Source organism: Brevundimonas sp. (assembly GCF_036400995.1).
GTDB lineage: Bacteria > Pseudomonadota > Alphaproteobacteria > Caulobacterales > Caulobacteraceae > Brevundimonas.
In genome coordinates this window covers 1-55342 of the sequence record NZ_DASWWG010000033.1, presented here as the reverse complement: position 1 = coordinate 55342, position 55342 = coordinate 1, and the positions used below count along the sequence as shown (strand labels likewise).

The window sequence follows — 55342 nt, the reverse complement described above, 5'->3', positions numbered from 1 at the left end:
GCACGGCGGTGGAGCTGTCGGCCCGCTACATGACGGACCGCAAGTTGCCCGACAAAGCCATCGACGTGATCGACGAGGCGGGGGCGTCGCAGATGCTGCTGCCGGAATCGAAGCGGAAGAAGGTCATTGGCCAGAAGGAAGTCGAGGCGGTCATCGCCAAGATGGCCCGCATCCCGGCCAAGTCCGTCTCCAAGTCGGACACCGAGAGCCTGCGCGAGCTTCAGGCCGATCTGAACCGCGTGGTCTTCGGCCAGGAGTCGGCGATCGAGCAGGTCTCGGCGGCGATGAAGCTGGCCCGCGCGGGTCTGCGGGATCCGAACAAGCCGATCGGCTCCTTCCTGTTCTCCGGTCCGACCGGCGTCGGCAAGACCGAGGTGGCGCGCCAGCTGGCCTCCACCCTGGGCATCGAGATGCTGCGCTTCGACATGTCCGAGTACATGGAGCGGCATACCGTCTCGCGTCTGATCGGCGCCCCTCCGGGCTATGTCGGCCATGACCAGGGCGGCCTGCTGACCGACGCCGTCGACCAGCACCCGCACGCCGTCGTCCTGCTGGACGAGATCGAGAAGGCGCACCCGGACATCTACAACATCCTGCTCCAGGTGATGGACAACGGGATGCTGACGGATGCGGTCGGCAAGAAGGTCGACTTCCGCAATGTCATCCTGATCATGACCACCAACGCCGGCGCCGCCGACAACGCCCGGGCCGCCATCGGCTTCGGTCGCGGCAAGGTCGAGGGCGAGGACGAGAAGGCCATCCAGCGGCTGTTCGCGCCGGAGTTCCGCAACCGTCTGGACGCCATCGTGGCGTTCAGGGCGCTGGACTCCGAAACGATCAAGTCGGTGGTCTCGAAGTTCATCATGCAGCTGGAAGCCCAGCTGGGCGACCGCAACATCAGCATCGAGCTGACCGACGAGGCGGCCGACTGGCTGGCCAAGAACGGCTTCGACGAGCTGTACGGCGCCCGCCCGCTGGCCCGGACCATCCAGGAGCACATCAAGAAGCCCCTGGCGGACGACATCCTGTTCGGCCGACTGGTTCGCGGCGGACACGTCAAGGTCCAGCTCAAGGACGGCAAGATCGACTTCGACATCACCCCGGCGACCGGCGCGGCCGCCCGGGCCAAGGAAGACGAAGCGGCGGACTGAGGTTCGGCGCAGGCTGAATGAGGAGGGCCGTCGGTCGCGCGACCGGCGGCCCTTCGTCTGACGGACCTATCCGATGGTGTGGATTGCGACGCCGCCCGGTCGGCGGTTCAGTGCGTGCGAGGGAGGCCCGACATGCCCAGGATCCTGCTGCAGACCACCATCCCCTTCACCGTGGACGACTGGCACATCGGCCGGTTCTCGCGATTGGCCGACCACCTCGCCGGGCTCGACGAGGTCCAGGTCACGGCGCGGGACCGGGCGGTTCCGGGCGGGCAGACCGATCCGGTGCTGGCGGGGCTGGCCGACAGCGAGTTCGACCAGCTGTGGCTGTTCGCCGTGGACGTCGGCGACGGGCTGAACGCCGAGGAATGCGCGGCCATCGGGGCCTTCCGGGCGCGGGGCGGCGGGCTGATGGTGACGCGGGACCACATGGACCTGGGCTCCAGCGTCTGCTCGCTGGGCGGGGTCGGCGACGCCCACTATTTCCACTCCAGCAGCCAGGACCCCGACCCTGACCGCAACGCCCGGGACGATGTCGAGACCGGCTATATCGACTTCCCCAACTACCACTCGGGCGCCAACGGCGACTGGCAGGCGGTGCGGGCGGTGGGCGAGACCCATCCGCTGCTGCGCGACGCGGACGGCGGGACGCTGGACCGGCTGCCGGCCCATCCGCACGAGGGCGGCATCGGGGTTCCGCCGGGCGCGACGGCGCGGGTGATCGCCACCGGCGCCAGCAAGGTCACCGGCCGCCCGTTCAACATCGCCGTGGCTTTCGAGGAGGCGGGCAGGGGCCGGGGGCTGGCCCAGAGCACCTTCCACCATTTCGCCGACTACAACTGGGACCCGCGGCTGGGCTGCCCGACCTTCGTCAGCGAGGCGCCGGGCGACGGCATGATCCGTGACCCCGAAGGCTTGCGCCAGACCCGCCAGTACATGACAAACCTCGCGGAGTGGCTGTCGGGAGAGTGAGATGGGCGACGCGGTGCTGACCGAGCGTCAGAAGAAGTGGTTCGCCACGGTCCAGGCGAACTTTGAGAAGCAGACCGGCCGCCCGCTGGCGGTCTGGGTCGACATCCTCAAGACCGGCTGTCCCGAGACCCGGCCGAAGGCGCAGGCGGCCTGGCTGAAGGCGACCTACGGCATCGGGCAGAACCATGCCGCCCACATCCTCGACGCCGCCCGGCCGGCGGACCAGATGGGCTGGAGCGACGCGGAAGGCCTGCGCGCCGCCCTGTGGGCCGAGCCCCGCTCGCTGGCCATCCTGGAGGCGCTGGAGCGGAAGATCGCCGGCATCGAGGGCGTCATCTCCGGGCAGCGGAAGGGCTACACCAGCTTCTCGCGCGCGGTGCAGTTCGCCGCCATCCGCCCGCTGAAGGGCGGCAAGGCCCTGCTGGGGCTGAAGCTGGATCCGGCGGCGTCGCCGCGCCTGTCCGAGGCCGTCCGGCGGGAGAGCTGGTCCGAGCGGCTGTCGGCGGTGGTCGAGCTGGATGGGCCGGGGGCGGTCAATGACGAGATCGCGACCCTGTTCGCGGCGGCGGCGGAGAACGGCTGAGCAAGCCTTGCCTTTATTGCGCCATCCGGGCTCGCCAGCCTGCGTTCGACCAACAGGGAGGTGAGGATGCGCAAGGTGTTGCTGGCGGCGCTGGCCGCGGGGCTGATGGCCGGAACGACGGCTCCGGCGACGGCGGGCATTCCGATGCGGGTCGAGTCGACCTGCCCGGTGGACGACGCCAAATTCAGCTGGACGACCACGGCTTCCTATTCGACCTGGGGGCAGGAGCTGGACGCCAAGCCGATCGGCTCGTGGACCTTCCCCATGACCATCCCCCAGTGCCCGCAGAGCCGCTTCCCGGTCTACAAGGAGACCTTCACCGCCGAGGAGAAGGCCGCCATCCGGGCGCTGGTGCTTACGCCCGAGTATCAGGCGGTGCAGGAGGAGGCGTCCTACTACCTGCTGCGCTTCGTGCTGGAGAAGCTGGGCGGCGCCGAGCCGCTGGAGCCCATGCAGGGGGCCTGGCTGCTGATGCAGGCGACCTGGCAGGTGCGCGAGACCGATCCGGAGCGCTATCGCCGCTACGCCGCCGAGACCGCCGCGGCGATGGACCTGGCCCTGCCGACGCTGCGCGAGAGCGAGCCGGCGGACTGGTGGTTCCTGCAGATCGCCACCGCCAATGTGCAGCGGCAGGCGGGCGACTTCGCCGGCGCGACGGCGCGGCTGGACGGCCTGACCGGCGAGGCCCCGCAGGAGGGGCAGGCGGCCGAGCGCATCGCCCTGACCCGCCAGAAGATCGCCGCGCAGGATGCGTCGCCGGGCGCCCTGCCGGATGCCCGGATGCAGGACGGGCACGACGCTCACTAGGGAGAGGGGCGCGGGGGGACCCGCGCCCGCCCGGATCAGCGGCGACGGCCGCCCAGGCTGCCCAGCACCAGCAGGGCGCCGGCGACGATGCCGGTGGTCAGCAGGGGCTTGCGGCGAGCGAAGTCGAGGCCCTGGCGCGCCTTGTCCTGGTACTGGGCCGGGGCCTTCTCGACCAGGCCGTCGAGGCCGTCGATGACGCGGCCGTAGGCGTCCAGCGCCTTGCCCTTCACCTCGTTGAACTTGCCGTCGAACTGCAGCTTGGCGTCGCCGGTCAGGCGGCCGAGGCCGGACTGGGCCTTGCCCTCAAGCTCGGTGGCGAGGCCTTCGATACGCTGGTCGGTCATGGGTGTTCTCTTGTGATGAAGGGAGCCGGGGAGGCTGTCGGAACAGCGCGGAAACAGGGCGGTGGTTCCGTCACGGCGGCGGCTTCTTCGTCGCGGCGCGCGACATAATATCCGGGCGATATTGCGGGGTTTATTTTACCCGGGTACATATCGGCTGGACGGTAGAAATACCGTCCAGAACGTCCAGAACGTCTACCGGTCCCGCGGGCGGGATCGGGATGATCCTAAACCCCGCCTGCGTCATTTTCGGACGCATGCCCCGAGGCGTCGCCATGACCGTTTCCGCCGACCGTTTCGTTCTCGCCTTCGCCGGGGAGCGGCGGATCGCGCACGGACCGCTGGCCGGGGCGATGGCGGCGATCCATGCGGCGGCCCATGCGGAGGTTGGGGACGGGGCGGCGGTGCTGGTGTTCGACGCCGCGACGGGCAAGGTCATCGACCTGGACCTGCGCGGGACGGTCGAGGACGCCCTGGCCCGGCTGGCGCCCGCGCCGGCGGCCGAACCGGAGAAGCGGGGGCCGGGGCGGCCGAAGCTGGGCGTCACGCCGCGCGAGGTCACCCTGCTGCCGCGTCACTGGGACTGGCTGGCCGGCCAGCCGGGCGGCGCCTCGGTGGCGCTGAGGAAGCTGGTGGAGGGGGCGATCAGGGCCGCCGAAGGCCCGGACCGCGCGCGCCGTGCGAAGGCGGCGACCTATGCCCTCATGACCACGCTGGCGGGCGACCGGCGCGGGTATGAGGAGGCGACGCGGATGCTGTTCGCCGGCGACTGGACGGCGTTCGACGCCGCGGTGGCGGGCTGGCCCGACGACGTCCGCGAGACCGTGCGCGCGATGGCCGAGGGGGCGTGGCGGAACGGGGAGGGGCGGTAGTCCTAGGCCGGATCGACCCCGGTTCGCCAGGTCACGCCTTCCGGCGGCCGAAGCGACGGGCAGAACTGAAGCGCCAGTCCTCGTGAGAAGGCGTCGAGCTCCTGAACCCGGGGATCGGAACGACCACCTTCGACGCCGTTCCAGAGGCCCGGGCTGACCACCTTGATCTCCCATTGGCGAGGGCGAAGACCCGGCGTCCCGGCGGGCGGCCGTTGCCCTGCGAGGGTAACAATGACGCTTGTGCGATCACCCTCCTGAGGGAACACCGCCAGAGGCTCTGTCCGGCCGGCGATTTCCGCGGCGCCGCAAATCTTCGAGCGACCGTCGGCCATCGGCAGGATCTGATGGGAGATGATCCGCGCGTCGGGAAACTTCTCGCGAAACTCCGCGAGCATCTCGGCTTCTGTCGGCGGCGGCGGGAGGACTTCTGGATCGGCCTGTTGGCCGAGGAGCGTCGCCGCCAAAAGAACCGCCGTCAGCATTATCCCACCTTCACCCGTGTCGCCGCTTCCGGCAGGTCCTCGCCGAACGCGCGCTGGTAGAACTCGGCGATCGTCGGCCGCTCAAGCTCGTCACACTTGTTGAGGAAGGTCAACCGGAAGGCGAGTCCGATGTCGCCGCCGAAGATCTGGGCATTCTGGGCCCAGGTGATGACGGTGCGGGGCGACATGACGGTGGAGATGTCGCCGTTCATGAAGGCGTTGCGGGTCATGTCGGCGACGCGGACCATGGCGGCGACCGTGCGGCGGCCGTCGGCGGTGTCGTATTCCGGAGCCTTGGCCACCACGATGCCCGTCTCGACGTCGTGGTCGAGGTAGTTGAGCGTGGTGACGATGTTCCAGCGGTCCATCTGACCCTGATTGATCTGCTGGGTGCCGTGGTACAGGCCCGAGGTGTCGCCCAGGCCGATGGTGTTGGTGGTCGAGAACAGGCGGAACCAGCGGTTCGGGCGGATCACACGGTTCTGGTCCAGCAGGGTCAGGCGGCCCTGCGCCTCCAGCACGCGCTGGATGACGAACATCACGTCCGGGCGGCCGGCGTCATACTCGTCGAAGACCAGGGCGATCGGGCGCTGCAGGGCCCAGGGGAGCATGCCCTCGCGGAACTCGGTGATCTGCTTGCCGTCCTTCAGGACGATGGCGTCCTTGCCGACGAGGTCGATCCGCGACACGTGGCTGTCGAGGTTCAGGCGGACCAGCGGCCAGTTCAGGCGGGCGGCGACCTGCTCGATGTGGGTCGACTTGCCGGTGCCGTGATAGCCCTGGACCATGACGCGACGGTCGAAGCTGAAGCCCGCGCAGATGGCCAAGGTGGTCTGCGGGTCGAAACGATAGGCCTCGTCGATCTCGGGCACATGGCTGTCGCGCTCGGTGAAGACCGGCACGGTCATGTCGCTGTCGATGCCGAACAGCTCGCGGACCGTCGCCTTGCGGTGCGGTTCGAGCGTCAGCAGGGGATCGGGCGTCGAGTCGAGGGGGGAGGTCATGCCTTGAGCGATTACCGCACCCTCACGGGGTGGTCGAGACCCATGCCGGCCTTCAGGGCGCGATCAATGAGGCCGGGGACCGCGGCGGCGAGCGGCGGGGCATGGCGCTTGAGCAGACGGGCGGTCGGGGAGGCGCTCTCGACGAAGCCGGTCAGGCGGCGCGAGGCCGCGACCCAGTCGCCGTCGATCTTGTGTCGCAGCCGGTCGTAGTCGGCCAGTCGGCCCGGTTGTCCGTTCAGCGTGTCGAGGGCGCAGGCGGCGAAGACGAAGGCGTCCTCGATGCCCAGATTCATGCCGCGCCCGCCGATGGGGGAGTGGATGTGGGCGGCGTCTCCGGCCAGGGCGACGCGGCCGACCGCCATGGTCGGAACCATGCGGTGCGAGACCCGGAATTCGGACGTCCATCGCGTGCGGGTGACCGTCCAGCCCTTCGGCAATCGGGGGGCCAGGTCCGCGCCGAAGCCGATGAGGCGGAAGGTCCCGCCGGAGAAGGGCAGGACGATCAGCGGCCCGGCGTCCTGGAACTCGATGCGGCCCTCGTCCTGACGCGCGCCCGCGATATCCACGTCGGCCAGATGCCACGGCGTGTCCGAGCCGTCGCCGGGGAAGGGAAGGTTCAGGGCGTGCCGTGTCGCGGAATGCGCCCCGTCGGCGCCGAGGAGGAGGGCCGAGCGGACGGTCTCGCCGCTGGTCAGGGCGGCGGTGACGCCGTCGGCGTCCTGCGTCAGGGCGGCGAGGCCCGATCCCCGCTCGGGACGGACGCCCAGATCCGCCAGCGCCCCGGCCAGCAGGCCCTCGGTGCGGGTCTGGGGCAGGATGGTCATGGGACGGCCGGGCGCGATGCGATCCCAGCGGGGGCGGAGGGTGGCGACCACCTCGCCGTCGCGGGCGATGCGGATGGCGTGGATGTCCTGCCCTTCGGCGCGAATGCGGTCGGCGACGCCGGTCGGCTCGAGCAGTTCGAGGGTGCGCGGATTGACCGCCAGCGCCTTCGAGGTGGTCGCCGGTTCGGGCGCGGCGTCGATCAGGCGGACGGAAACGCCGGCTCGCGTCAGGAACAGCGCCGCCGCCAGTCCCGTGGGACCGGCGCCGGCGATCAGAACCTGCGGCGAGGCGCTCATGGGCGGAAGGCTAGACCGCCTTCAGTTCCACGTCGACGTTGCCGCGGGTTGCGTTCGAGTAGGGGCAGACCTGGTGGGCCTTCTGGATCAGGTCGTCGATGACCGACTGCTCCAGGCCGTGGTCCGAGACGGTGATGCCGATGTCGAGGTTGAAGCCCTCGCCGCGGGTGTTCGGGCCGATGCCGACGCGGGTGGCGATCTTCGTGTCCGGACCGACCGGCGTGCCCGCCTTGCCCGAGACCAGACGCAGGGCGCCCATGTAGCAGGCGGCGTAGCCGGCGGCGAACAGCTGTTCCGGATTGGTGCCCGCGCCGCCCTTGCCGCCCATTTCGGCGGGCAGGGACAGCAGGACGTCGATCTTGCCGTCGTCGGTGGTGGAGCGGCCTTCGTCGCGGCCGCCGCCGGTGGAGACGGCGTGGGCGGTGTAGAGAACCTGCATGGGAAACTCTCCTTCGAGCGCCGTCGCGTCGGCGAGTTATTTATCGCGATAACGAATATCTAGGCGCGCCTCTCGCGGCTGTCCAGCGGAAAGTTGGCGCGAAAGTGATTATTGTGATAAACAATCGTCCATGACCAAGGCCGCCATCCCTCCGCTGACGCTCGACGACCAGCTGTGCTTCGCCCTGTACTCCGCCTCGATGGCGGTGGGGCGACTGTACAAGCCGCTGCTGGATGAAATGGGCATCACCTATCCGCAGTTCCTCGTGCTGACGGCGCTGAACGACGAGGGGACGCTGACGGTCGGCGGGCTGGCCGCGCGGCTGGGGCTGGAGCCGAGCACCATCACCCCGCTGGTCAAGCGGCTGGAGGCGGCGGGCTCTGTCCAGCGCAAGCGCGGGCTGAAGGACGAACGTCAGGTGGAGGTGTCGCTGACCGCCATGGGGCGGGACATCATGGCCCGCACGCCCTGTCTGGCCGAGGCCCTGCTGGGCAAGGCGGGGATGTCGATCCCGGAGCTGAAGGCCTTCAAGGCGCAGGTGCAGGATTTCGGCGCGAGGATCGCGGCGGCGGCGAACGACTAGGCCGCCAGACCGGCCTTCTTCAGGGTCTTGTAGGCCTTGATGACGCGCTGGAGCTTGGCTTCGGCGCTGCGGTCGCCCTGGTTGTGGTCGGGGTGGAAGCGCTTGAGGAGCTCGTGGTAGCGCGCCTTGACCGCCGCCTTGTCGGTGCGGACGTCGAGGTCGAGGTCGGCGAGGGCGGCGCGTTCCAGCTTGCCGAGACGCAGGTCGTCCTGACCGGTCGAGGTGGCGTGCTCGGCGGTGCGGCGGCCGAACAGGCCGAAGCTGTCGCGCCATGAGCCGGCGCCCTGGGTGTTGGACGTGCCCATCTTGGCGGCGAAGGCGGCGGCCTCGCGCGTGAACTTGCCGGCCTGGGTCTGCCAGGTCGGGCGGCCGCCGGTCATGGCCTCATTCTCCTGGGCGGCGCGGACCTCGCCCTCGCTCATCCCGGCGTAGAAGTTCCAGCCCTTGTTGTACTCGCCCGCATGACGCTGACAGAAGTCATAGAAGTCGTTCAGCCGCTCGCGCGACTTGGGCGCCCTGGCGGTCGCGGCCTGACGGCAGTCGGGCCACTGGCAGGGCTTCTCGCCGGGTTTCAGGTGCAGGACGTCAGCCTCCGCAGCCTCCTCTTCGGGCTTGGGCGGCTTGACCCGCATGTCCTTGAAGCGCGGCGTGTATTGAAAGGCGGACGACATCACACGAAGTGTAGGGGCGAATTAGACCGCAACAAGGACTTGACGATGCCCGAAGGCCCCATCGCGACGATTATCCGCGAGAAACTGACCGCCGGGCTGGCGCCGGAGCGTCTGGAGCTTGAGGACGACAGCTGGCGGCACGCCGGTCATCACCACGAGGGCGGCATGGATGCGAAGCCCGGCGGGGAGAGCCACTTCAACCTGACGGTTGTGTCGTCCGCCTTCGAGGGGCAGGGGCGGGTGCAGCGCCAGCGGACGGTCAACGGCCTGCTGCGCGAGGAACTGGCGGGCCCGGTCCACGCCCTGTCGATCCGCGCCCTGACGCCCGCCGAGGCCGCCGAATAGGCTGGTCGAACAAAGGTTGTCATAGAACCGTCAGCGTTCACTTCGTCTTAGGGGGTTGTCCTTAGCGTTCGCGCCGGGTTGTACAATCTCAACGTGGGGCGGGGATGGTTGAATCGGACGGCATCGGAAAGCCCGCGGGGGAACCCGACGCCGGCGAGGCCGCGCAGGCCCTGCGCGCCATCCTGCAGACCCAGTACCTGCGCTACATGATCATCACCAGCTGGGCCGTCGGCCTGCTGGCCACGGTCGGCTGGACCGCCGCGACCCTGTGGTTCGTGGGCACCCTGGCCGCCGGCGCCCTGCGCGGCGCCGTGGAGAAGCGCATCAGCCAGCGCGTGGGCGTGGGCTGGGGGCTGGTCTTCCCGGCCGTCGCCACGGCCACCACCGCCGCCTGGGCCACCGCGCCGCTGCTGGCCTGGTTCTCGGGCTCGACCTTCGGTCCGTCGCTGGCCATGGCGCTTCTGGTCGCCGGCTATGTGCTGGTGTTCGCCCAGCTTCGCAGCTCGCCGCGCCAGGCCATCGTGATTTCGTCGCCGTACGGCGCCGCCGCCCTGATTATCGCCGCCAGCCTCTGGGGACGTCCGGAGTTCTGGCAATTCCTGGCGGTGGTGCCGTTCACCGCCGCCGGCCTGTTTGTTCTGGTCACCATGACCATGCTGCGCGAGGAGCGCATCCGCGCCTTCCAGGAGCATCAGGCCCACCTGATCGAGGAGCTGGAGTCGGCCCGTGACAAGGCCAACGCCGCCAACGACGCCAAGTCGAACTTCCTGGGCGTGATCTCGCACGAGCTGCGCACCCCGATGAACGGGGTCCTGGGCGCGGCCCAGCTGCTGAGCGCCACCCGGCTGGAGCCGACGCAGCGCGAGTACCTGTCGATCATCCGCAACTCGGGCGACAATCTGCTGAGCCTGCTGAACGACATCCTCGACATGACCAAGATCGAGGCGGGCAAGATGACCTTCGAGGTCGTCGACGTGAACGTCGAGGATCTGGACAAGCGCGTCACCGGACCCTTCCAGGCGCAGGCCGAGGCCAAGGGTCTGGACTTCGTGGCCGTCCGCGAGGGCGAGGTGCCGGCGATCGTGCGCGGCGACCCGCTGCGCGTCTGCCAGGTGATCCACAACCTGCTGTCCAACGCCGTGAAGTTCACTGACGCCGGCCAGATCACCTATACGGTGCGCGCCGACCGTCTGGCCGACGACCGCGTCCGCTTCGACTTCGTGATCCGCGATTCCGGCACCGGCATCGCGCCGGAAGACCTGGAGCGCCTGTTCCAGCCCTTCACCCAGGTCGACGCCTCGTCGACGCGCCGTTTCGGCGGCACCGGGCTGGGCCTGACCATCTCGCGCCGCATGGCCAACATCATGGGCGGCGACATCACCGTGGCGTCGACCGTGGGCGAGGGCTCGACCTTCACCTTCACCGTCGAGGCCGAGGTGGTGTGCTGGGCGCAGGAACAGGAGGCCGAGGCCATCGTCGCCGAGGTCGAGGGCGGGCAGTCGCTGAACGTGCTGGTCGTCGAGGACCACCCGGTCAACCGCATGATCCTGGAAGCCTGGATGTCGTCGGCGGGCCATACCTCGGCCACCGCCGAGAACGGGCAGATCGCCATCGAGGCGGCCGACGAGCAGCGCTTCGACCTGATCATCATGGACGTGAACATGCCGGTCATGGACGGCCTGACCGCCACGCGGGCCATCCGCGCCGGCGAGGGTCCGAACCGCGACACCCCGGTGGTGGTGCTGTCGGCCTCGGCCCGCACCGAGGACCATCAGGCCGGCCTGGACGCGGGCGCCGACGCCTATCTGAACAAGCCGATCGACTTCGCCGCCCTGGCGATGGTGATGAACCGGGTGAACAGTGGCCGCGCGGGCATCCAGGCCCTGTCGGCCATCCAGGAAGCCCAGGCCGCCTGACCGGCGCGGCGGGGCGGTGCGTGACCGTCCTGTATCAGCCCTGAAACACTGAGGTTGGAAACCCGGCGCTCCGCTGAACGCCGGGTGAGACCCTTCATTCAGGTCAGGCTCAAGGGCCGGGAGTCACAGTGCGGACAGGTCGGGACATCCCCGGCTTTTCAGCACTGGAGACAGATCATGAAGAAGGTTCTCACCGCCGCAATCGCCGCGACCCTGGCCCTGGGGTCGGTCAGCGTGGCCTCCGCCGCCGAGGCGCAATCGCGCGGCAATGACCGCTACGAGCAGCGTCAGGATCGGCGCGACGACCGCCGGGATGACCGGGCCGACCGTCGCGACCAGCGGCAGGAGCAACGGGCCTACAGCCGCTGGCAGCGCGCCGAGCATCGCTACAGCGCCGGCCGCTACACCCCGCCGCGCGGGTATCAGACCCGGGCCTGGGCCTATGGCCAGCGGATGCCCGCCAACTACCGCTCGAGCCAGTATGTGGTGCGCAACTACAGCGCCTACGGCCTGCGCCAGCCGCCGTCGGGCTACCAGTACGTCCGCAGCGGCAATGACGTGGTCCTGACCGCCGTCGCCACGGGCCTGATCACCGCCGTGATCGCCGGCCTGTTCAACTGATCCGGCATGAGGGCCGGATCGACGCCCCGGGGCGCTCCCCCGGGGCGTTTCCGCGTCGAAAAACCTGAATGAATCCGGCCCGCGGGGTTCCAATCCGGGACTCGTGCGTTAGACCCGGCCCATGTCCAACCTCGTCACTCCCCTGACCGAGGCGGTCGCCGCGGGCCAGAAGGCCGCCGCCGTCGACGCCGCCATGATCGCCAAGCTGACCGACATGGCCGGTGATTTCGCGATCAACCTGTCGATCGCCGTCATCATCCTTGCGATCACCGTCTTCATCTCGAAGTGGGCGGCGGGGGTGACGCGCCGGGCGCTGTCGCGCGTTCGCGGCTTCCGCCACGACCCGACGGTGCTGAGCTTCGCCGTGCAGGTGGTGCGGGTGGTGGTGCTGGTGGTCGGCTTCATCGCCGTGCTGCAGCGGCTGGGGGTGCAGACCACCTCGATCATCGCCGTGCTGGGCGCCGCCTCGCTGGCGGTCGGCCTGGCCCTGCAGGGCACGCTGTCGAACGTGGCGGCGGGGGTGATGCTGCTGATCCTGCGGCCCTACCGGGTCGGCGACGTCATCGATGTCGGCGGCCGGGTCGGCACCGTGCAGCGGCTGGACCTGTTCCTGACCCAGATGGCGGACGCCAACAACGTCAAGATCGTGGTGCCCAACTCCAAGGTCTTCGGCGACACCATCCTGAACCTGTCCGGGCAGCGCACGCGCCGGATGGAGCTGAAGATCGGCGTCGGCTACGGCGAGAACCTGAACAGCGCGCGCGACGCGCTGGTCGCCGCCGCGTCGGCCCACGAAAAGGTGCTGCCGGAACCGGCGCCCTGGGCCGGTGTGACCAATCTGCTGGACAGCTCGGTCGAGATGACGCTGCAGGCGTGGACCAAGTCCGAGGACTACTGGCAGACCAAGGCGGACGTGCTTCAGGCGGCCAAGGAGGCGCTGGACGCGGCGGATATCGAAATTCCGTTCCCGCATCAGGTCGCCGTGCCTTATGGCGATGACGAGATTCCCGAGGCGCCGGTCGCGCCGAGGGCCCGGAAGGGCAGGACCGGCGACGCGTCGCCGGCCGATGCTCCGACGGACACCGCCAGCGAGGGGTAGGGCGTGCGTTACGATTTCGGTTCCGACAACACCGCCGGCATGGCGCCCGCGGCCCTGAGAGGGCTGGTCGAGGCCAACGAGGGCTACGCCCGGGCCTATGGGGCGGATGACGTCACGGCGCGCGCCGCCGACCAGATCCGGCAACGGCTGGACGCCGACGCCGAGGTGCGGTTCGTGTTTTCGGGCACGGCGGCGAACGCCATCGCCCTGTCGATGCTGGCCTGGCCGCACGAGGCGGTGCTGGCCCATCATGCGGCCCATATCTGCACCGACGAGACGGGGGCGCCCGGCTTCTTCGGCCAGGGCGTCGGCCTGATCGGCCTGCCGGGCTTCTCGGGCAAGATCGAACTGCCGTCGCTGCAGGCGGCGCTGGAGGAGCCCGAAGTCGGGCACCGTCAGCCGGCGGCGGCCCTGAGCCTGACCCAGTCGACCGAGTACGGCACGGTCTACACCGAGGAAGAGCTGCGCCACCTGATCGAGCCGGTGAAGGCGCGGGGCTACGGCGTGCACATGGACGGCGCGCGGCTGGCCAATGCGGCGGCGGCGGGTTTCGACCTGACCCAGATCGCCCGGCTGGGCGTGGACATCCTCGTCTTCGGCGGGGCGAAGGCGGGCGCCAACTGCGCCGAGGCCATCGTCATGTTCGACAAGTCGCTGGCCCGGCGCATCGACAACCGGCTGAAGCAGGCCGGCCAGGTGGCGTCCAAGGGGCGTTATCTGGCGGCGCCCTTCCTGGGACTGCTGGAGAGCGGCGACTGGGAGAGCGGGGCGGCCCACGCCAATCTGATGGCGCAGAGGCTGGCCGCCGGGATCGTCGGGCACACGCCGTTCGTGCTGGCCCACCCGGTGGAGGCCAATGCGGTCTTCGTGCGGATGCCGCCGCACGCCCACCAGCGGCTGAACGAGCTGGGCTGGGCCTGCTATCGCTTCGACGACGGCTCGGTGCGGTTCGTCTGTTCCTGGGCGACGCAGGTCGAGGCGGTCGACGCGGTGCTGGAGGCCATGCGCGGCCTGTAGGACCGACCCTGTCGCCACCCTGCTGACAGGAACGGGACCGGAGACTGGCAGTTAAGCTCGCGCCGTCCCATGTTCCGGGTTCACGGCGGGGAGCCAGTCCGCATGAACGTGCATTCGCCTGTCCGGTCGGCCCTTGAGGACGACGTCGCCCTGTATCGCCGGGTGCGGGCCGCCATGCCCGAGCTGGCGGCGGGGCTGTCGGCCGAGGACCTGGCGGCGCAGTCCATGCCCGACTGCAGCCCGGGCAAATGGCATCTGGCGCACAGCAGCTGGTTCTTCGAGGCGATGATCCTGTCGCGCGAGCCGGACTACCGGCCCGTGGACCCGCGCTGGCAGGTCCTGTTCAACAGCTACTACGAGGCGCTGGGCGAGCGGGTCGAGCGACCGGAGCGGGGGCTGATGACCCGGCCGTCGCTGGAGGAGGTACTGGATTACCGGCGCGAGATCGACCGGCGGATGATCCGCTGGCTGGGGCAGGGCGGGATGGACGCCCGGACCCGCTACCTGTTCACCCTGGGCCTGCATCACGACCAGCAGCATCAGGAGCTGTTCCTGATGGACCTGCTGCACCTGATGTCCCGCTCGCCGCTGGACCCGGCGGCCTATGAGAGCGAGCCGCGCCGGGCCGCTGTCGCGGAACCGCGCGGCGGGGAGACCCGGTTCGACGGTGGGCGGGTCGAGATCGGACACGAGGGGGGAGCGTTCGCCTTCGACAATGAAGGCCCGGCGCACCGGGTCTGGCTGGAGCCGTTCGCCCTGTCGAATGATCTGGTGACCAACGGCGACTGGCTGGGCTTCATCGCGGACGGCGGCTATGCGCGGCCGGAGCTGTGGCTGTCCGACGGCTGGGCGACGGTGAAGGCCGAAGGATGGGACGCGCCCCTGTACTGGCGGCGGGACGGCGAAGGCTGGACCACGATGACGCTGGCGGGACGGCGCCCGGTCGATCCGGCGGCGCCGGTGCGGCACGTCAGCCTGTACGAGGCCGACGCCTATGCCCGCTGGGCCGGGAAGCGGCTTCCGACGGAGGCGGAGTGGGAGCACGCCGCGCGCACCCGGCCGGAGGCCTTTTCCAACCTGTTCGGCGAGGCGTGGCAGTGGACCGCCTCGGCCTATGCGCCCTATCCGGGGTTCCGCCCCACCGAGGGAACGGCGTCCGAGTACAACGGCAAGTTCATGGTCAACCAGGCGGTGCTGCGCGGCTCCAGCTTCGCGACGCCGGAGGGACATGGGCGGGTCAGCTATCGCAACTTCTTCCATCCGCACCAGCGCTGGGCCTTCGCCGGGCTGAGGCTGGCGTCGGATGCGCCGGAAGAGGCCCGGGCGGACGCGGACGAGAGCGAGACGTTCCGGGCGGACCTGATCGCCGGCTTGTCCGCCTCGCCGAAGCGGACCTCGCCCAAGTGGTTCTATGACGCCGCGGGCTCGGACCTGTTCGAGGCGATCACCCGTCTGCCGGAATACTATCCGACCCGGCAGGAGGCCGCCCTGCTGCGACAGACGGCGCCGGAGTGGGCGCCGCTGTTCGGGCCGGGGGCGACGATGGTCGAGTTCGGCTCGGGCGCCAGCGAGAAGACCCGGATCGTGCTGGATGCGGCGCCCGACCTGGCGGCCTATGTGCCGATCGACATCAGCCCGGACGCGCTGGAGGCGGCGGCGGAGCGAATCCGCGTCGCCTATCCGGAGCTGGAGGTGACGCCGGTGGTCGGGGACTTCCTGTCGCTGGAGACCCTGCCGCCGATCCCGGGCGAGGGCCGCCGGGTCGGCTTCTTCCCGGGCTCGACGATCGGCAATCTGACGCCGGAGGAGGCTGTCGGCTTCCTGAAGGGGGCGCGGCGGCTGCTGGGCGACGACGCCCTGTTCGTGCTGGGCGTCGATCTGGTGAAGGACCCGGCGGTGCTGGTCGCCGCCTATGACGACGCGCAGGGGGTGACCGCGGCCTTCAACCGCAACCTGCTGGTCCGGGCCAATCGCGAACTGGGGGCGGACTTCGACGTCGACGCCTTCGCGCACCGGGCGGTGTGGGATGCCGTCGCGTCGCGGATGGAGATGCATCTGGAGGCCACGCGGCCGATGGTCGTGACTGTCGGAGACCGGCGGATCGCCTTCGCCCGGGGCGAGACCATCCACACCGAGAACTCGCGCAAATTCACCGAAGCCATGGTGCGTGACCTGGCGGCGGCCGCGGGCTGGACGGTGGCGGCGTTCCGGGAAGGCCCCGCGCCGGCGGTGGCGCTGGCCTTGCTGGAGGCCTGAATCAGAAAGGGCGGCGTCTTCTGACGCCGCCCTCTCGAAAGTCTCTGGACAGGACCCTATTCCTCGACGGTCGGGGTCTTCTGGTTGCGCGAGCCGTGGGAGGCTTCGCCGCCCTTGCGTCCCGCCTGTGCGGCGAGACTGCGGTCCTGCGAGAAGCTGCGCTTTTCACTGGGTACGCTGGCGCCGCCCTTTCGGGCGATCTCGCGCTGGCGCTCCGGGTCCATCGAGGCGAAGCCCCTCTTGGAAACGCCGGAGGCTCGGGTGGGCTGACCTTGAGCCATCTGGGGGTCCTTTCCTGGCGACGGTGGCGGTTGCCGGAAACAACCCCCCTGAACGGGTCCGGTTCCGGGGCCCGAGTCACGGAAATGCGAACGAATCACAGGGGCTTCGGGAAACCCCGGTTACCCGTAGGGCCGCGAATCGCCGGGTTCCCCGCCGCCGGGGTCCTGTTGCGGGGCCTCCTCCGGCGTGCCGCCGGGATCGATGTCCGGACCGGGCGTGTCCGGCGGAAGAATCTCCGGCTCGCCGGTCGGGGTGTCGGGTTCGATGTAGGTCATGGCGCTCTCCTTCAGGGAGCCAACGCCGGGGAGAGGGCCCCGTTTCATCACGACGGCGCGGCGCAAGCGGGGCCGGGAACCCCGGGGGACGCGAGGCGATTGAAGGGCGGACACCCTCCCCATGCCCAAGGAGCCTGACGATGACCGAGACCTATACCGGCCAGACCGCCGCCGATGACATCGACGACGCCTTCGACACCCCGACTGCCCGGCTGGATCGCGAGGCCGACGCCATCCTGCAGCGCGACGAGATGCAGTCTCTGGGCGTGCGCCCGCTCAGGCTGGCGCTGAAGGAAGACGCCCGGCAGGTGCGCGACTGGGGCCGCGAGCGGGCCGGCCGCCTGCGGCATACGGTCGAGGAGGAGCCGGTGCGCTATTCGCTCTACGCCCTCGGCATCGGCGTGCTGATCGGCCTGCTGGCCGCCCGCTAGATCAGGACGGACCGGTCGCGGGCCGCGCGATCGGCGCGCGGCTCATGGCCGCATCCGAGACGAAGGGATTGCCGCGGCGCTCGGCCCCGAAGGTCGAATGCGGCCCATGCCCCGGGATGAAGGTGACGTCGTCGCCCAGCGGCCAGAGCTTGGTCGTGATGGCGTTCAGCAGGGCGCCGTGGTCGCTGCGCGGGAAGTCGGTGCGGCCGATCGAACCCTGGAACAGGACGTCGCCGACCTGGGCGAAGCGGGCCTCGCGGTTGAAGAAGATCACATGGCCGGGCGTGTGGCCGGGACAGTGGAAGACCTCCCAGGTCGTTTCGCCCAGCGTCAGCACGTCGCCGTCATCCAGCCAGCGGGTCGGGGTGAAGCTGCGGCAGCCGGCGACGCCGTAGCGCAGGCCGTTCTCCGGGATCTGGTCGATCCAGAACTGGTCGGCCTCGTGCGGGCCGATGATGTCCAGACCGGTCTTCTCCTGCAGTTCGGCGGCGCCGCCCGCGTGATCGAGGTGGCCGTGGGTGATCCAGATGGCGTCCAGCGTCAGCTCGCGCCGCTTCACGACCTCGAGCAGGACGTCGACCGAGCCGCCCGGATCGATGATCGCGGCCTTCTTCGTCGTCTCGCACCAGATGATGGTGCAGTTCTGCTGCAAGGGGGTCACCGGGACGATGGTGACGCCGATCAGGGGAGGGGACTGGCTCATGCCCGACAGATAGCGGGCCGGGCGCTCCACCGAAACCACCGCGGCTCACGTTGACCTTTGGGGCGGTCATCGACATAAGGGCGGGCTTCAAAGGCGCCGCCTGGCAACAGGCGGCCCTTCTTGCTTTTCCCACACCGCGCGCGCCGGCCTGATTGGCGCCGCCCCAGAGCGTCAGATATCCCGACCATGCAAGTCGTCGAAAAGTCCTCCGAAGGCCTGAGCCGCGTCATCGCGGTGACCATTCCCGTCGCCGAGCTGAACGAAAAGCTGGAAGCGCGCCTGAAGGAAGTCGCCCCGCAGATGAAGCTGAAGGGCTTCCGTCCGGGCAAGGTGCCGCTGGCCCACGTCAAGAAGACCTTCGGCCGCGACCTGATGGGCGAAATCATCAATGACCAGCTGAACACCTCGAGCCAGAAGGCCCTGGACGACGCCAAGGTGCGTCCGGCCGCCCCGGCCGAGATGAAGCTGACCTCGGACATGGACAAGGTCATCGCCGGTCAGGAAGACCTGGCCTACGAAATGTCGCTGGAAGTCATGCCGGACTTCACCCCGGTCGACCCGAAGACCCTGAAGCTGAACCGTCCGACCTACACGGCGACCGACGCCGACCTGGACGAGGCCCTGACGGAACTGGCCGGTCAGGCCAAGACCTACGAGGACAAGAAGGGCAAGACCGTGAAGGCCGCCGAAGGCGACCAGCTGGTCATCGACTTCCTGGGCAAGCTGGACGGCGAGGCCTTCGAGGGCGGCGCCGCCACCGACGCCGAGCTGGTCATCGGCTCGAACCGCTTCATCCCGGGCTTCGAAGAGCAGCTGAAGGGCGCCAAGGTCGGCGAAGAGAAGACCATCGAGGTCACCTTCCCCGAGAACTACCAGGCCGCTCACCTGGCCGGTAAGCTGGCCACCTTCGACATCACCGTGAAGGCCATCAAGGCCGAGGCCGAAGCCAAGGTGGACGACGAGTTCGCCAAGCGCATCGGTCTGGAGTCGCTGGACAAGCTGAAGGAACTGCTGTCGGCCAACCTGAACCAGCAATACGCCGGCGCCGCCCGCTTCAAGCTGAAGCGCGCCCTGCTGGACGCCCTGGACAAGGCCCACGACTTCCCGCTGCCGCCGAAGATGGTGGAAGCCGAGTTCGACGGCATCTGGCAGCAGGTCGAGGCCGACAAGGCCGCCGGCCGCCTGCCGGAAGACGACGCCAAGAAGTCGGACGACGACCTGAAGGCCGAGTACAAGAAGATCGCCGAGCGCCGCGTGCGCCTGGGTCTGGTCCTCGCCGAAATCGGCCGCGCCAACAACGTGACCGTCTCGGACCAGGAACTGAACAACGCCATCATGAACGAGGCCCGCAACTATCCGGGCCAGGAGCGTCAGGTGTTGGACTTCTACCGCCAGAACCCGAACGCCGCCGCCCAGATGCGCGCGCCGATCTACGAGGAGAAGGTCTGCGACCTGATCTTCGACACCGCCGAAGTGACCGACACCGCGATCACCAAGGAAGAGCTGCTGAAGGAAGAAGACGAGATCTGATCCCGTCCCCTTCGTGAAGACGACATCAGGCCCGGCGGTTCTCCGCCGGGCCTTTTTCGTGGCTGCGCGGGTGAGGGATCGCTGTTACGTTTCGGCAGGTTGCGTTGTCCCGCGGGAGAGTGGCTGTGCGTTCGTCCCGACTGTTGCTGTCCGGCCTGCTGCTCATGGGCGCGCTGGCGGCCTCGCCCGTTCTGGCCCAGACGCCGCAGGCCGCCGCTGATCCGGAGCAGCCGATCCGGCTGGAGGACGTGGTGGTCAGCGCCCGTCGTCTGGAGGACGCCGCGGCCGCCTTCGTGAACGAGGTGGCGGCGCCCGTGCCGGGCCGCCGCATCGCCCGCTGGCATGAGGGGATCTGCGTCGGGGTAGTGAACCTCGATCCCGAGGTGGGCCAGTACATCGCCGACCGGGTCTCGGACGTGGCGCGCGAGCTGGGGCTGCGGGCGCACGAGCCCGAGTGCCATCCCAGCATCCTGATCGTCGCCACCCAGGACGCCTCCAGCTTCACCCGCGCCTTCGTCGAGCAGAGGCCGGTGATCTTCCGGCCCGGCGGGGCGGGAATGAGCCGGGGAACCGGGGCGCTGGAACGCTTCATCAGCACGGACCGGGCCGTGCGGTGGTGGACCGTCAGCCAGACGACCGATCCGGACACGGGCGCGTCCGCGGTGCGCATGCCCGGGCAGTTCAACCAGTGGCGGCCTTCGGCGGACGGTCGCGACAGCGTCACCAACTATGCGCCCAACACCCCGACCCGGACCACGTCCCGGCTGTCGGCCCAGTACCGGGAAGACCTGAAACGCACCTTCGTCATCGTGGACGTGGACCGGCTGCAGGGCGTCACGCTGGCGCAACTGGCCGACTACATCGCCATGGTCTCGCTGGCGCAGATCGATCCGGACGCCTCGCCCGGACAGTTCGAGACCATCCTGAACCTGTTTGATCACCCGGAGTTCGCGCCGGGCCTGACCGGCTGGGACAAGGCCTATCTGGCGGGGCTGTACGAGTCGGAATGGTACCGGACCGACACCACCAGCCAGGTGCAGGCGATCGCCCAGCAGATCAGCCGGGAATACCGGGATGCGGAAGGCGCGGCCCTGTCCGACGAACCCTAGTGGGGGTTGAACCACGCCTTTTCCGGGGGTTGTAAGCGCCGCTCCCGTCAGACACTCTCGGCCCCGTAACCGGATTATGGGGAGTTCAGGATGTTCGCCGCGCTTGCCTTGACCGCCGCCCTCGTCGCCACGCCGGCGCAGGACCCCGTCGCCGCGCCGCAGGAGGCGCCGACCCGACTGGAAGACGTGATCGCCAATGCGCGCACGCTGGAGGACGCCACCGAGGCCTTCGTCGGCGAGGTCGCCGCGCCGGTCCCGCGCCGGGGCTACGCTCGCTGGCATGCAGGGGTTTGCGTCGGCGTAGTGAACCTGTCGCCGGAAGTGGCCCAGTTCATGGTCGACCGCGTGTCGGACCGGGCCCGCGAGCTGGGCCTGATCGCGGGCGAGCCCGGCTGTCATCCCAGCATCCTGATCGTGGCGACCCAGAACGCGACGCCGTTCACGGCGGAGTTCGTGGCCATGCGGCCAAGGCTGTTCCGCACCGGGGCGACCGGGATGGATCGCGGCGGCGCGGCCTTCCGCAACTTCATGGAGACGGACCGCCCGGTGCGCTGGTGGACCGTCAGCCTGCCCACCGACGCCGACACCGGCGCGGCGGCGGTGCGGATGCCCGGCATGATGTACGGACGCGGCTACGCCGACGGCGGCGGCTCCAGCGCCCAGGACTATGCGCCCAAGACCTTCCTGCGCGGCTCGGGCCGGCTGATGGCCCAGTACCGGCAGGACATCAAACGCACCTTCGTGATCATCGACGTGGACCGGCTGAACGGCGCCTCGCTGGAGCAACTCAGCGACTATGTGGCCATGGTCTCTCTGGCCCAGATCGATCAGGACGCCGACACCTCCGGCTTCGAGACGGTGCTGAACCTGTTTGACGACCCGACGGCCGTCAGCGGCATGACCGGCTGGGACACGGCCTATCTGCAGGGGCTGTACGGCACCTCGTGGTACCGTATCAACCAGGACAGCCAGGTGCGCGCGATCGCCCGGACGGTCGAGCGCAACTATCGCAGCGGCACGGCCGCGGACGAGGCCGAATAGCCATGTCCGCCGCCCTGTTCGCGGCCCTGGCGCTGATGGCGCCGGGGCAGGACGCCGCTCCGGCGGCCGCCCAGGACCCGCGGGCGACGACCGAACTGGAAGAGGTGGTGGTCAGTCGTCAGGACCTGCGCGAACGCACGGAGTCGTTCGTCGCCGAGCTGGCGGGCCCGCCGCCCCGGCGCGGGCTGGCCCGCTGGGGCGGCCGCGTCTGCATCAGCGTGGTCAATATCCGGCCGGACATCGCCCGGGCGGTGGTGGATGACCTGGCGCGGCTGGCGCTGGAGCTGGGGCTGGACGTCGGGGAGCCGGGCTGCACGCCCGAGGTGATGGTGCTGTTCACCGAGGACGCGCCGGCCCTGGCCCGCACCATGGTCGCCAATGATCCGCGCGGCTTCCATCTGGGCGTCGGCGGGCTGGATCGGGGCGGGATGGCGCTGGAGGTCTTCCAGACCAGCGACGCGCCGGTGCGATGGTGGCACCTGAGCATGCCGGTGATCGGCTCGACCGGGCAGCGGGCGATCCGGATGCCGGGCGACGACGCGCCGATCTTCGTGCCGGGGGAGGGGCGGGTGAATCAGGGGCGGCCGATCACCGACCTGATCCGCCGCGTGATCATCGTCGTCGACGCGGAACGGCTGGGGGAGGTGACCCTGCCGCAGCTGAACGCCTATCTGGGGCTCGTGGCCTTCGCCCAGATCGACCCCGAGGGCGACACCCGGGCCTATGACACGGTGTTGAACCTGTTCGACAATCCGCAGGGCGTGACGGGGCTGAGCGACTGGGACCGGGTCTATCTGGACGCCCTGTACAAGGCGCCCCGGCAACGGCTGGAGCCGGACCATCAGGCCGCCGCCATCGCCCGCCGACTGCGCGCCGCGGACCGCGACGAAGCGCCTCCCTCGCCCTGAGGGCGCCTTGCGTCAACGCTTCGGCAAGACGATATCCTGTCCAAGAGGGTCAGCGACCGGTGAGTCGCGATCCAGACATCCCACAAGCTGGGCATCCGAGAAGGCCTGAATGCGCGATCCGATCGAACTGATGAACATGAACCTCGTCCCGATGGTGGTCGAGCAATCCAGCCGGGGCGAGCGCGCCTTCGACATCTTCTCGCGCCTGCTGCGCGAGCGGATCATCTTCCTGACCGGTCCGTTCGAGGACGGCATGGCGTCGCTGATCTGCGCCCAGCTGCTGTTCCTTGAATCGGAGAACCCGAAGAAGGAAATCTCGATGTACATCAACAGCCCCGGCGGACAGGTGTCCTCGGCGCTCGCGATCTACGACACCATGCAGTACATCCGCTCGCCGGTCTCGACCGTGGTCATGGGCATGGCCGCCTCGGCCGGTTCGCTGATCCTGACGGCCGGCGCCGCCGGCCAGCGCGTGGCCCTGCCGAACGCCCGCGTCATGGTGCACCAGCCCTCGGGCGGCTTCCGCGGCCAGGCCTCGGACATCGAGCTGCACGCGGCGGACATCCGCTACACCAAGCGCCGCCTGAACGAGATCTACGTCCAGCACACCGGCCGCACCTATGAGGAGGTCGAGAAGACCCTCGACCGCGACCACTTCATGTCGGCCGAGGAAGCCAAGGACTGGGGCATCGTGGACCACGTCTACGACCGCCGCGAACAGGCCGACGCCGACGGCGTGAAGACGCCGGGCAGCTGATCGACGGCATTCATCGAAACGCGAAGGGCGCGCCATGACGGCGCGCCCTTTTCGTTTGTGCTATCAGCCCGGCATGCAGAATCTGACGCGTGACACCGAAGGGACCGTCGAGGTCGACGGCGAGACCTATCACTGGGACCTGCGCCGCCAGCCCCGGCCGACCCATGGCGGCCAGTGGGAGGGGATCGCCATCACCCTGCGCCACGCCGACTACAAGCGCGAGGCCATCGTCCAGTTTCCGCCGCCGGTGCGCCCGAACGGCCGTCCGGACACCGAGAAGCAACTGGTGAACCTGGAGCATGTCCGCAACGCGGTGGCGGCGATCATCGAGGCGGGCTGGGAGCCCACCTCGCGCGGCAAGGCCGTCAGCTTCGACGTGGACGAACAGGGGCGTTAAGGGCGCTCGCGGAACACCCGGAAGCCCTTCTCGTCCGCCGCGGCGATCATTTCGGTGTCGCCCGAGGTGTCGCCGTAGGCCGCCGTCAGGTGGACGTCGTCGCCATAGGCTGCGCGCAGACGTCGCACCTTCTCCTCGCCCCGGCAGTTGGGGGTGTCGAAGGCGCCGGTGATCCGGTCGGCGGAATCAAACGACAGATGGGTGCCCAGCAGGCCCTCGGCGCCCAGTCGGCGGGCGAAGGGAGCGACCGTGGTCTCGGGGCTGGCGGTCACGATTACGCGATGAGCGCCGCGTTTTCCCCAGTCATTCCAGACCCTCAGCGCGTCGGGCCGCATGAAGCGATCCCACACCTCCCCGGCGAAGGCCTCGGCGTCGGCCTCCAGCTCGGCGCGGCTGACGCCCTTGAGGAACTCCTTCACCGAAGCGGCCTTGATGCGTCCGCGATCCCGGTCGCGGGCGTAGGCGGCGACCGCCGGAGCCATCTTCACAAGGCCCAGCGCCCAGCCTCCGGCTCCGGCGCGCCAGCGCAGGAAGGCGGTGAAGCTGTCGCGGATGGTCAGGGTGCCGTCGAAGTCGAAGGCGACGACCGGCACGCCCTTTGCAACGATCTGGCGAAACTCGTTAACGGTTCCCATGTCAGACATTCGCCGCGATCCCCATCAACAGTGAACGCCCCAAAACCGGCAATGGCCACGCTTTCGCGGGGTTGTGGCGAAGGCGGGGATGGGTGATTGTCAATTTTTGAAGACCTTTGCGCCCAATGTTCGGGAATCAAACGCGGAGGAAGCGCGTTCCGCCTCATATCGGGGTGAACCGCGGGAGTGAGAAGGGTCTATGACCAAGGCAGCCGGCACCGACGCCAAAAGTACGCTCTACTGCTCGTTCTGCGGCAAGAGCCAGCACGAGGTGCGCAAGCTCATCGCCGGGCCGACCGTGTTCATCTGCGATGAATGCGTCGAGCTCTGCATGGACATCATCCGTGAAGAGCACAAAATCTCGTTCTCGAAGGCCAAGGACGGCGTCCCGAGCCCGAAGGAGATCCGCGAGGTCCTGGATGACTACGTCATCGGTCAGGGCCATGCGAAGAAGGTGCTCTCGGTCGCGGTCCACAACCACTACAAGCGCCTGAACCACGCGACGAAGAACAACGACGTCGAGCTGGCCAAGTCGAACATCATGCTGATCGGGCCGACCGGCTCGGGCAAGACGCTGCTGGCCCAGACGCTGGCGCGCATCATCGACGTGCCGTTCACGATGGCTGACGCCACCACCCTGACCGAAGCCGGTTACGTGGGTGAAGACGTCGAGAACATCATCCTGAAGCTGCTGCAGGCCTCGGACTACAACGTCGAGCGGGCCCAGCGCGGCATCGTCTACATCGACGAAATCGACAAGATTTCGCGCAAGTCGGACAACCCGTCGATCACCCGCGACGTGTCGGGCGAAGGCGTGCAGCAGGCCCTGCTGAAGATCATGGAAGGCACCGTCGCCTCCGTGCCCCCGCAGGGCGGCCGCAAGCACCCGCAGCAGGAGTTCCTGCAGGTCGACACCGCCAACATCCTGTTCATCGTGGGCGGCGCCTTCGCCGGCCTCGAGAAGGTGATCTCGGCCCGCGGCGAGGGCGTGTCGATCGGCTTCGGCGCCAAGGTCAAGGAAGTCGATGAGCGCCGCACCGGCGACATCCTGAAGGAAGTCGAGCCCGACGACCTGATGCGCTTCGGCCTGATCCCCGAGTTCATCGGCCGTCTGCCCGTGCTGGCGACGCTGGAAGACCTGGACGAGAAGGCGCTGGTCACCATCCTGACCGAGCCGAAGAACGCGCTGGTCAAGCAGTACCGTCGCCTGTTCGAGATGGAGAACGTGGACCTGACCTTCACCGACGACGCCCTGATGGCCGTCGCCAAGAAGGCCATCACCCGCAAGACCGGCGCGCGCGGCCTGCGCTCGATCCTGGAAGGCATCCTGCTCGAGACCATGTTCGAGCTGCCGACCTTCGAGGGTGTCGAGGAAGTCGTCGTCAACGCCGAGGTCATCGAAGGCAAGGCCCAGCCGCTGCTGATCTACGCCGAGACCAAGGGCAAGAAGAGCGCGCAACCCGACAGCGCCGCCTGATCGCTGAACGGCGCCGTTGAACGACGCGCCTGACACAGCCTCCGGAGCCGCTCGCCAGTCCTGGCGGGCGGCTTCATGCATTTTCGGCCTGTCGGTGGCGGCGGCGTCCGCGGCCCTGATCGCGCCGGAAACGGCGGGCTGGGGGCTGTACGGCCTTGATCTGGCGCTGGCGGCGGCGGGGTTCGTCCTGACCCGGCAACTGCTCGCGGGGGAGGGCGGCGTCCGGGGCGGACTGGCGGTCGCGGCGCCCGCGGCCCTGTGGGCGGTTCCGGCGCTGGCGCTGGTCGGCGTCGTGGTCCTGCTCGCGGGCCTGTTCCTGCTGCCGCCCGCCGACCTGCGCAATCAGGCGTGGACGGCGCTCTGGACGGCCGTGGGGCTGAGCGGCGGCGAGCTGCTGAAACAGGGCTGGGCGCAGGCCGTCGGCGGCGAACTGCTGTGGCACGGCTTCATCACCGGCGTGGCGGCGCAGCTGGCCGTCGGCTGGGCGCTCGTGTTGCTGGCGCTCCGGGCGCTGAAGCGGGAGCGCTGGACCGGACTGGTGCTGATCCTCGGCATGGCGGCGGCGCTGGCCGTGCGGCTGTGGCTGGAGGCGCGCGGGGCGACGTTGCAGGTCTTCTATCTGGCCCCGCCGCGCGCGGGGGTCTTCTTCATCGGCGCCTTCGCGGCCGTGGTGATCCGGGAGGGCTCATTGCGGGGCGGGGAGGGCTGGATCGGCGCGGGCGCACGCCTGTCGGCCTTCGCCCTGCCGTTCTGGCTGTGGCTGTGGCCGCTGTTGCTGCTGCCCCGGATGATCCTGGCGCGGTCGCTGCACCCGCTGGAGAGCGCGGCGGCCGTGCTGGTGGCGGCGGGACTGGCGGTCGCGACCGAGCTGTGGGTCAGCCGTCCGCTGCGGCGACGGCTGGAGGGGCGGCCGGTGCGGGCCCTGATCGTGTGCGGCGTCCTGCTGGCGGGGCCGGCGACGGCGTCGGCGGCCCTGTTCGCCCTCGACGGCCTGCCGGGGCGGGCGTCGGACGCGATCCGGACGGAAGAAGCCGCATCGCAGGCGCGCGCGCCGCTGCAGGCCCTTTGCCACACCGAAGGGGTGGAGGTTCCCGCCGCCGCCGCGTGCACCGTGCCGTCCGGGCGGACGGCGGACGGGGTCCTGTGGGGCAACTCCCACGCCTCGCACCTGAGCCCGGCCCTGCTGGACTGGGCGGCCGCGCGGGGACATGCGGTGCGACAGGCGACGAAGTCCGGCTGCCTGCCCCTGATCGGCCGTGGCTCGGGACTGGTCGACGCCGGGTGCGCGCGGTTCAATCAGCTGTCGATCGAGGAATGGGGCCGGTCGCCGCCGGAGCTGATCCTTGTCGGCGCGGGCTGGACCGTGGTGCTGGAGCAGGTCCCGGGCGACGATCGGACGCAACTGGAGACCCTGGACCGGAACCTGCGGGCGACGTTGGCGCTGCTGCGGGCGCGTGTAGGGGCGGAGACGAGGATCGTCCTGCTGGGGACCACGCCGGACTACGGCTTCGCCCCGGCGGCCTGCCATGCGCGGCGGGGCTTCCTGCGGCTGGACACCGGGCGCTGCGATGCTGCGGTTCCCGCCAATGCGGCGCTGATGGCGGCGGTCGATGACCGGCTGGCCCGGATCGCCGCCGAAACGCCGGGCGTGATCCTGTTCCGGCCGTCGGAGGCCCTGTGCGAGGACGGGTTGTGCCGGACCCGCGGCGCGGACGGTCCCTGGTACTCGGACCGCAGCCATATGACCGAAGCCGGCGGCAGGGCGCAGACCGCCGCCCTGTCCGCCGTCCTCGACCGGGCGGAGACGCCCTGACGCCTCAGGGCGTGCGCGGGTGCAGGTTGGTTTCCTCGGCCTTCTCCTTGGCCATGTCGCGCGTGGCCTGGCTGGGCCCGTCCATCATGCCGCCGTCACCGGGCGGGGGCACCGCGGTCGAAGCGTCCGGAGCGGCGGTTCCGCCGGCGCCGGAGGTCATCGATCGCTCGGTCGAGGCGGCCGTCGGAGCGGTCGTGCCCGCGCCACCCGCATCGGGACCGGCGGCGGCGGTGGCCTCGTCGGCGTCGGCGGTCGGGGCCTCGCCCGCCGGGGTGGCGGGCTGCTGGCAGGCGGCCAGGGTCAGGGCGAAGACGCTCACGGCGCCCGCAAGGATGGCTTTCATGGACGGTTTCCTCCGTTTTATGTCCGTCCCCAGAACGGCAGCGCTGGCCAGATCGTTGCGTTTCACCGGCGGGGTGGCCGGGGGGACACAGGACTGTGCGGCGAGTTTTGCCGCGCGGCGGCGACTGTCGGCACGGCGAAACGGCCCTTGCGGAGCGCAGGCGCACGAACGATGCAGCTTCACCTTTGAAGAACGGTCCCCAGTCGCCTGCGCCCGTCACGCTTGAATGGCGCGACCGCAAAACCACATACTCATCCGAAGGCCGCCGAACGGCGGGCCGAGTCGATACGGCCGAACATCGCGTTCCGGCCGCCGGCGCGGCGGGCCCGAGATCAACAAGGGCCCCGGAGTAGCATCGATGACCGAAACCAAGACCCTTCCCGTCCTGCCGCTGCGAGACATCGTGGTGTTCCCGCACATGGTCGTGCCCCTCTTCGTGGGCCGCGAGAAGTCCGTGCGGGCGCTGGACGAGATCATGAAGGGTGAGAAGCAGATCCTGCTGGCCACCCAGAAGAACAGCGTCGACGACGATCCGTCCGCCGACGCCATCTATCCGATCGGCGTGCTGGCCAACGTCCTGCAACTGCTGAAGCTGCCCGACGGCACCGTGAAGGTGCTGGTCGAGGGCAAGGGCCGCGCCCGCCTGCTGAAATTCACCGACCGCGCCGAGTATTTCGAGGCCGAGGCCGAGGAGATCGCCGACGAGCAGGGCGAACCCTCGCAGTCGGAAGCCCTGCTGCGGGCGGTGATCGAGCAGTTCGAAAACTATGTGAAGCTGAACAAGAAGGTGCCGCCCGAGGCCCTCAGCTCCATCCCCCAGATCACCGACCCGTCCAAGCTGGCGGACTCGGTCGCGGCCCATCTGTCGGTGAAGATCGGCGACAAGCAGTCGCTGCTGGAAACCGTCGCCGTGCCGCAGCGGCTGGAGAAGGTCTACGGCCTGATGGAGGGCGAAATCTCCGTCCTGCAGGTCGAGAAGAAGATCCGCTCGCGCGTGAAGCGCCAGATGGAGAAGACCCAGCGCGAATATTATCTGAACGAGCAGATGAAGGCGATCCAGCGCGAGCTGGGCGAGACCGACGACCAGCGCGACGAAATCCTCGAGCTGGAGAAGCGGATCCGCAAGACCCGCCTGTCCAAGGAAGCGCGGACCAAGGCCGAGGCCGAGGTCAAGAAGCTGCGCAACATGAGCCCGATGTCGGCCGAGTCCACGGTGGTGCGGAACTACCTCGACTGGCTGCTGTCGATCCCGTGGGGCAAGGCCAAGCAGAAGCCGATCGACCTGCAGAAGGCCGAGGACATCCTCGAGGAGGATCACTACGGCCTGGAGAAGGTCAAGGAACGGATCATCGAGTATCTGGCCGTCCAGGCGCGCACCGGCTCGCTGAAGGGCCCGATCCTGTGCCTCGTCGGCCCTCCCGGCGTCGGCAAGACCTCGCTGGCCAAGTCCATCGCCAAGGCGACCGGGCGTGAGTACGTCCGCATGTCGCTGGGCGGCGTGCGCGACGAGGCCGAGATCCGCGGCCACCGCCGGACCTACATCGGCTCCATGCCGGGCAAGATCATCCAGTCGATGAAGAAGGCGAAGACGACCAACGCCTTCATCCTGCTGGACGAGATCGACAAGCTGGGCGCCGACTGGCGCGGCGACCCCTCGTCGGCGCTGCTGGAGGTGCTGGACCCGGCCCAGAACTCGACCTTCGGGGACCACTACCTCGAGGTCGACTATGACCTGTCGAACATCATGTTCGTCACCACGGCCAACAGCCTGAACATGCCGCAGCCTCTGATGGACCGGATGGAGATCATCCGGGTCAGCGGCTACACCGAGGACGAGAAGGTCGAGATCGCCAAGCGTCACGTCCTGCCCAAGGTGACGGCCGACAACGGCATGAAGCCCGCCGAGTTCGTGGTGCCGGACGACATCATCCGCGACCTGATCCGCTACTACACCCGGGAAGCCGGCGTGCGGTCGCTGGAGCGGGCCCTGGGCGGTCTGGCGCGCAAGGCCGTCCGCGAGATGGCCAAGACCGGCGTGACCGCGATCACCGTGGATGAGGCCAAGCTGGCCGAATACGCGGGCGTGAAGAAGTTCCGCTACGGCGAGACCGACGAGGAAGATCAGGTCGGCATCGTCACCGGCCTGGCCTGGACCGAGTTCGGCGGCGACATCCTGACCATCGAGGCGATCAAGATGCCGGGCCGCGGCCGCATGACCGTGACCGGCAACCTGAAGGAGGTGATGAAGGAGTCGATCTCCGCCGCCGCCTCCTACGTCCGCTCGCGGGCGCTCAGCTTCGGCGTGAAGCCGCCGGTGTTCGAGAAGACCGACATCCACGTGCACGTGCCGGACGGCGCGACGCCCAAGGACGGTCCCTCGGCCGGTGTCGCCATGACCGTGGCCATGGTCTCGGTCCTGACGGGCATCCCGATCCGCAAGGACATCGCCATGACCGGCGAGATCACCCTGCGCGGCCGGGTCACCGCCATCGGCGGGCTGAAGGAGAAGCTGCTGGCGGCCCTGCGTTCGGGCGTGAAGACGGTTCTGATCCCGCAGGAGAACGAGAAGGACCTCGCCGACGTGCCCGACAATGTGAAGGGCGCGCTGGAGATCGTCCCGATCAAGACCGCCGACGAAGCCCTGAAATGGGCCCTGACCGGCGCCCTGACCCCGGTGGAGTGGGACGAGGAAGCCGAACCGCTCCCCGCCGCCGCCCCGTCGGCCGACGGAACCACGGTGAGCGCGGCTCACTGAGGACGGCCACAGGCTGAAACGAAGACCCCGCCCGGAGCGATCCGGGCGGGGTTTTTATACGTAAAGGCCGATGTCGAGGGGGGCGTTCTTTTCTCTGTCCCAAATAACCGCGTAGTGGTCGTCGGCCGACGGAACGACAAGGTAGCGAGCGTTAGTCGAAGGAATAGTTGGCGTTCTGAATCGATCAACAAACTGCCTCGCGGCGGTCGCGAGGAGGCCAGATCGGGTCATGCCGCTCACCTCGGCGGCGGCATCAATTCGCCTCAGCAAATTGGCCCCAATAGATACATTCACTCGCAGTGGAGCGTCGTCGATTTCTACATCGACGATTATTCGACCGGCCTCGCGGAGGTTCTTATCTATCGGGAGGGCTTCTATCGATGAGGCTGATGGCACGTCCGCGCCATCTTCGACCATTCCTTCGATATGAAGAGCCAAAGCGTCTCGCGCGTTGGCGATGAGCTCCGCCAAGCCTTGGGCAGCGGTGGCGCAACCCGGTAGGTCAGGGAAGAAGGCGCTATATCCCGTCTTCTCGGAGCCCTCCACGACAGCAACATATGCAATCGTGCTCATTCGCCAGCTGCCCTTGAGATCAGTCGGTCATGAGTGTGTAGACTTACACACTTTTGGCGTTCTGTCTTCGGCATGGGGCCTTACCGTGGTGCGTTATCCCACCTGCGCCCGGTGCCGGAGCATCGCATCGGCCAGCACGCAGGCGGCCATGGCCTCGACCACCGGAACGCCGCGCAGGGCGACGCAGGGGTCGTGGCGGCCCTTGGTGCGCAGGTCGGTCTCGGCGCCGTCGCGGGTGACGGTCTGGCGCAGGGTCAGGATGGAGGAGGTGGGTTTGAAGGCCACCCGCGCCGTCACCGGCTGGCCGGTCGAAATGCCGCCCAGGACGCCGCCCGCATGGTTGGACAGGAAGACCGGCTGCCCATCGTCGTCGAGGCGCATCTGGTCGGCGTTCTCCTCGCCGGACAGGGCGGCGGCGTCGAAGCCCGCGCCGATCTGGACGCCCTTCACGGCGTTGATCGACATCATGGCCGCGGCCAGTTCGGCGTCCAGCTTGCCGTACAGGGGCGCGCCCCAGCCCGCCGGAACGCCCGTGACCTCCAGCGCCACCACGGCGCCGATGGACGAGCCTGCCTTGCGGACGCCGTCGAGGTAGGCCTCCCACCCGGGCACGACGGCGGCCGAGGCGGCGAACAGGGCGTTGTCATAGACGGCGTCGAAATCGACGGCGTCCGGCGCGATGCGGTGCGGGCCCAACTGGACCACGCCCGCGCGGATGCGGATGCTCTCTCCCAGCACCTTGCGGGCCACGGCCCCGGCGGCGACGCGCATGGCGGTCTCGCGGGCGGAGGAGCGGCCGCCGCCACGGTGGTCGCGGACGCCGTATTTGGTCTGGTAGGTGAAGTCGGCATGGCCCGGGCGGTAGGCGCGGGCGATCTCGCCGTAGTCTTTTGACCGCTGGTCCTCGTTCTCGATCAGGATCGAGATGGGCGTGCCGGTGGTGACCGGACCGGCTCCGTCATCGAAGACGCCGGACAGGATGCGGGCGGTGTCGCTCTCCTGCCGCTGGGTGACGAAGCGGCTGCCGCCGGGCTTGCGCAGGTCCAGCCAGGGCTGAAGGTCCGTCTCGGTCAGCGGGATGTTGGGCGGGCAGCCGTCGACGACGCAGCCGATCGCCGGCCCGTGGCTCTCGCCCCAGGTGGTCACGCGAAACAGATGTCCGAAGGTGTTGTGCGACATGGAATACGGCTTAGGCCGCCATGCGGTCCGGCGTCCAGACGCGGGTGAAGCGAACCAGCAGGTCTTCGGCCGCCGACGGGGCGTCCTCGGACGGGATCAGGGTCACGAACAGATGGCCCTGCGGCCGCGATCCGCGCGCCGGGAGGCCCAGGCCGCGCAGGCGCAGGCGCAGCGACTCCTGACCGGCGACGATCCAGGCGGAGCGGGGGCCGGCGTGGGTGTCGATCTCGATGCGCCCGCCGTCGTCGACCAGCCGCCGGGTGACGGGCCAGTCCATGTAGAGGTCGTCGCCGATGACGTTCAGGCCGTCGGCGCCCCGGATCAGCACGGGCAGGAACAGGTCGGCGCCGTCGGCCGCGCCGCCTTTCAGTCGCAGCCGCTCGCCCGCACGCAGGCCCGCGGGCGCGGTCACCTTCAGCCGCCGCCCGTCGCGCCAGACCGTCAGGGCGCCGCCCTCCAGCGCCTCGCGCGGAGTGATGGCGATGATGGTTTCGGCGGGCGGGGGCGGGGCAGGGACGCCCGGCTCCGCGATGACGGGCGCCTGGGTCTGCACCAGCCGCCAGGCGGCGATGACCTGCCGGAAGCGGGTTTCGTCGCCGTCATGGTTCTCGGGGCGGGCGGCCTTGATCGCGGCCCGGAAGGCTGAGGTCAGGGCGTCGCCGTCCGCCGGGCCGTCGAGGCCGAGCAGGGCCCAGGCTTCACCGGGCGAGGAGACTTCAAGGGACGGGCGCGCGCGCATCCTGATACAAAATGCCCAACGTAGTGAAGACCGGCTTAACCGTGATGGCTCTCCCGTTCGGAACCGTGAAGGTCTATCTGGGGGCCATGACCGCGCCCGTGATCCCGCCCAGCCCGACCCGTGAAGAGTATGCGGAGCAGTATGCCGCCGCGCTCGCCGCCAACGGGGATGAGACCATCTTCGACCGGACGGAGCCGTATGGCCTGTTCGTGGAGTGGCTGGAGGACGCCAAGCGGTATGAGCCGAACGACGCCAACGCCATGTCGCTGGCCACGGTGACCGGGGACGGGACGCCGGACTGCCGGATCGTTCTGCTGAAGGACGTCGATGGGCGCGGTTTCACCTTCTATTCCAATCGTGAAAGCGCCAAAGGTCAGGCGCTGGGCGAGGCGCCGGTGGCCGCCCTGGCCTTCCACTGGAAGTCCCTGCGGCGGCAGGTGCGGGTGCGCGGGCGGGTCGAGCCGGTGACGCCAGCCGAGGCCGACGCCTATTTCGCCAGCCGGGCGCGAGAGAGCCAGATCGGGGCCTGGGCCTCGAACCAGTCGCGTCCGATGGACGACCGGGCCGTGCTGGAGGACGCCATCGCGCGCGAGACAGGGCGTTTCGAGGGACAGGACGTGCCGCGCCCCGAACGCTGGACCGGCTGGCGGGTGATCCCGGATCAGGTGGAGTTCTGGCGCGACCGGCCGTTCCGCCTGCACGACCGTCTGCTGTTCACGCGTGACGGCGACGGCTGGACGACGAGCCGCCTGCAGCCCTGAGGCCGGTCAGGCGCCGTAGCGCGCCATGAAGGTCTCGATGGCGTGGGCCACGACCTGGGCGTGGGTGCGGGTGGCCTTCACCTCGTCCCCGGTGACCAGCGGCACGAAGAAGACAGGGTGTTCGATCATCCCCATCAGCTCGCCGGCGGCCCACGAGGGCTTTTCGATATTCTTCAGCCCGCCGCGCTCGACGTGGTCCTTGAGCACGCCGATCAGGGTGAGGCCGAACTCGCTGCGGCCCTTTTCGAAGAAGCGGCGGGCGGTGTCCTCGAAGCGGGGACGTTCGGCCATGACAAGACGGAAGATCGAGCGGACGAAGCCGTCGCCCATGAAGTCGGCATAGGCCTCGGCGAAACCGGTGAGTTGTTTGCGGGCGTCGCCGTCGCAGGCGCGGACACGGGCCATCTGTCGGGAAAACTGGTCGGCGGCGTCGTCGATGACGGCGGTGAAGAGTTCGGACTTGCCGGCGAACAGGGCGTAGAGGGTGGCGGTCGACACCCCGGCCTCACGGGCGATGGGCTCGATGCGGGCGCCCGCATAGCCTTCTGACATGAAGGCGGTCCGGGCGTACCGGATGATGGTCTGCCGCTTGGGGTCGAAGGCGGTGGGGTCGCCGATAGAGCCGGTCATCTTCCGAAATTCATTGGTCGAGGAAGCGTCAGGGTGACGCACCTCCGCGTGATCGGCAAGCGGGCTGTCAGGCATCGTCAGTGTGCGGCTTGTCGGCGATCAGTCGCGGGACAGCGCGGCCAGCAGCGGGTGGGCCAGCACCGGCGCGGCGAGGCGCACCACGGCCTGGGGGTCTTCCAGCCGGACAGCCGCCGTCGCGTCGGCGACGATGAAGTCGGCGTTCAGGCGGGACGGCTCGGTCCAGCGTTCATGCCCGGGGCGAACGGTGCCGAGATACTGGGCGATGACCGACTCGGCGGTCCGGCCGCGCTCGGCCTGATCCCGCAGCAGGCGACGGATGAAGCGGATGTCGGCGGGGGTGTCGACGAACACCCGGATGTCGAACAGGGCGACGAGTTCCGGATTGCACAGGACGTGGGTGCCCTCGACCACGACGACGTCCGTCGCCTTCACCGGCTCTCCGCCCGGCTCGCGCCCGTGATGAATGAAGGAGTAGATCGGGGCGGTGATGTCGTGGCCGGCCTTCAGCTGTGCGAGGTCCCGGATCATCAGGTCGTGGTCGCGCGCGGAGACGTCGTCGAAGTCGAAGGTGGCGGCGTCGAAATCGGGCAGGGCGGCGGCGTCCATGTAGTAGGAATCCTCGCGCAGCAGCACGGCCGCGCCCGCGGGCAGGGCGGCGACGAGCGCCTCCGCCAGGGTGCTCTTGCCCGAGCCGGAACCGCCGGTGATCGCAATCAGGATAGCCATGGCGCCTTCTAGGGCGAGGGAACCCGCATCGCCAGTCCGAAGATGACAGGTTGCCGCAGGTTGATGTTCCGGACCTGTTCGTTGACCTTGCGTCACGTTGCTTATCGCTGTTCACGCCGATAGCGTGACCACAAGCGTCCCGTTCAGCGGATGCAAGTACGAGGGATCGCAATGCTTGGGTTGATGCAGGACTGGCCGCTGACGGTCGACAAGATCATCACGCACGCCAACAACTGGCATGGTCATCGCGAGGTCGTGACGCGTTCGGTCGAGGGGCCGATCGTCCGCGCCACCTATGCGGAAATCCATTCGCGCGCCCGCCGGGTGACCAGCGTGCTGAAGGACTGGGGCATCCAGACCGGCGACCGCGTCGCCACCCTGGCCTGGAACACCGGCCGCCACATGGAGGTCTGGTACGGCATCATGGGCATGGGGGCGGTGTGCCACACCCTGAACCCGCGCCTGTTCCCGGAGCAGCTCGCCTACATCATCAATCACGCCGAAGATAAGATCATCTTCGTCGACCTGACCTTCATCCCGCTGCTGGAAGCCATCCTGCCGCACTGTCCCAGCGTCGAGCGGGTGGTGGTGCTGACCGACGAGATGACCATGCCGGCGACCAAGCTGCCGGGGGCGGAATGCTACGAGGCCCTGCTGGCCGGGGCGTCCGAGGACGTGGTCTGGGGCGATTTCGAGGAAAATACCGCCTGCGGCCTCTGCTACACCTCGGGCACGACGGGGAACCCCAAGGGGGTCCTGTATTCGCACCGCTCGAACTTCATCCACACGCTGCTGGGCATGCAATCGACCGTGCTGGGCGCCTCGCCCAGCGAGGTCATCCTGCCGGTGGTGCCGATGTTCCACGCCAACGCCTGGGGCATCGCCTTCGCCGGTCCGGCGGGCGGCACCAAGCTGGTCATGCCGGGCGCGCGCATGGACGGCGCGGCCATCTATGAGCTGATCGAGAGCGAGGGCGTGACCTTCTCGGCCGCCGTGCCGACGGTCTGGCAGGGTCTGCTGACCCACCTGCGCGAGAACAATCTGAAGATCCCGACGGTCAAGAAGGTGCTGATCGGCGGCTCGGCCGTGCCGGAGAGCCTGATCCGCGCCTTCCACGACGAGTTCCAGATCGAGGTGCTGCAGGGCTGGGGCATGACCGAGACCTCGCCCATCGGCACCCTGTCGAACATGACGCCCGAACTGGCCGCCCTGCCGTACGACGAGCAGATGAAGTGGCGGATCAAGCAGGGCCAGCCGCCGCTGGGCGTCGAGCTGAAGCTGAAGAACTACGCCGGTCAGGAGATGCCGCACGACGGGCACACCTACGGCCGCCTGATGATCAAGGGGCCGACCATCGCGGGCGGCTACTTCAAGGGCGAAGGCGGAGAGATCCTCGACAACGAGGGCTTCTTCGACACCGGCGACGTCTCGACCATCGACGAGCACGGCTTCATGCAGATCACCGACCGCGCCAAGGACGTGATCAAGTCCGGCGGCGAGTGGATCAGCTCCATCGAGATCGAGAACATCGCCGTGGGCCATCCGAAGGTGGAGCTGGCGGCGGTCATCGGCGCGGCCCACCCGAAGTGGGACGAGCGGCCGGTGCTGGTGCTGAAGCTGCGTCCCGGCGAGAGCCAGGACAAGCAGGAGCACCTGGACTTCCTGCAGGGCAAGATCGCCAAGTGGTGGATGCCGGACGATGTGGTCTTCGTGGACGACATTCCGCTGGGCGCCACCGGAAAGATCGACAAGAAGGTCGTGCGCGAGCGGCTGAAGGACTATCGTCTGCCGACGGCGGGAGGCTGAAGGCATGGCGACGACGGCGGTGAAGGGCAGGGGGGCGGTTCAGGCCCTGGCGGCGTTGGCGGTCGCCTCGCCCCTGCTGGTGCTGCTGTCGGTGGTCGGGGTGCGCAGCGGCCTGCTGCCGGTGGAGACCGGCTATGACCTGCTGACGCTGCAGGTGGCGTGGTGGCTGTCGTTCGCCGGCGCGGCCGCGGGCGTGCTGGCGATGCTGCTGGCCCTGAGGAATTTCCGTGCGCTGGGGTTCGCCGCCCTGGCGGCGCTGCTGATCGGCGGCGGAACGCTGGGCGGCTTCGTCTGGCAGAAGCGTCAGCTGGCGGCCGGGCCGGTCGAGAACGTCAGCACCGATCTGGCCGAGGTGCCGGGATTCGGTCAGCTGCGGCCTGACCGCATGGGCGGGCTGCAACCGGCGGTCGGCGTGGAGGCCTGCCCCGGCGCGGCGCCGGTGCCGACCCAGATTGCGCCGGAAAGCGCCGCCTGGGCCCTTCAGGAAGCCGGTTTCACCCTCGGTCGCACCGGCGTCGCCCGCGCCGACGGCAGTCGCCGCACGGTGTGGTTCGGCTTCGGCTATGACGCGGTCATCCGCATTCGCCCGGGCCGCACGGACATCCGGGTGGCGGCCCGTGACGGGCGTCCGCACGGCGGCGAGGCCTGCCGTCTGGTGACCCGGATCAGCGCCTCCCTGAACGACGCGCTCTGACCCCCTGACGCGTGGCGGCGGCGCCACGTTCGGCCCTCGGCCGTCCCTTAACCCCGACAGGGCGTTGCCTCCGCGACCGCCGCTCGCTACGCGGAATACGGGATATGTTACCGGGGGATAACTTGACCGACATCACCGCCGAAGAGCCCGCTGTCGCCGAACCGGAAGCGGAGGCCCTGACCTTCGAGACGACGATCCGTTCGTCGGGCTTCCTGGGGCTGAGCCTCAAGAACGGTCTGCTCAATCTGATCACCCTGACCCTCTACCGCTTCTGGGGGAAGACGGAGGTCCGTCACCGGATCTGGAAGGGCGTGCGCCTGAACGGCGAGGCGTTCGAGTACACCGGTCGCGGCGTCGAGCTGTTCATCGGCTTCCTGCTGGCGCTGGTGGTGCTGGGCGTGCCGTTCCTGGCGCTGGTCTTCGCCGTCCAGTTCATCGGCCACTGGGTGATCTTCGCCGCCTACATCCCGATGTACGTGTTCCTCGGCTGGCTCTGGGGCTTCGGGACCTTCACCGCCTTCCGCTACATGGCCAGTCGGACGACCTGGCGCGGCATCCGCTTCCAGCTGAAGGGCTCGGCGGCCAACTACGGCTGGTATTTCCTGTTCGCCATGTTCCTGAGCGGGATCACCTGGGGCTGGTACTGGCCGGCGGCCGAACGGGCCCTGGCCGAGAAGATCTGGGACGAGGTCCGCTTCGGTGACCGCCGCCTGCGCTTCCGCATGGCGCGCGCCCAGCAGGAAGGCGTCTACGGCGCCTATGCGATCGGCTGGGTCGGCACCGGCGTCGGCTATGTGATGTTCGCCATCATCTTCCTGGCCATCGGCGCGTCGACCGGCATGTTCGAGACGGCGGCCGGCGAAGGCGCGCCGTCGACCATGGACGCGATGAAGCTCAACCTGGTCATGTACGCCGTGCTGCTGGTGCTCTCGCCGCTGGCCCTGCTGGTCTGGGCGCCCTACCAGGCGGCCATGATGCGGTCGGTGGCCAAGGGCGTGTCGGTGGACGGCGCGACCTTCACCCTGAAGGTCAAGGCCCTGCCGCTGTGGTGGCTGACGGTGACCAACCTGTTCTTCCTGCTGATCACCTTCGGCTTCCTGATGCCGTGGGTGCAGGCGCGGACGGCGCGGTTCCTCGTTGAGCGGCTGAGCTCGGAAGGCACGGCGCGCCTGTCGCTGGCCCATCAGGCCGAGCGCGGACCGGGCAGCGGCGAGGGGCTGGCGGACGCCTTCGGCTTCTCGGCGATCTGACCTTGAGCGCGCGCTTCTACGACGGACGGTCGGCGCGGGCGCAGGACGCCCGGGCCGCCATGGACGGCGACGTCCTGCGGATCGAGGCCGACGGCCGCGAGGTCGCCTGGCCGCTGCAGGACCTGACGGTCGAGATCGAGGCCGATCAGGCGCGGGTCAGCAGCCGCAAGGACCGGGACGCCCGGCTGGTGCTGCCGGTCGGGGACTGGAGCCCGATGATCGGCGACCGGCTGGCCGAGCGGGCGAAGAGCCGTCGCCGCCGCGAATGGTGGCTGATCGGCGGGCTGACCGCCGCGGCCGCCGGGGTCGTGCTGTTCGTGACGGTCGGCGTGCCGGCGCTGTCCGGACCGGTCGCGCGCGCCACGCCTGTCTCGATGGAGCAGCGCATGGGCGACAATTTCAACGCCCAGGTCTCGGCCATCTTCCCGGCCTGCGAGGACGCGGCGGGGCAGCGGACGCTGGCGGCGCTGGGCGACCGCATCGCGGCCGAGGCCGACACCCCCTTCGACATCCGGGTGCGCGCCGTCGACGCGCCGATGGTCAACGCCTTCGCCCTGCCGGGCGGCTACATCCTGGTCACCGACGACCTGATCCGCGAGGCGAAGACGCCGGATGAACTGGCCGCGGTCATCGCCCACGAGGTCGCCCACGTCGAGAAGCGGCACGTGATGCAGTCGGTCTGGCGCAATTTCGGGGTCGGCATGCTGCTGGACCTGATCGTCGGCGGCGGCACCGGCGCGGGCCAGCAGGCGGTCATCCTGGCGGGACAGGCGTCCGAGCTGAGCTACAGCCGTTCGTCCGAGCTGGAGGCCGACGCCCGGGGGCAGACGCTGCTGCACGCCGGCGGGATGTCGTCGCTGGGCATGGCGCCCTTCTTCGAGCGCATGGCCGCGGGCGAGTCGCACGACGAGATGAGCGAGGCCGCCGAATTCCTGGCCACCCACCCCGATTCCCGGCGACGCGCCGGGGCGGCCCGTGCGGCGCAGCGGACGGGGCGCAGCGCCCTGACCGCGACGGAATGGAGCGCGGTCCGCGGCCTGTGCAAGGTCGAGGAGTCAGAGAACCCGGTAGACCGCCTGAAGCGTCGGTTCGGGATCAGCGACGACGCGGCCCGTCCGGACAAGTCCGATCAGGTGCGCCCAGACGGACAGTGAGGCCGCCGGCCACAGCCGGCTGTCGACCGCCGCATAAAGGACCGGCACCATCTCGGCGATGGTCCGGTCGCCGGCCTGCAACCGGGCCAGCACCTGGGCCTCGCGCCCCAGCCGATGCGCGCGATAGGCGTCCAGGAAGGGGCCGGGGTCGGTCACCGGCGCGCCGTGGGTCGGCCACAGGGTGTCGAAGCCGCGCGCGATCACCGCGTCCAGACTGGCCATGTAGTCCGCCATGTCGCCGTCGGGCGGGGCGACGACGGTGGTCGACCAGCCCATCACGTGATCCCCGCTGAACAGGGCGTTCTCGTCGGTCAGCACGAAGGCCATGTGGTTCGAGGCGTGGCCGGGCGTGGCCAGGGCCTCGATCGTCCAGCCGTCGCCCTCGATCCGCTCGCCGCCGGTCAGGATGATGTCGGGGGAGAAGGTCTCGTCGTCGTCCTCGTCGAGGCCGCCCGAGGCGTGGATGGTCCGCGAGGGCGGCCGGGCGGCCAGCACCGGCGCGCCGCCGACGGCCTCGGCGAAGGGGCGGGCGAGGGGGGCGTGGTCGCGGTGGGTGTGGGTGACCAGCACATGGCTGACGGTCTGGCCATTCACCGCCTCCAGCAGGGCCGCCAGATGGGCGTCGTCCAGGGGGCCGGGGTCGATCACCGCCACGCGTGCGCCCGGCTCGGCGCGGCCGACGATGTAGGTTCCGGTGCCGGTGAAGGTGAAGGCGCCCGGATTTTCGGCGATGACGCGCCGGATCAGGGGCGACACCCGATCCACGCGCCCGTAGGCGAAGTCGAAATCGCGGACAAAGGGGATCACCCGTCTCTCCCTGTGCGGCCCGGCCCTTGCGTTAGGACTCTGTAAACCTTCCGCGGAGTGCCCGACATGGCCGTTTCCATCGCCCTGGCTGTTTCAAATCGGCTCCTGCCCGTGGCGGGAGCCTTCCTGTGTCTCATCGCGGCGCAACTGGCGGTCGCCTCCTGCACCCCGGAACCCGCGCCCTATGCGACGCGCGTGATGATCCAGCGCTAGAGCGGGATCCGGCTGAGATCATAACCCGCCGCGGCGGCCGCGGCGCGGACCTCGTCGGCGTCGGCGCCGTTCGCGCACAGGGCCATGGCCCAGGCGGCCGACGAGCGCATGCCCGAGCGGCAGAACAGGACCGTCGGCACATTGTCCTCCAGCGCCTCGGCCACGGCCGCGGCCTGGGCGGGGGAGGGCAGGCCCGCGATGGGAATCCAGCGGTAATCCAGTCCGGCGGCGCGCGCGGCGGCCTCCACCTCGGCGGCGGTCGGCTGGCCGGGCTCCTCATGATCCGGGCGGTTGTTGACGATGCGTCCGACGCCCGCGGCGGCGAGGCCCGACAGCGACTCGGGCGAAAGCTGGGGCGAGGCCCAGACCGTTTCCGACAGGGCGCGCATGCCTACTGCCTCCGCACGCGCACGGCGCGGCTGTTGCCGACGGTCAGCAGGAAGCTGCCGAGGCTGGCCTTGCGGACGCGGACTTCCTGGCCCGCGCGATTCTGGAAGCGGACCGGATCGCTGTCGATCTGGCGCCAGCTGCTGCCGTCGGCGAGGCGGAAGACCCAGCGGCCCTCGCCGGCCTGGGAGGCGCTCTGCAGGGTGGTTTCGATCGAATCGAGCTCCTGCGTCTGCGCATTGCCGAACAGGCGGGGCAGGGTCGGCAGGTCGAAGCCGAACAGGTCGCGACGGGTCTGATTCACCGCGGCGCGGTCGATGACGACCAGTTCGCCCTGCTGCTGGGCCGTGTCCAGCGCGGCGGTGGCGGCGTCATAACAGGCCAGACGGGCGGCGTTGTCGGCGACGGCGCGGCAGGCGGTGAGTCGCTCCACGACCTCGGGCCGTTGCTGCGGCGCGGCGGCGTCCTGACCGGGGGAGGCGGCCACGACCGCCAGGGCTGCAAGGCCGGAAACCAGAGACATCTTCGCACCTTCGACTGTCGCCGCCACGCCGGCGGACCCGCCTTCAGTCCTCCAGGACGTCGGCAGGGTCAACCATGGCCCCGTAACCTCAGCTGTGACGGTATCGTGGCCTAAATACGACAGTCCCGCTTATCCCGGATTACAAGCTTGTAATTACGCTGGCGAAACCAGTTGTGCGGCGCCTAACCTCTCGCAACTGCGGTCGGGACTCTGGCCGCGGGGGAAGGGACTATTTCCAATCCAAGGCCGGACCTCGCTGAAAGGCGGGGTCAACATCAGGAGACGACCTTTGAGAAATCAAAAAACTCGCAACCGCTTGCTGGCTACGACGATGATCGGCGGTTTCGCCGCTCTCGCGTTCGCGGCCCCGGCGGTCGCGCAGGATGCGCAGCAGGAAACCCAGCTCGACGAAATCGTCGTCACGGGTTCGCGCATTCCGCAAACCAACCTGACCACCACCAGTCCGGTGACCCAGGTCACGGGTGAGGACATCGACATCGCGGGCGTCACCCGCGTCGAGGACCTGGTCAACCAGCTGCCGCAGGCCTTCGCCGCGCAGAACTCGACCGTGTCGAACGGCGCCTCGGGCACCGCGACCGTGTCGCTGCGTAACCTCGGCTCGTCGCGCACCCTGGTCCTGATCGACGGCCGCCGGATGGGCTACGGCTCGCCGAACGACGACGCCGCCGACCTGAACCAGATCCCGGAACAGCTGGTCGAGCGTGTTGAAGTCATGACCGGCGGCGCCTCGGCCGTTTACGGTTCGGACGCCATCGCCGGCGTCGTCAACTTCATCATGAAGAAGGACTTCGAGGGCATCCAGATCGATGCCCAGTACGGCTTCTACCAGCACCACAACGACTATGACGGCGTGGGCAACCTGCGCAGCGTCATCGCCGGCCGCGCCACCACCAACCCGTCGCAGTTCCGCCTGCCGGACGACGACGTGGTCGACGGCGAGTCGAAGTCGGTCAACATCATCATGGGCGTCGCCGCGCCGGATAACCGCGGCAACCTGATGGCCTACGCCGGTTACCGCAGCAACAACCCGATCCTTCAGGGTGAGCGCGACTACTCGGCGTGTTCGCTGGCTGCTCCGGCCGCCGCGACCCCGGCCAACTTCACCTGCGGCGGCTCGGGCACCTCGTTCCCGGGTCAGTTCACGGACTTCGGCACCTACGCCTACACCGTGGGCGCCGGCCGGACCTTCGTGCCGTACTCGGCCGCGAACAACGCCTACAACTTCGGCCCGATCAACTACTACCAGCGTCCGGATGAGCGTTACACGCTCGGCGCCTTCGGTCAGTACCAGGTCAACGACAAGGTCGAAGTCTTCGCCCAGCTGATGTTCTCGGACTACAGCTCGGTCGCCCAGATCGCGCCGTCGGGTAACTTCTTCTCGACCGCCGACATCAACTGCGACAGCCCGCTGCTGTCGGCCCAGCAGTCGACCCTGATCGGCTGTACCCCGGCCGATATCGCCGCCGGCAACCGCGTGCCGCTGTACATCGGCCGTCGTAACGTCGAAGGCGGTGGCCGTCAGGACAGCCTGAACTATGAATCGTACCGTGGCGTCATCGGCGTCCGTGGCGAGTTCACCCCGGGCTGGAACTATGACGTCTCGGCCCAGTTCTCGCGCGTCCGTCTGGCCCGTACCTACCTGAACGACTTCTCGGTGACCCGTCTGGGTCGCGCCCTGGACGTCGTCAGCGTCGGCGGCACCCCGACCTGTCGCTCGGTCGTCAACGGCACCGACCCGAACTGCGTGCCCTACGACATCTTCACCCCGGGCGGCGTCACGCAAGCCGCGCTGGACTACCTGCAAATCCCGCTGATCCAGACCGGTGAGACGACCCAACAGGTCATCACCGCCGCGATCACCGGCGACACCGGCTGGTCGTTCCCGACCGCTTCGCGCACCGTCCAGGTCGCGTTCGGCGCCGAATACCGTCGCGACTACCTGGGTTCGGTCACCGACAACGCCTTCGCCACCGGCGACGGCGCCGGTCAGGGCGGCCCGACCATCGGCTTCACCGGTGATACGGACGTGGCCGAAGTCTTCGGCGAAATCCAGATCCCGCTGGCCGACGACCAACCCTGGGCCTACTCGGCCTCGATCGACGCCGCTTACCGTCGTTCGGAGTACGAGAACTTCGGCACCGACACCTACAAGATCGGTGGTGACTACGCCCCGATCGAGGACATCCGCTTCCGCGCCAGCTACTCGCGCGCTGTGCGGGCTCCGAACGTGATCGAGCTGTTCACCGCGCAGGGCCTGAACCTGTTCGACATGGACTTCGATCCCTGCTCGGCTCCGGGTCGCGCCGCCAACGGCGCGGGTGCGGTTCCGGCCTCGTGCATCGGCACCAACCCGTGGCAGGTCACGGCCGGTCAATCGACCGGTGGCGGTCTGGACAGCCCGGCGGGTCAGTACAACTTCACCCAGGGCGGCAACCCCAACCTGAACCCTGAAGAAGCTGACACCTTCACCATCGGCGCCGTCTGGGAACCCTCGTTCCTGCCGCGCTTCAACGTCTCGGTTGACTGGTTCGACATCCAGGTCGACGGCGCCATCCAGACGACCGGCGCCCAGAACATCCTGGACCTCTGCTACAACCAGGGTGTGGCCGCCTCGTGCGCCCTCATCAACCGTAACCCCGGCAACGGTTCGCTGTGGATCGGTGACGGCAGCGTGCTGGACATCAACACCAACATCGGTGGCTTCACCACCTCGGGTGTGGACGTCAACGCCAACTACAGCGTCGATCTGGAAGACTGGGGCGCTCCGTCCTACGGCTCGCTGGCCTTCTCGTTCGTCGGCACCTGGCTGAACGAACTGGAAACCAACACCGGCCTCGGCGGTGCGGCTTCGGTCTATGACTGCGCCGGCTTCTACGGCAACCAGTGCGGCATTCCGAACCCGGAATGGCGTCACCGCGCTCGCGCGACCTGGGTCAGCCCGTGGGGTGTCGACGTGTCGGGCACCTGGCGTCACTACGGCGAAGTTGAAATCGCCGTCCTGTCGTCGGCCAACGGCTCGCTGAACAACGGCGGCGCTCGTATCGACCGCTACTTCGACGCCTACAACTACTTCGACCTGGCCGCGACCTGGCAGGTTCGTGACACCGTCACGATCCGTGCGGGCGTGAACAACGTCCTGGATAGCGATCCGCCGCTGTCCTACAGCGTCGGCACCACCGGTAACGGCAACACCTATCCGCAGCTGTACGATGCGATGGGCCGTTACTTCTTCTTCGGCGTCACGGCTAACTTCTAAGCCTTACGTCTGAGAGACAATCGGGGCGGCGGATCTTCGGGTCCGCCGCCCTTTTTGCTGCGTCGTTTTTGTCGGCCCCGCGGTTTTTTCGACGTCGCGGGCGCCGCATAAAAACCATTCCCCGATTCAAGCGTTGCGGTGTCCAGTCGGGGCGGTCGCCCCTCGTTCCGGAGCCTTCATGTTCGCCAGCCTTGCCGCCGCCCTCCTGCTGTCCGCCGCCCCCGTGGGGCAGGACGGTCCGATCGCCACCGCGCCCCGCCCGGTGCAGGACGAGGGCCCGGTCGCCACCGCCCCGATCGCCGAAACGGCGGACGCCCTGCGGGTGCGTGAGGCGGTCGCCTACGCCAACCCGCTGCCGCGCGGCGCGCCGGAAGCCGACTATCCGCTGGTGGCGTGGTGCGAGGCGCTGGTGAACGGCCACGTGGCCCTGGGCGAGACGCTGGAAAACCGGGACGACCTGGACAACGACATCATCCGGCTGGGCCGGCTGGAGGCCACCGACTTCCGCGCCGCCCTCGAGGCCGCGCGCCCGCGCCAGTCCACGGCCACCCTGGGCGCCGCCCGCGCCGCCGCCGCCGAGGCGACGGCCAAATGGGCGCCGTTGATGGAGCAGGATCAGGCCGCCCGCAGCCAGGCCTTCGGCCTGTTCTTCGGCCTGCCGGGCCGCTGCGAGCACGCCGCCCGCCGCATCCGCGACAACGTCACCACCCCGCCGGTCACGCCGCGCGAGGTGGGGCTGGAGTAGGTCTCCTCCCGCTGTGGCGCGGGATCAGGCCGCTTCGGTCCGTCCCACGCTCGCCGGATCGTAGTTGAGGATCGGGGCCAGCCAGCGTTCCGCGGTGGCCACGTCCCAGCCCTTGCGGGCGGCGTAGTCCTCGATCTGGTCGCGGTCGATCTTGCCGACGCCGAAATAGTGGCTGTCCGCATGGCCGAAATAGAGGCCTGACACCGACGCGGGAGGCGTCATGGCGTAGCTTTCCGTCAGCTGCATCCCGGCATTGGCTTCGGCGTTCAATAGTTTGAACAGCGTGGCCTTTTCGGTGTGGTCGGGCTGCGCCGGGTAGCCGGGGGCGGGGCGGATGCCGAGGTATTTCTCCTCGATCAGCTCCTGCACCGAGGTCTGCTCGTCCGGGACATAGCCCCACAGCTGCGTCCGCACCTCCTTGTGCAGACGCTCGGCGAAGGCCTCGGCCAGACGGTCCGCCAGGGCCGTGGCCATGATGGCCGAATAGTCGTCGCCCTTCGCCTTGAACTCGGCGGCCTTCTCCAGCTCGCCGTGCCCGGCGGTGACGGCGAAGGCGCCGATCCAGTCGTCGCCGTCCTCGGCCACGAAGTCCGACAGGCACAGGTTCGGCTTGCCGTTCGACTTGGCGATCTGCTGACGCAGGCCGTGGAAGCGGGCGGCTTCCTCTGTGCGCGTCTCGTCGGTCCACACCACGATATCGTCGCCGCGCGCATTGGCGGGCCAGAAGCCGACCACGCCCCTGGCCGTGAACCAGCGCTCGTCGATGATCCGCTTCAGCATCGCCTGCGCGTCCCGGAACAGGTCCTGCGCCGCCTCGCCGACGATCTCGTCCTCCAGGATCAGCGGATAGCGGCCGATCAGCTCCCAACTGGCGAAGAAGGGCGTCCAGTCGATGTGGTCGGCGAGGTCCTGCAGGTCCCAGCTGTCGAAGGCGCGCACGCCCAGGAAGGACGGACGGGCGGGCAGGGGCTTTTCAGCGGCCGGCCGGAAGCGGTTGGCGCGGGCGGCGGGCAGGGCGGCGCGCGCCTTGACCTCCTGACCGCGGGCGAACTGCTCCCGGATGCGGATGTATTCGTCGCGGGTGGCGGCTTCGTTCTTCGCCTTCTCGGTCGGGGACAGCAGGCCCGCGACCACGCCGACCGCGCGGCTGGCGTCGATGACATAGGTGGTCGAACCGCGATGATAGGCAGGCTCGATCTTCACCGCCGTATGGGTCCGGCTGGTGGTCGCGCCGCCGATCAGCAGGGGCAGGTCCAGCCCGCGCCGCTCCATCTCCGACGCCACGAAGACCATCTCGTCCAGCGAAGGCGTGATCAGGCCCGACAGGCCGATGATGTCGCAGTCGTTGGCCACGGCCTCGTCGAGGATGCGGTCGGCCGGGACCATGACGCCCAGATCGACGACCTCGTAGTTGTTACACTGGAGGACCACGCCGACGATGTTCTTGCCGATGTCGTGGACGTCGCCCTTGACCGTCGCCATCAGGATGCGGCCGTTGGTCGAGCGGGCCTGACCGGCCTTTTCGGCCTCCATGAACGGCTCCAGCCAGGCCACGGCCTGCTTCATCACGCGGGCGGACTTCACCACCTGCGGCAGGAACATCTTGCCCGAGCCGAACAGGTCGCCGACCACGTTCATCCCGTCCATCAGCGGGCCTTCGATGACGTGCAGCGGACGCTCGGACTGCAGCCGCGCCTCCTCTGTGTCGGCCTCGATGAACTCGGTGATGCCGTGGACCAGGGCGTGCTCGATGCGCTTCGACACCGGGGCCTCGCGCCAGGTCAGGTCCACGACCCGGGCCGCGCCCTTCTCGCCCTTGTAGGCGGGGGCCATGTCCACCAGCCGCTCGGTGTTGGACACATTGGTCCGCTGCGGCCGGTTCAGGATCACGTCCTCGACCGCCTCGCGCAGCTTGGCGTCGATGTCGTCATAGACCGGCAGGTCGCCGGCGTTGACGATGCCCATGTCCATGCCGGCGTTGATGGCGTGGTACAGGAAGACCGAGTGGATCGCCCGCCGCACGGGCTCGTTGCCGCGGAAGCTGAACGAGACGTTCGACACCCCGCCCGAGACGCGGGCGTAGGGCAGGGTGGCCTTGATCACCCGCGTCGCCTCGATGAAGTCGACGGCGTAGTTGTCGTGCTCCTCGATCCCCGTCGCCACGGCGAAGATGTTGGGGTCGAAGATGATGTCCTCGGGCGGGAAGCCGACCTCGTTGACCAGGATGTTGTAGGCGCGGGTGCAGATCTCGATCTTGCGGGCGGCGGTGTCGGCCTGACCGACCTCGTCAAAGGCCATGACCACCACGGCGGCGCCGTAGCGCAGGCATTTGACCGCGTGTTCGCGGAAGATGGCCTCGCCTTCCTTCATCGAGATGGAGTTGACGATGGGCTTGCCCTGCACGCACTTCAGGCCCGCCTCGATCACCTCCCATTTGGAGCTGTCGATCATCACCGGCACGCGGGCGATATCGGGCTCGGCCGCGATCAGGTTGAGGAAGGTCCGCATGGCGACGGCGCCGTCCAGCAGGCCCTCGTCCATGTTGATGTCGATGATGGCGGCGCCCGCCTCGACCTGCTGACGCGCGACGTCCAGCGCGGCGGTGTAGTCGCCCTCGACCACCAGCTTGCGGAATTTGGCCGAGCCGGTGACGTTGGTCCGTTCGCCGACGTTGATGAAGGTGGGACGCACTACGCTACCAGTTCAAAGGGTTCGAGGCCGCTGAGCCGCATGGCCACCGGACGCTCCGGGATGGCGCGCGGCGGAACGCTCGCGACCTCTTCGGCCACGTGCTTGATGTGGTCCGGCGTCGTGCCGCAGCAGCCGCCGACGATGTTGACCAGCCCCGATCGCGCCCATTCCTCGATGAAGTGGGCCGTCTCGTGCGGCTGCTCGTCGTACTGGCCCATGGCGTTGGGCAGGCCGGCGTTGGGATAGGCGGCGACCAGGGTGTCGGCGACGCGGCTCAGTTCGGCGATGAACGGACGCATCAGTTCGCCGCCCAGCGCGCAGTTGAAGCCGATGGCGAAGGGCTTGGCGTGGCGTACGCTGTTCCAGAACCCCTCGGCCGTCTGGCCCGACAGGGTGCGGCCCGAGCGGTCGGTGATGGTGCCCGAAATCCAGATCGGCAGGGGCGGCAGGCCCTCGTCCTCAAGGTCCTTGATGGCCTTGATGCAGGCCTTGCAGTTCAGCGTGTCGGTGATGGTTTCGATCAGATACAGGTCGACCCCGCCCTCGTTCAGCGCCTTCACCTGATGGCGATAGGCTTCATAGACCTGATCGAAGGTCACGCTGCGGGCGCCGGGATCGTTCACGTCCGACGACATCGACAGCATCTTGTTCAGCGGCCCGATGGAGCCGGCGGCGAAGCGGGGCTTGTGCGGCTCTTTCTCTGTCCAGCGGTCGGCGGCGGCGCGGGCCAGTTTCGCGCCTTCCAGATTGATGTCCCAGACCGCCTGCGCGTCGAGGTGATAGTCCTCCTGCGCGATGGTGGTGGCCGAGAAAGTGTTGGTCTCGGAGATGTCGGCGCCCGCCGCGAAATACTGGTCGTGCAGGTCGGCGATGACGTCCGGGCGGGTGACGCACAGGATGTCGTTGTTGCCCTTCATCTGGCCCGGATGGCCGATGAAGCGGTCGCCGAGGAAGTCGGTCTCGTCCAGGCCACGACGCTGGATCATCACGCCCCAGCTGCCGTCGAGCACGAGGATGCGCTGCTTCGCGGCCGCGTGCAGGGCGGCGATGCGTTCGGCGCGGGTCAGGGGGGAGGTCATGCGGAGGCCTGCTCGCGGACGCCCAGCACCCGGCAGATGGCGTAGACGAGATCGGCGCGGTTCAGGGTGTAGAAGTGGAAGTCCTCAAAGCCCTCTTCCTGCAGCCGGGCGCAGGTTTCGGCGGCGACCGAGGCGGCGATCAGCTTGCGGGTCTCCGGATCGTCGTCCAGCCCGTCGAAATGCGCGGCCAGCCAGTCGGGCAGGGCGGTGCCGCAGGCGCCGCACATCCGCTGCAGACCGGCGAAGTTGGACACCGGCATGATGCCGGGGATCAGGGGGATGGTGACGCCCGCCGCGCGCACCCGGTCGCGGAAGCGCAGGAAGGCGTCCATGTCGAAGAAGAACTGGCTGACGGCGCGGGTGGCCCCGGCGTCGACCTTGGCCTTCAGCACGTCGATGTCGTGGTCGATCGAGGGGCTTTCCGGATGCTTTTCAGGATAGGCGCCGACGGTGATGTCGAAGCCGCCGATGCGGCTGATGGCGGCGGTCAGCTCGGTGGCGTTGGCGTAGCCGTCGGCCCGCGGCTGATAGACGCCGCCGATGCCGGCTCCGCCCGGCGGATCGCCGCGCAGGGCCACGATGTGCTTCACGCCCGCGGCCTTGTAGCCCTGGATCACCTCGTCGACCTCGTCACGGCTGGCCTCGACGCAGGTCAGGTGGGCGGCGGGCTGGAGGCCGGTCTCGTTCAGGATGCGCTCGACCGTGCGGTGGGTCCGTTCGCGCGTGGAGCCGCCGGCGCCGTAGGTCACCGAGACGAAGGCCGGGTTCAGCGGAGCCAGCCGCTGGATCGCCTTCCAGAGATTGGCTTCGGCCTCATCCGACTTGGGCGGGAAGAACTCGAACGAGACGCGGGGACGCGAGGCGTCCTGACCGGCGCGGGCCACGGGGCCGAGCGGCGACAGCAGCAGGGCGCGGGCTTCGGCGAGGCTGATGGGCGTGCTCATGCCGCTTTCGCTTTCGTCTGCACCGGGCGTTCCGCGGTCCAGATGGAGACGGTCAGGCCGTCCGTGTCGGGGGGGAGGGTGGTGGCGGCCTCGGCCTCGAGGCCCGCGCCCTTCAGCCAGCGGCGCATCTCGTCGTCGGCGAAGCCCAGGCGGCGGTGCTGGTGCTCGTCCCGCAGGTGCTCAAGCTGGTGTGGGGCGAAGTCGACGATCAGCAGGCGCCCGCCGGGCGACACCAGACGCGCGGCCTCGGCCACGGCGGCGGCGGGATCGGCGAGGTAGTGCAGGACCTGGTGCACCAGCACCAGATCGGCGCTGTGCTCGGGCAGACGGGTGGCGAAGATATCGCCGTGGCGCAGCTCGACCTTCTCCAGCCCCGCCCGGGCGACATTGGCGCGGGCGATGTTGAGCATGTTGTGGCTCAGGTCGAGCCCGACCGACATCTTGGCCTTCCTGCCCAGCAGGGTCAGCATCCGGCCCGAGCCGGTGCCCAGGTCGACGACGCGCTCGAACGGGCCGTCGCCGGCGGCCTTCAGGATCGCGGCCTCGACGTCGGTTTCGCAGACATAGAGGGAGCGGATGCGGTCCCACTGGGGCGCGACCCGTTCGAAATAGGCGCTGGCGGCGGCTTCACGGTCGCGGCGCACGTCTTCCAGACGGCGGTCGTCGGCGGCGCCGGCGCTTTCGTCCAGCAGGTCCAGAACGGTGTCGATCAGGCGGCGGGCCAGCGGGTCGGAGGACAGGCGGTAGAAGACGCGCGCGCCGTCCGGGAAACGCTCGATCAGCCCGGCGTCGGCCATCAGCTTCAGATGCCGGGAAACCCGGGGCTGGCTCTGCTCCAGGATGCGGGACAGCTCCATCACCGACAGCTCTTCCCCGGCCAGCAGGGACAGGACCCGCAACCGGGTCGGCTCGCCCGCGGCGCGCAGGGCCTCGACAGTCTGATCAGCACTCAGCGACATGGCTTTATATAAAGATATCCTTATATGATTTGGCAAGCGAAATCGGCCTGAAAAACCTCTGGCCACGGGGGCGAGACGGGGACACTCTCTCCCGGTCGATATCCCGTGTTCGGAAGTCCCTGATGCGTCTTCGTTCGATCCTTCTGGCCGCTCCGGCCGCTGTTCTGCTTCTGGCTCCGGCCGCCTTCGCCCAGACTCCCCCGCCGGGCGGTCCCCAAGGCGGTCCCCAAGGTGCGCCGCCGGCGGGCCCCCAGGCCGGTCCGGGTGGAGGCATGGGAGGCGGCATGGGCGGCGGCGGCCTCGGCATGCTGCCGCGCTCGGCCGATCAGATCGACCCGTGGGCGGACCGGGTGTTCGGTCGTCTGGACGCCAACAGCGACGGCGACATCACCGGCAATGAACTGGCCGTGCTCAGTCAGGAGCCGGTTGCGTCCATGGGCGGCGGCCGCCTGCGCGCCATGGTGTCCCAGTCGGACGCCAACCGCGACGCCCGGGTGAACCGTCAGGAGTTCGGCGCCGGCGCCCTGCGGGCCTTCAATCGCATGGACGCGGACGGCGACGGCCGGCTGTCCGATGAGGAACTGCCCCGTCCGGCGGCGAGCGCGCAGCGGCCGGTCGCGATACCGATGCCCCGTCCGGCCGACCCGATGCCGATGCCGATGCCTGACGGCTCGGGCGGCTGATCAGGGTTTGCGGGGCCCGCCGGCCCCGTCGCCGCCGCGATAGTCGAGCACCGGCGCATCCAGCCGGACCATCGGCGCCGGTTCGCCTGCAGGCGGCGTGTCCGCCTCGGGCAGGGCCGAGAGGCGACGTTTGTTCACATGTCCCTCGGGCCGGGCTTCACCGGCGTCCGGGAACTCGCCGCGGAAATAGTAGCGCTGCCAGGCCTGTTTCATGGCCGCGGGGTCGCCGTCCGCGATGCGGTTGTTGAAGTCGCCGCGGACCTCCTTCCACATCTCGTACTGCCGCGACAGGTCGCTGTCGGTCGACAGGGGCGCGCCGACGGGCTCGAACGCCTCGATCTTGTGGTGCTGCACCGGCTGGATGAAGCAGAAGGGCTCGTCCTTCTCGAACCGCACCCGGCCCGGGGCAGTGAAGCGCCAGTTCATGGTGAAGGGGTAGGGGAGCCAGTCCGTCTCGACCAGGCCCTCCAGCGGGGCGATGCCGTGCTTGAAGCGGTTCGGGCTGCCCGAGGCGCGCAAGGCCCAGCCCGGCGGCGTGCGGAACAGCCATCCGACGTGGAACGTGATCACGCCGTGGGTGAAGTGCGACACGACCAGATGATCCAGCGCCGTCCCGGCCTCCAGCGGGCGGAAGCGGATCGCCGCGGCGTCCAGTCCGCCGTTCCACTCCGCCTCGAACCCGAACGGGCACAACAGCTCCCAGCCGGTGGTGTTGGCCATCGTCAGAGGCAGACAGCGATAGGGATGCCGCGCCGCGAAACTGTCCATCCAGTCCCGCTCAGGCCGTCCGGGGACCAGTTGCGGCGGGTTGGGCTTGGTGGGGAAGCACTCCAGACGCAGGGGGGCGTCGTCGGACCCGTCGCGCGCGGGGACTTCGGTCAGGGTCTGGCTCAAGCGGCGTCTCGGAACGGTGTGGACAACCGGGCCATCTGAGCCCGGAATCGGCTCCACCGCCACCCCTGGCGGCGACCGCCTGTGCGGAACAGGAAAAGGGCCGGAGAGGTCTCCGGCCCTTCATCGATTCCCGTCCTGATGTTCGGCTTACCGCCCGAACTTCTGGAATTTGATCCGGTGCGGGATCAGGGCGTCGGTGCCGAGGCGACGCTTCTTGTCTTCCTCGTAGGCTTCGAAATTGCCCTCGAACCATTCGACGTGGCTGTCGCCCTCGAAGGCCAGGATGTGGGTGGCCAGACGGTCCAGGAACCAGCGGTCGTGGCTGATGACCACGGCGCAGCCCGCGAACTCCTCCAGAGCCTCCTCGAGGTTCTGCAGGGTCTCGATGTCCAGGTCGTTGGTCGGTTCGTCGAGCAGGATCAGGTTGCCGCCGGCGGCCAGGGTCTTGGCCAGGTGGACGCGGTTGCGCTCACCGCCCGACAGCTGGCCGACCTTCTTCTGCTGGTCGCCGCCCTTGAAGTTGAACGAGCCGACGTAGGCGCGGCTGTTAATCTCGCGCTTGCCGACCATCATGATGTCGGTGCCGCCCGAGATTTCCTCCCAGATGGTCTTGTTCGGGTCCAGGGCGTCGCGCGACTGGTCGACATAGGCCAGCTTGACGGTCTCGCCGACCTTGATCGTGCCGGCTTCCGGCTGTTCCTGGCCGGTGATCAGCTTGAACATGGTCGACTTGCCGGCGCCGTTCGGGCCGATGACGCCGACGATGCCGTTGGGCGGCAGCTTGAAGGTCAGGTTGTCGAACAGCAGCTTGTCGCCGTACGACTTCTTCAGGCCTTCCACTTCCAGCACGACGTTGCCGAGGCGCGGCCCGGGCGGGATCTGGATGACGGCGAAGGACTGGGCCTGACGGCTGTTCTCCTGCTCGGCGACCATCTTCTCATAGGCGGCCAGACGGGCCTTGGACTTGGCCTGACGAGCCTTGGCGCCCGAGCGGACCCACTCTAGTTCGCGGGTGAGGGCGCGCTGGCGGGCTTCCGATTCCGACTGCTCCTGCACGACGCGCTTCTGCTTGGCTTCCAGCCACGACGAGTAGTTGCCCTCGTGCGGGTGGCCGCGGCCGCGGTCCAGCTCCAGCGTCCACTTGGTGACCTGGTCCAGGAAGTAACGGTCGTGGGTGACGAGGATCACGCAGCCCGGGAAGTTCTCGAGGTGGTGCTGCAGCCAGGCGACCGACTCGGCGTCCAGGTGGTTGGTCGGCTCGTCCATCAGCAGCATGTCGGGCTTGGACAGCAGCAGGCGGGCCAGGGCCACGCGGCGCTTCTCACCGCCCGAGAGGTTCTCGACCGACCAGTCGTCCGGCGGGCAGCGCAGGGCGTCCATGGCCATTTCGATGCGGCTGTCGATGTCCCAGACGTCGCCGGCGTCGATCTTCTCCTGGAGGGCGGTCATCTCCTCCATCAGCTCGTCGGTGTAGTTCTCGCCCAGTTCGGCGGCGACGGCGTTGAAGCGGTTGACCCACTGCTTCTCCTCGCACCACGCCTCGACGTTCTCGCGAACGTTCAGGGCCGGATCGAGCTGGGGCTCCTGCTCCAGATAGCCGCGCTTGACGCCGTCGGCGGCCTTGGCCTCGCCGCTGAACTCCTTGTCCAGCCCGGCCATGATCTTCAGCAGGGTGGACTTGCCCGAGCCGTTGACGCCGACCACGCCGATCTTGGCGTCGTTATAGAAGCTCAGCCAGATGTTCTCGAAGATCTTCTTGCCGCCGGGAAAGGCCTTGGTCAGGCCCTGCATCTGGAAAATGTATTGCTGCGCCATGAGGTGCGGTGCGCCCTGTCGTTCGATCGAATGGGGAGGTTGGCGCGGGATGTAGC

At 68.9% G+C, this 55342-nt stretch carries 56 protein-coding genes (1 of these 56 cut by a window edge); 31 read left to right on the top strand and 25 right to left on the bottom strand.

Features of this window, described 5'->3' with window-relative positions; translation table 11 throughout:
• The 4 genes from VGE03_RS04605 to VGE03_RS04590 form a co-directional block, all read left to right on the top strand.
• The coding region annotated (locus tag VGE03_RS04605; protein ID WP_331045290.1) for an AAA family ATPase crosses the window boundary (this coding region is incomplete at its 5' end): on the top strand, window positions 1–1151 show 1151 of its 1675 nt. 524 nt of the annotated region lie to the left of the window's left edge.
• 132 nt (window positions 1152–1283) lie between these two features.
• The gene (locus tag VGE03_RS04600) at window positions 1284–2123 is read left to right on the top strand and encodes a hypothetical protein (protein WP_331045289.1); all 840 of its coding nucleotides are present in this window, start codon (window positions 1284–1286) and stop codon (window positions 2121–2123) included.
• A 1-nt stretch (window position 2124) separates the two neighbouring features.
• Entirely contained in the window at window positions 2125–2706 is a 582-nt protein-coding gene (locus tag VGE03_RS04595) for a DUF4287 domain-containing protein (protein WP_331045288.1), read from the top strand.
• 66 nt (window positions 2707–2772) lie between these two features.
• Entirely contained in the window at window positions 2773–3513 is a 741-nt protein-coding gene (locus VGE03_RS04590) for a hypothetical protein (RefSeq protein ID WP_331045287.1), read from the top strand.
• A 35-nt stretch (window positions 3514–3548) separates the two neighbouring features.
• On the opposite strand, the gene VGE03_RS04585 is transcribed toward VGE03_RS04590, so the two are convergent.
• Window positions 3549–3857 (bottom strand): CsbD family protein, encoded by a 309-nt coding sequence (locus VGE03_RS04585; RefSeq protein ID WP_331045286.1) that lies wholly within the window; start codon window positions 3855–3857, stop codon window positions 3549–3551.
• A 272-nt stretch (window positions 3858–4129) separates the two neighbouring features.
• On the opposite strand from VGE03_RS04585, the gene VGE03_RS04580 reads away from it, so the two are divergent.
• The gene (locus VGE03_RS04580) at window positions 4130–4726 is read left to right on the top strand and encodes a DUF2239 family protein (RefSeq protein ID WP_331045285.1); all 597 of its coding nucleotides are present in this window, start codon (window positions 4130–4132) and stop codon (window positions 4724–4726) included.
• Between the two features lie 2 nt (window positions 4727–4728).
• Here the strand turns inward: VGE03_RS04580 and VGE03_RS04575 are convergent, their stop codons facing one another.
• From VGE03_RS04575 to VGE03_RS04560, 4 genes are read right to left on the bottom strand one after another with little or no spacing between them, the layout of a single operon-like run.
• Entirely contained in the window at window positions 4729–5208 is a 480-nt protein-coding gene (locus tag VGE03_RS04575) for a hypothetical protein (RefSeq protein WP_331045284.1), read from the bottom strand.
• Window positions 5208–6212, bottom strand: a complete 1005-nt coding sequence (cobS, locus tag VGE03_RS04570) for a cobaltochelatase subunit CobS (protein WP_331045283.1) — start codon at window positions 6210–6212, stop codon at window positions 5208–5210. The genes VGE03_RS04575 and cobS overlap by 1 nt, the downstream gene beginning before the upstream one ends.
• An 11-nt stretch (window positions 6213–6223) precedes the next feature.
• The gene (locus VGE03_RS04565; protein WP_331045282.1) at window positions 6224–7333 is read right to left on the bottom strand and encodes an FAD-dependent oxidoreductase; all 1110 of its coding nucleotides are present in this window, start codon (window positions 7331–7333) and stop codon (window positions 6224–6226) included.
• A gap of 10 nt (window positions 7334–7343) precedes the next feature.
• The gene (locus VGE03_RS04560) at window positions 7344–7772 is read right to left on the bottom strand and encodes an organic hydroperoxide resistance protein (protein ID WP_331045281.1); all 429 of its coding nucleotides are present in this window, start codon (window positions 7770–7772) and stop codon (window positions 7344–7346) included.
• 130 nt (window positions 7773–7902) lie between these two features.
• Here VGE03_RS04560 and VGE03_RS04555 point away from each other — a divergent pair, with 130 nt between their 5' ends.
• Window positions 7903–8355 carry a MarR family transcriptional regulator gene (locus VGE03_RS04555; protein WP_331045280.1) on the top strand — a complete coding sequence of 151 codons (453 nt, stop codon included), beginning with the start codon at window positions 7903–7905 and terminating at the stop codon, window positions 8353–8355.
• On the opposite strand, the gene VGE03_RS04550 is transcribed toward VGE03_RS04555, so the two are convergent.
• Window positions 8352–9026: a J domain-containing protein gene (locus tag VGE03_RS04550; RefSeq protein WP_331045279.1), complete on the bottom strand. Its 675-nt coding sequence runs from the start codon at window positions 9024–9026 to the stop codon at window positions 8352–8354. The two genes, VGE03_RS04555 and VGE03_RS04550, sit on opposite strands and share 4 nt — an antisense overlap.
• 45 nt (window positions 9027–9071) lie before the next feature.
• Between VGE03_RS04550 and VGE03_RS04545 the strand changes: the two genes are divergently transcribed.
• The 6 genes from VGE03_RS04545 to egtB all read left to right on the top strand — a co-directional run bounded on the left by VGE03_RS04545 (window position 9072) and on the right by egtB (window position 16280).
• Window positions 9072–9371, top strand: a complete 300-nt coding sequence (locus VGE03_RS04545; protein WP_331045278.1) for a BolA family protein — start codon at window positions 9072–9074, stop codon at window positions 9369–9371.
• A gap of 104 nt (window positions 9372–9475) precedes the next feature.
• Window positions 9476–11287: an ATP-binding protein gene (locus VGE03_RS04540; RefSeq protein ID WP_331045277.1), complete on the top strand. Its 1812-nt coding sequence runs from the start codon at window positions 9476–9478 to the stop codon at window positions 11285–11287.
• A gap of 177 nt (window positions 11288–11464) precedes the next feature.
• Window positions 11465–11908, top strand: a complete 444-nt coding sequence (locus tag VGE03_RS04535) for an RcnB family protein (RefSeq protein ID WP_331045276.1) — start codon at window positions 11465–11467, stop codon at window positions 11906–11908.
• A 121-nt stretch (window positions 11909–12029) separates the two neighbouring features.
• Window positions 12030–13007, top strand: coding sequence for a mechanosensitive ion channel family protein (locus tag VGE03_RS04530; protein ID WP_331045275.1), 978 nt, complete (start codon window positions 12030–12032; stop codon window positions 13005–13007).
• Window positions 13008–13010: 3 nt separating this feature from the next.
• Complete coding sequence (locus VGE03_RS04525) at window positions 13011–14024, top strand: threonine aldolase family protein (RefSeq protein ID WP_331045274.1); 1014 nt, start codon at window positions 13011–13013, stop codon at window positions 14022–14024.
• Between the two features lie 102 nt (window positions 14025–14126).
• Window positions 14127–16280, top strand: coding sequence for an ergothioneine biosynthesis protein EgtB (egtB, locus tag VGE03_RS04520; protein ID WP_331045273.1), 2154 nt, complete (start codon window positions 14127–14129; stop codon window positions 16278–16280).
• Window positions 16281–16336: 56 nt separating this feature from the next.
• On the opposite strand, the gene VGE03_RS04515 is transcribed toward egtB, so the two are convergent.
• Both VGE03_RS04515 and VGE03_RS04510 read right to left on the bottom strand, forming a co-directional pair.
• Window positions 16337–16561 (bottom strand): general stress protein, encoded by a 225-nt coding sequence (locus VGE03_RS04515; protein WP_331045272.1) that lies wholly within the window; start codon window positions 16559–16561, stop codon window positions 16337–16339.
• A gap of 120 nt (window positions 16562–16681) precedes the next feature.
• Window positions 16682–16837, bottom strand: coding sequence for a hypothetical protein (locus tag VGE03_RS04510; RefSeq protein WP_331045271.1), 156 nt, complete (start codon window positions 16835–16837; stop codon window positions 16682–16684).
• A gap of 140 nt (window positions 16838–16977) precedes the next feature.
• On the opposite strand from VGE03_RS04510, the gene VGE03_RS04505 reads away from it, so the two are divergent.
• Complete coding sequence (locus VGE03_RS04505) at window positions 16978–17268, top strand: hypothetical protein (RefSeq protein ID WP_331045270.1); 291 nt, start codon at window positions 16978–16980, stop codon at window positions 17266–17268.
• Between the two features lies 1 nt (window position 17269).
• On the opposite strand, the gene VGE03_RS04500 is transcribed toward VGE03_RS04505, so the two are convergent.
• Window positions 17270–17971 (bottom strand): MBL fold metallo-hydrolase, encoded by a 702-nt coding sequence (locus tag VGE03_RS04500; RefSeq protein WP_331045294.1) that lies wholly within the window; start codon window positions 17969–17971, stop codon window positions 17270–17272.
• Between the two features lie 186 nt (window positions 17972–18157).
• Between VGE03_RS04500 and tig the strand changes: the two genes are divergently transcribed.
• The 6 genes from tig to VGE03_RS04470 all read left to right on the top strand — a co-directional run bounded on the left by tig (window position 18158) and on the right by VGE03_RS04470 (window position 23713).
• On the top strand, window positions 18158–19501 hold the full coding sequence (tig, locus tag VGE03_RS04495; protein WP_331045269.1) for a trigger factor: 1344 nt from the start codon (window positions 18158–18160) through the stop codon (window positions 19499–19501).
• 125 nt (window positions 19502–19626) lie between these two features.
• Complete coding sequence (locus VGE03_RS04490; RefSeq protein ID WP_331045268.1) at window positions 19627–20610, top strand: hypothetical protein; 984 nt, start codon at window positions 19627–19629, stop codon at window positions 20608–20610.
• 90 nt (window positions 20611–20700) lie between these two features.
• Window positions 20701–21651 carry a hypothetical protein gene (locus tag VGE03_RS04485; protein ID WP_331045267.1) on the top strand — a complete coding sequence of 317 codons (951 nt, stop codon included), beginning with the start codon at window positions 20701–20703 and terminating at the stop codon, window positions 21649–21651.
• Between the two features lie 2 nt (window positions 21652–21653).
• On the top strand, window positions 21654–22559 hold the full coding sequence (locus VGE03_RS04480; RefSeq protein ID WP_331045266.1) for a hypothetical protein: 906 nt from the start codon (window positions 21654–21656) through the stop codon (window positions 22557–22559).
• Window positions 22560–22668: 109 nt separating this feature from the next.
• A complete protein-coding gene (locus VGE03_RS04475) occupies window positions 22669–23316 on the top strand; it encodes an ATP-dependent Clp protease proteolytic subunit (RefSeq protein WP_331045265.1) in 648 nt (215 codons plus the stop codon).
• 73 nt (window positions 23317–23389) lie between these two features.
• Window positions 23390–23713, top strand: a complete 324-nt coding sequence (locus VGE03_RS04470) for a hypothetical protein (RefSeq protein ID WP_331045264.1) — start codon at window positions 23390–23392, stop codon at window positions 23711–23713.
• On the opposite strand, the gene VGE03_RS04465 is transcribed toward VGE03_RS04470, so the two are convergent.
• Complete coding sequence (locus VGE03_RS04465) at window positions 23710–24357, bottom strand: HAD-IB family hydrolase (RefSeq protein WP_331045263.1); 648 nt, start codon at window positions 24355–24357, stop codon at window positions 23710–23712. The genes VGE03_RS04470 and VGE03_RS04465 overlap by 4 nt on opposite strands.
• A gap of 190 nt (window positions 24358–24547) precedes the next feature.
• Between VGE03_RS04465 and clpX the strand changes: the two genes are divergently transcribed.
• Window positions 24548–25825 (top strand): ATP-dependent Clp protease ATP-binding subunit ClpX, encoded by a 1278-nt coding sequence (gene clpX, locus VGE03_RS04460; protein WP_331045262.1) that lies wholly within the window; start codon window positions 24548–24550, stop codon window positions 25823–25825.
• A 16-nt stretch (window positions 25826–25841) separates the two neighbouring features.
• Complete coding sequence (locus tag VGE03_RS04455; protein ID WP_331045261.1) at window positions 25842–27638, top strand: SGNH hydrolase domain-containing protein; 1797 nt, start codon at window positions 25842–25844, stop codon at window positions 27636–27638.
• A 4-nt stretch (window positions 27639–27642) separates the two neighbouring features.
• Here the strand turns inward: VGE03_RS04455 and VGE03_RS04450 are convergent, their stop codons facing one another.
• A complete protein-coding gene (locus tag VGE03_RS04450) occupies window positions 27643–27981 on the bottom strand; it encodes a hypothetical protein (RefSeq protein WP_331045260.1) in 339 nt (112 codons plus the stop codon).
• Window positions 27982–28339: 358 nt separating this feature from the next.
• On the opposite strand from VGE03_RS04450, the gene lon reads away from it, so the two are divergent.
• On the top strand, window positions 28340–30736 hold the full coding sequence (gene lon, locus VGE03_RS04445; protein ID WP_331045259.1) for an endopeptidase La: 2397 nt from the start codon (window positions 28340–28342) through the stop codon (window positions 30734–30736).
• 54 nt (window positions 30737–30790) lie between these two features.
• Here lon and VGE03_RS04440 read toward each other — a convergent pair whose 3' ends face one another.
• The 3 genes from VGE03_RS04440 to VGE03_RS04430 form a co-directional block, all read right to left on the bottom strand.
• Entirely contained in the window at window positions 30791–31309 is a 519-nt protein-coding gene (locus VGE03_RS04440) for a type II toxin-antitoxin system HicB family antitoxin (protein ID WP_331045258.1), read from the bottom strand.
• Window positions 31310–31402: 93 nt separating this feature from the next.
• Complete coding sequence (gene aroC / locus VGE03_RS04435; RefSeq protein ID WP_331045257.1) at window positions 31403–32488, bottom strand: chorismate synthase; 1086 nt, start codon at window positions 32486–32488, stop codon at window positions 31403–31405.
• Window positions 32489–32498: 10 nt separating this feature from the next.
• Window positions 32499–33227: a DnaJ C-terminal domain-containing protein gene (locus VGE03_RS04430; protein WP_331045256.1), complete on the bottom strand. Its 729-nt coding sequence runs from the start codon at window positions 33225–33227 to the stop codon at window positions 32499–32501.
• Between the two features lie 86 nt (window positions 33228–33313).
• On the opposite strand from VGE03_RS04430, the gene pdxH reads away from it, so the two are divergent.
• A complete protein-coding gene (gene pdxH, locus VGE03_RS04425; protein ID WP_331045293.1) occupies window positions 33314–33988 on the top strand; it encodes a pyridoxamine 5'-phosphate oxidase in 675 nt (224 codons plus the stop codon).
• Between the two features lie 6 nt (window positions 33989–33994).
• Here the strand turns inward: pdxH and VGE03_RS04420 are convergent, their stop codons facing one another.
• Window positions 33995–34618 (bottom strand): TetR/AcrR family transcriptional regulator, encoded by a 624-nt coding sequence (locus tag VGE03_RS04420; protein WP_331045255.1) that lies wholly within the window; start codon window positions 34616–34618, stop codon window positions 33995–33997.
• Between the two features lie 99 nt (window positions 34619–34717).
• Window positions 34718–35365 carry a uridine kinase gene (udk, locus tag VGE03_RS04415; protein WP_331045254.1) on the bottom strand — a complete coding sequence of 216 codons (648 nt, stop codon included), beginning with the start codon at window positions 35363–35365 and terminating at the stop codon, window positions 34718–34720.
• Between the two features lie 171 nt (window positions 35366–35536).
• Between udk and VGE03_RS04410 the strand changes: the two genes are divergently transcribed.
• The 4 genes from VGE03_RS04410 (at window position 35537) to VGE03_RS04395 (ending at window position 40269) form a co-directional block, all read left to right on the top strand.
• Window positions 35537–37171, top strand: coding sequence for a long-chain-fatty-acid--CoA ligase (locus VGE03_RS04410; protein WP_331045253.1), 1635 nt, complete (start codon window positions 35537–35539; stop codon window positions 37169–37171).
• A 4-nt stretch (window positions 37172–37175) separates the two neighbouring features.
• Window positions 37176–37865 carry a DUF1499 domain-containing protein gene (locus tag VGE03_RS04405; protein WP_331045252.1) on the top strand — a complete coding sequence of 230 codons (690 nt, stop codon included), beginning with the start codon at window positions 37176–37178 and terminating at the stop codon, window positions 37863–37865.
• Window positions 37866–37987: 122 nt separating this feature from the next.
• Window positions 37988–39115 carry a YjgN family protein gene (locus VGE03_RS04400; RefSeq protein WP_331045251.1) on the top strand — a complete coding sequence of 376 codons (1128 nt, stop codon included), beginning with the start codon at window positions 37988–37990 and terminating at the stop codon, window positions 39113–39115.
• Window positions 39116–39117: 2 nt separating this feature from the next.
• A complete protein-coding gene (locus VGE03_RS04395) occupies window positions 39118–40269 on the top strand; it encodes a M48 family metallopeptidase (RefSeq protein WP_331045250.1) in 1152 nt (383 codons plus the stop codon).
• Here the strand turns inward: VGE03_RS04395 and VGE03_RS04390 are convergent.
• Window positions 40171–41076 (bottom strand): MBL fold metallo-hydrolase, encoded by a 906-nt coding sequence (locus VGE03_RS04390; protein WP_331045249.1) that lies wholly within the window; start codon window positions 41074–41076, stop codon window positions 40171–40173. The two genes, VGE03_RS04395 and VGE03_RS04390, sit on opposite strands and share 99 nt — an antisense overlap.
• Window positions 41077–41142: 66 nt before the next feature.
• On the opposite strand from VGE03_RS04390, the gene VGE03_RS04385 reads away from it, so the two are divergent.
• A complete protein-coding gene (locus tag VGE03_RS04385; protein ID WP_331045248.1) occupies window positions 41143–41289 on the top strand; it encodes a hypothetical protein in 147 nt (48 codons plus the stop codon).
• Here the strand turns inward: VGE03_RS04385 and VGE03_RS04380 are convergent.
• A complete protein-coding gene (locus VGE03_RS04380) occupies window positions 41286–41678 on the bottom strand; it encodes a TIGR01244 family sulfur transferase (protein WP_331045247.1) in 393 nt (130 codons plus the stop codon). The genes VGE03_RS04385 and VGE03_RS04380 overlap by 4 nt on opposite strands.
• A gap of 2 nt (window positions 41679–41680) precedes the next feature.
• Window positions 41681–42199, bottom strand: coding sequence for a hypothetical protein (locus VGE03_RS04375; protein WP_331045246.1), 519 nt, complete (start codon window positions 42197–42199; stop codon window positions 41681–41683).
• 331 nt (window positions 42200–42530) lie between these two features.
• Between VGE03_RS04375 and VGE03_RS04370 the strand changes: the two genes are divergently transcribed.
• Both VGE03_RS04370 and VGE03_RS04365 read left to right on the top strand, forming a co-directional pair.
• The gene (locus VGE03_RS04370) at window positions 42531–45476 is read left to right on the top strand and encodes a TonB-dependent receptor plug domain-containing protein (protein ID WP_331045245.1); all 2946 of its coding nucleotides are present in this window, start codon (window positions 42531–42533) and stop codon (window positions 45474–45476) included.
• 178 nt (window positions 45477–45654) lie between these two features.
• Window positions 45655–46221 (top strand): hypothetical protein, encoded by a 567-nt coding sequence (locus VGE03_RS04365; protein WP_331045244.1) that lies wholly within the window; start codon window positions 45655–45657, stop codon window positions 46219–46221.
• Window positions 46222–46245: 24 nt separating this feature from the next.
• Here the strand turns inward: VGE03_RS04365 and metH are convergent, their stop codons facing one another.
• Genes metH through VGE03_RS04345 form a run of 4 tightly spaced genes read right to left on the bottom strand, consistent with a single transcriptional unit; the run spans window position 46246 to window position 51894 of the window.
• Entirely contained in the window at window positions 46246–48912 is a 2667-nt protein-coding gene (metH, locus tag VGE03_RS04360; RefSeq protein ID WP_331045243.1) for a methionine synthase, read from the bottom strand.
• Window positions 48912–49991, bottom strand: coding sequence for a homocysteine S-methyltransferase family protein (locus VGE03_RS04355; protein WP_331045242.1), 1080 nt, complete (start codon window positions 49989–49991; stop codon window positions 48912–48914). Before VGE03_RS04355 ends, metH begins: the two co-directional genes overlap by 1 nt.
• Window positions 49988–50935, bottom strand: coding sequence for a methylenetetrahydrofolate reductase [NAD(P)H] (gene metF / locus VGE03_RS04350; protein WP_331045241.1), 948 nt, complete (start codon window positions 50933–50935; stop codon window positions 49988–49990). The genes VGE03_RS04355 and metF overlap by 4 nt, the downstream gene beginning before the upstream one ends.
• On the bottom strand, window positions 50932–51894 hold the full coding sequence (locus tag VGE03_RS04345; RefSeq protein WP_331045240.1) for a metalloregulator ArsR/SmtB family transcription factor: 963 nt from the start codon (window positions 51892–51894) through the stop codon (window positions 50932–50934). Before VGE03_RS04345 ends, metF begins: the two co-directional genes overlap by 4 nt.
• A gap of 122 nt (window positions 51895–52016) precedes the next feature.
• On the opposite strand from VGE03_RS04345, the gene VGE03_RS04340 reads away from it, so the two are divergent.
• A complete protein-coding gene (locus VGE03_RS04340; RefSeq protein WP_331045239.1) occupies window positions 52017–52577 on the top strand; it encodes a hypothetical protein in 561 nt (186 codons plus the stop codon).
• Here the strand turns inward: VGE03_RS04340 and VGE03_RS04335 are convergent, their stop codons facing one another.
• Both VGE03_RS04335 and ettA read right to left on the bottom strand, forming a co-directional pair.
• A complete protein-coding gene (locus VGE03_RS04335) occupies window positions 52578–53417 on the bottom strand; it encodes a DUF6065 family protein (protein WP_331045292.1) in 840 nt (279 codons plus the stop codon).
• Window positions 53418–53618: 201 nt separating this feature from the next.
• Complete coding sequence (gene ettA, locus VGE03_RS04330) at window positions 53619–55286, bottom strand: energy-dependent translational throttle protein EttA (RefSeq protein WP_331045291.1); 1668 nt, start codon at window positions 55284–55286, stop codon at window positions 53619–53621.
• Window positions 55287–55342 lie beyond the last annotated feature (56 nt).

Coding starts and splice junctions, on each gene's coding strand:
- VGE03_RS04600 (WP_331045289.1), top strand. CDS start 1,284: ATGCCCAGGATCCTGCTGCAGACCACCATCCCCTTCACCGTGGACGAC.
- VGE03_RS04595 (WP_331045288.1), top strand. CDS start 2,125: ATGGGCGACGCGGTGCTGACCGAGCGTCAGAAGAAGTGGTTCGCCACG.
- VGE03_RS04590 (WP_331045287.1), top strand. CDS start 2,773: ATGCGCAAGGTGTTGCTGGCGGCGCTGGCCGCGGGGCTGATGGCCGGA.
- VGE03_RS04585 (WP_331045286.1), bottom strand. CDS start 3,857: ATGACCGACCAGCGTATCGAAGGCCTCGCCACCGAGCTTGAGGGCAAG.
- VGE03_RS04580 (WP_331045285.1), top strand. CDS start 4,130: ATGACCGTTTCCGCCGACCGTTTCGTTCTCGCCTTCGCCGGGGAGCGG.
- VGE03_RS04575 (WP_331045284.1), bottom strand. CDS start 5,208: ATGCTGACGGCGGTTCTTTTGGCGGCGACGCTCCTCGGCCAACAGGCC.
- cobS (WP_331045283.1), bottom strand. CDS start 6,212: ATGACCTCCCCCCTCGACTCGACGCCCGATCCCCTGCTGACGCTCGAA.
- VGE03_RS04565 (WP_331045282.1), bottom strand. CDS start 7,333: ATGAGCGCCTCGCCGCAGGTTCTGATCGCCGGCGCCGGTCCCACGGGA.
- VGE03_RS04560 (WP_331045281.1), bottom strand. CDS start 7,772: ATGCAGGTTCTCTACACCGCCCACGCCGTCTCCACCGGCGGCGGCCGC.
- VGE03_RS04555 (WP_331045280.1), top strand. CDS start 7,903: ATGACCAAGGCCGCCATCCCTCCGCTGACGCTCGACGACCAGCTGTGC.
- VGE03_RS04550 (WP_331045279.1), bottom strand. CDS start 9,026: ATGTCGTCCGCCTTTCAATACACGCCGCGCTTCAAGGACATGCGGGTC.
- VGE03_RS04545 (WP_331045278.1), top strand. CDS start 9,072: ATGCCCGAAGGCCCCATCGCGACGATTATCCGCGAGAAACTGACCGCC.
- VGE03_RS04540 (WP_331045277.1), top strand. CDS start 9,476: ATGGTTGAATCGGACGGCATCGGAAAGCCCGCGGGGGAACCCGACGCC.
- VGE03_RS04535 (WP_331045276.1), top strand. CDS start 11,465: ATGAAGAAGGTTCTCACCGCCGCAATCGCCGCGACCCTGGCCCTGGGG.
- VGE03_RS04530 (WP_331045275.1), top strand. CDS start 12,030: ATGTCCAACCTCGTCACTCCCCTGACCGAGGCGGTCGCCGCGGGCCAG.
- egtB (WP_331045273.1), top strand. CDS start 14,127: ATGAACGTGCATTCGCCTGTCCGGTCGGCCCTTGAGGACGACGTCGCC.
- VGE03_RS04515 (WP_331045272.1), bottom strand. CDS start 16,561: ATGGCTCAAGGTCAGCCCACCCGAGCCTCCGGCGTTTCCAAGAGGGGC.
- VGE03_RS04510 (WP_331045271.1), bottom strand. CDS start 16,837: ATGACCTACATCGAACCCGACACCCCGACCGGCGAGCCGGAGATTCTT.
- VGE03_RS04505 (WP_331045270.1), top strand. CDS start 16,978: ATGACCGAGACCTATACCGGCCAGACCGCCGCCGATGACATCGACGAC.
- VGE03_RS04500 (WP_331045294.1), bottom strand. CDS start 17,971: ATGAGCCAGTCCCCTCCCCTGATCGGCGTCACCATCGTCCCGGTGACC.
- tig (WP_331045269.1), top strand. CDS start 18,158: ATGCAAGTCGTCGAAAAGTCCTCCGAAGGCCTGAGCCGCGTCATCGCG.
- VGE03_RS04485 (WP_331045267.1), top strand. CDS start 20,701: ATGTTCGCCGCGCTTGCCTTGACCGCCGCCCTCGTCGCCACGCCGGCG.
- VGE03_RS04480 (WP_331045266.1), top strand. CDS start 21,654: ATGTCCGCCGCCCTGTTCGCGGCCCTGGCGCTGATGGCGCCGGGGCAG.
- VGE03_RS04475 (WP_331045265.1), top strand. CDS start 22,669: ATGCGCGATCCGATCGAACTGATGAACATGAACCTCGTCCCGATGGTG.
- VGE03_RS04470 (WP_331045264.1), top strand. CDS start 23,390: ATGCAGAATCTGACGCGTGACACCGAAGGGACCGTCGAGGTCGACGGC.
- VGE03_RS04465 (WP_331045263.1), bottom strand. CDS start 24,357: ATGTCTGACATGGGAACCGTTAACGAGTTTCGCCAGATCGTTGCAAAG.
- clpX (WP_331045262.1), top strand. CDS start 24,548: ATGACCAAGGCAGCCGGCACCGACGCCAAAAGTACGCTCTACTGCTCG.
- VGE03_RS04450 (WP_331045260.1), bottom strand. CDS start 27,981: ATGAAAGCCATCCTTGCGGGCGCCGTGAGCGTCTTCGCCCTGACCCTG.
- lon (WP_331045259.1), top strand. CDS start 28,340: ATGACCGAAACCAAGACCCTTCCCGTCCTGCCGCTGCGAGACATCGTG.
- VGE03_RS04440 (WP_331045258.1), bottom strand. CDS start 31,309: ATGAGCACGATTGCATATGTTGCTGTCGTGGAGGGCTCCGAGAAGACG.
- aroC (WP_331045257.1), bottom strand. CDS start 32,488: ATGTCGCACAACACCTTCGGACATCTGTTTCGCGTGACCACCTGGGGC.
- VGE03_RS04430 (WP_331045256.1), bottom strand. CDS start 33,227: ATGCGCGCGCGCCCGTCCCTTGAAGTCTCCTCGCCCGGTGAAGCCTGG.
- pdxH (WP_331045293.1), top strand. CDS start 33,314: ATGACCGCGCCCGTGATCCCGCCCAGCCCGACCCGTGAAGAGTATGCG.
- VGE03_RS04420 (WP_331045255.1), bottom strand. CDS start 34,618: ATGACCGGCTCTATCGGCGACCCCACCGCCTTCGACCCCAAGCGGCAG.
- udk (WP_331045254.1), bottom strand. CDS start 35,365: ATGGCTATCCTGATTGCGATCACCGGCGGTTCCGGCTCGGGCAAGAGC.
- VGE03_RS04410 (WP_331045253.1), top strand. CDS start 35,537: ATGCTTGGGTTGATGCAGGACTGGCCGCTGACGGTCGACAAGATCATC.
- VGE03_RS04405 (WP_331045252.1), top strand. CDS start 37,176: ATGGCGACGACGGCGGTGAAGGGCAGGGGGGCGGTTCAGGCCCTGGCG.
- VGE03_RS04385 (WP_331045248.1), top strand. CDS start 41,143: ATGGCCGTTTCCATCGCCCTGGCTGTTTCAAATCGGCTCCTGCCCGTG.
- VGE03_RS04380 (WP_331045247.1), bottom strand. CDS start 41,678: ATGCGCGCCCTGTCGGAAACGGTCTGGGCCTCGCCCCAGCTTTCGCCC.
- VGE03_RS04375 (WP_331045246.1), bottom strand. CDS start 42,199: ATGTCTCTGGTTTCCGGCCTTGCAGCCCTGGCGGTCGTGGCCGCCTCC.
- VGE03_RS04370 (WP_331045245.1), top strand. CDS start 42,531: ATGATCGGCGGTTTCGCCGCTCTCGCGTTCGCGGCCCCGGCGGTCGCG.
- VGE03_RS04365 (WP_331045244.1), top strand. CDS start 45,655: ATGTTCGCCAGCCTTGCCGCCGCCCTCCTGCTGTCCGCCGCCCCCGTG.
- VGE03_RS04355 (WP_331045242.1), bottom strand. CDS start 49,991: ATGACCTCCCCCCTGACCCGCGCCGAACGCATCGCCGCCCTGCACGCG.
- metF (WP_331045241.1), bottom strand. CDS start 50,935: ATGAGCACGCCCATCAGCCTCGCCGAAGCCCGCGCCCTGCTGCTGTCG.
- VGE03_RS04345 (WP_331045240.1), bottom strand. CDS start 51,894: ATGTCGCTGAGTGCTGATCAGACTGTCGAGGCCCTGCGCGCCGCGGGC.
- VGE03_RS04340 (WP_331045239.1), top strand. CDS start 52,017: ATGCGTCTTCGTTCGATCCTTCTGGCCGCTCCGGCCGCTGTTCTGCTT.
- ettA (WP_331045291.1), bottom strand. CDS start 55,286: ATGGCGCAGCAATACATTTTCCAGATGCAGGGCCTGACCAAGGCCTTT.